This is a genomic window from Butyrivibrio sp. TB, assembly GCF_900110805.1.
Taxonomy (GTDB): domain Bacteria; phylum Bacillota; class Clostridia; order Lachnospirales; family Lachnospiraceae; genus Butyrivibrio; species Butyrivibrio fibrisolvens_C.
In genome coordinates this window covers 1-57,671 of sequence record NZ_FOER01000011.1, presented here as the reverse complement: position 1 = coordinate 57,671, position 57,671 = coordinate 1, and the positions used below count along the sequence as shown (strand labels likewise).

Annotated in this window: 54 protein-coding genes (1 of these 54 running past the window's edge); 45 read left to right on the top strand and 9 right to left on the bottom strand. The window is 39.1% G+C overall.

Features of this window, described 5'->3' with window-relative positions:
• On the bottom strand, nucleotides 1-2,330 hold the 5' portion of the coding sequence (locus BMX21_RS08970; protein ID WP_177173982.1) for a pectinesterase family protein. 2,326 nt of this gene lie to the left of the window's left edge; the window shows 2,330 of its 4,656 coding nt (coding positions 1-2,330); the start codon lies at nucleotides 2,328-2,330; its stop codon lies off the left edge, out of view.
• Nucleotides 2,331-2,647: 317 nt separating this feature from the next.
• On the opposite strand from BMX21_RS08970, the gene yfcE reads away from it, so the two are divergent.
• Nucleotides 2,648-3,211, top strand: coding sequence for a phosphodiesterase (gene yfcE / locus BMX21_RS08965; protein ID WP_092043547.1), 564 nt, complete (start codon nucleotides 2,648-2,650; stop codon nucleotides 3,209-3,211).
• 120 nt (nucleotides 3,212-3,331) lie between these two features.
• Here yfcE and BMX21_RS08960 read toward each other — a convergent pair whose 3' ends face one another.
• Nucleotides 3,332-4,462 carry an alpha/beta hydrolase gene (locus BMX21_RS08960; RefSeq protein WP_177173981.1) on the bottom strand — a complete coding sequence of 377 codons (1,131 nt, stop codon included), beginning with the start codon at nucleotides 4,460-4,462 and terminating at the stop codon, nucleotides 3,332-3,334.
• Nucleotides 4,463-4,818: 356 nt separating this feature from the next.
• Here BMX21_RS08960 and BMX21_RS08955 point away from each other — a divergent pair, with 356 nt between their 5' ends.
• From BMX21_RS08955 to BMX21_RS08915, 9 genes are all read left to right on the top strand, one after another.
• On the top strand, nucleotides 4,819-6,021 hold the full coding sequence (locus BMX21_RS08955) for a hypothetical protein (RefSeq protein ID WP_092043541.1): 1,203 nt from the start codon (nucleotides 4,819-4,821) through the stop codon (nucleotides 6,019-6,021).
• Between the two features lie 387 nt (nucleotides 6,022-6,408).
• Nucleotides 6,409-7,893 (top strand): family 43 glycosylhydrolase, encoded by a 1,485-nt coding sequence (locus BMX21_RS08950; RefSeq protein ID WP_092043539.1) that lies wholly within the window; start codon nucleotides 6,409-6,411, stop codon nucleotides 7,891-7,893.
• Between the two features lie 370 nt (nucleotides 7,894-8,263).
• Nucleotides 8,264-9,289 (top strand): hypothetical protein, encoded by a 1,026-nt coding sequence (locus BMX21_RS08945; protein ID WP_092043537.1) that lies wholly within the window; start codon nucleotides 8,264-8,266, stop codon nucleotides 9,287-9,289.
• A 37-nt stretch (nucleotides 9,290-9,326) separates the two neighbouring features.
• On the top strand, nucleotides 9,327-9,848 hold the full coding sequence (locus tag BMX21_RS08940; protein WP_092043534.1) for a DUF3592 domain-containing protein: 522 nt from the start codon (nucleotides 9,327-9,329) through the stop codon (nucleotides 9,846-9,848).
• Between the two features lie 18 nt (nucleotides 9,849-9,866).
• Nucleotides 9,867-10,334, top strand: a complete 468-nt coding sequence (locus tag BMX21_RS08935; protein ID WP_092043531.1) for a hypothetical protein — start codon at nucleotides 9,867-9,869, stop codon at nucleotides 10,332-10,334.
• A gap of 118 nt (nucleotides 10,335-10,452) precedes the next feature.
• Nucleotides 10,453-11,127 carry a hypothetical protein gene (locus BMX21_RS08930; protein ID WP_092043528.1) on the top strand — a complete coding sequence of 225 codons (675 nt, stop codon included), beginning with the start codon at nucleotides 10,453-10,455 and terminating at the stop codon, nucleotides 11,125-11,127.
• A gap of 21 nt (nucleotides 11,128-11,148) precedes the next feature.
• Entirely contained in the window at nucleotides 11,149-11,433 is a 285-nt protein-coding gene (locus BMX21_RS08925; RefSeq protein ID WP_092043525.1) for a hypothetical protein, read from the top strand.
• Between the two features lie 22 nt (nucleotides 11,434-11,455).
• Complete coding sequence (locus BMX21_RS08920; protein WP_092043522.1) at nucleotides 11,456-11,857, top strand: hypothetical protein; 402 nt, start codon at nucleotides 11,456-11,458, stop codon at nucleotides 11,855-11,857.
• 279 nt (nucleotides 11,858-12,136) lie between these two features.
• Entirely contained in the window at nucleotides 12,137-13,390 is a 1,254-nt protein-coding gene (locus BMX21_RS08915; RefSeq protein WP_092043519.1) for a DUF6688 domain-containing protein, read from the top strand.
• Nucleotides 13,391-13,546: 156 nt separating this feature from the next.
• Here BMX21_RS08915 and BMX21_RS08910 read toward each other — a convergent pair whose 3' ends face one another.
• Nucleotides 13,547-15,085 carry a GH39 family glycosyl hydrolase gene (locus BMX21_RS08910; RefSeq protein ID WP_092043516.1) on the bottom strand — a complete coding sequence of 513 codons (1,539 nt, stop codon included), beginning with the start codon at nucleotides 15,083-15,085 and terminating at the stop codon, nucleotides 13,547-13,549.
• A gap of 318 nt (nucleotides 15,086-15,403) precedes the next feature.
• On the opposite strand from BMX21_RS08910, the gene BMX21_RS08905 reads away from it, so the two are divergent.
• From BMX21_RS08905 to BMX21_RS20045, 15 genes are all read left to right on the top strand, one after another.
• A complete protein-coding gene (locus tag BMX21_RS08905) occupies nucleotides 15,404-16,264 on the top strand; it encodes a patatin-like phospholipase family protein (protein WP_330390183.1) in 861 nt (286 codons plus the stop codon).
• 227 nt (nucleotides 16,265-16,491) lie between these two features.
• On the top strand, nucleotides 16,492-16,944 hold the full coding sequence (locus BMX21_RS08900; RefSeq protein ID WP_177173980.1) for a hypothetical protein: 453 nt from the start codon (nucleotides 16,492-16,494) through the stop codon (nucleotides 16,942-16,944).
• Nucleotides 16,945-17,326: 382 nt separating this feature from the next.
• On the top strand, nucleotides 17,327-18,502 hold the full coding sequence (locus BMX21_RS08895; protein ID WP_092043511.1) for an AAA family ATPase: 1,176 nt from the start codon (nucleotides 17,327-17,329) through the stop codon (nucleotides 18,500-18,502).
• Nucleotides 18,495-19,145 (top strand): RloB domain-containing protein, encoded by a 651-nt coding sequence (locus BMX21_RS08890; RefSeq protein ID WP_092043508.1) that lies wholly within the window; start codon nucleotides 18,495-18,497, stop codon nucleotides 19,143-19,145. Before BMX21_RS08895 ends, BMX21_RS08890 begins: the two co-directional genes overlap by 8 nt.
• A gap of 132 nt (nucleotides 19,146-19,277) precedes the next feature.
• Entirely contained in the window at nucleotides 19,278-19,676 is a 399-nt protein-coding gene (locus tag BMX21_RS08885; RefSeq protein ID WP_092043506.1) for a hypothetical protein, read from the top strand.
• A 104-nt stretch (nucleotides 19,677-19,780) separates the two neighbouring features.
• Nucleotides 19,781-20,785, top strand: coding sequence for a helix-turn-helix transcriptional regulator (locus BMX21_RS08880; protein WP_092043503.1), 1,005 nt, complete (start codon nucleotides 19,781-19,783; stop codon nucleotides 20,783-20,785).
• 4 nt (nucleotides 20,786-20,789) lie between these two features.
• Nucleotides 20,790-21,983, top strand: coding sequence for an MBL fold metallo-hydrolase (locus tag BMX21_RS08875; RefSeq protein ID WP_092043501.1), 1,194 nt, complete (start codon nucleotides 20,790-20,792; stop codon nucleotides 21,981-21,983).
• Nucleotides 21,984-22,006: 23 nt separating this feature from the next.
• Nucleotides 22,007-22,834, top strand: a complete 828-nt coding sequence (locus tag BMX21_RS08870; protein ID WP_092043499.1) for a hypothetical protein — start codon at nucleotides 22,007-22,009, stop codon at nucleotides 22,832-22,834.
• A gap of 83 nt (nucleotides 22,835-22,917) precedes the next feature.
• Nucleotides 22,918-23,283, top strand: coding sequence for a hypothetical protein (locus tag BMX21_RS08865; protein WP_092043496.1), 366 nt, complete (start codon nucleotides 22,918-22,920; stop codon nucleotides 23,281-23,283).
• 59 nt (nucleotides 23,284-23,342) lie between these two features.
• Nucleotides 23,343-24,269, top strand: coding sequence for a hypothetical protein (locus BMX21_RS08860; RefSeq protein WP_092043493.1), 927 nt, complete (start codon nucleotides 23,343-23,345; stop codon nucleotides 24,267-24,269).
• A 101-nt stretch (nucleotides 24,270-24,370) separates the two neighbouring features.
• Nucleotides 24,371-24,592 carry a hypothetical protein gene (locus tag BMX21_RS08855; RefSeq protein WP_092043490.1) on the top strand — a complete coding sequence of 74 codons (222 nt, stop codon included), beginning with the start codon at nucleotides 24,371-24,373 and terminating at the stop codon, nucleotides 24,590-24,592.
• 119 nt (nucleotides 24,593-24,711) lie between these two features.
• Entirely contained in the window at nucleotides 24,712-25,974 is a 1,263-nt protein-coding gene (locus tag BMX21_RS08850; RefSeq protein WP_092043487.1) for an AAA family ATPase, read from the top strand.
• Nucleotides 25,975-26,015: 41 nt separating this feature from the next.
• Nucleotides 26,016-26,906, top strand: a complete 891-nt coding sequence (locus tag BMX21_RS08845; protein ID WP_092043485.1) for a DnaB-like helicase C-terminal domain-containing protein — start codon at nucleotides 26,016-26,018, stop codon at nucleotides 26,904-26,906.
• Nucleotides 26,907-26,911: 5 nt separating this feature from the next.
• On the top strand, nucleotides 26,912-27,223 hold the full coding sequence (locus BMX21_RS08840; protein WP_092043482.1) for a hypothetical protein: 312 nt from the start codon (nucleotides 26,912-26,914) through the stop codon (nucleotides 27,221-27,223).
• Between the two features lie 36 nt (nucleotides 27,224-27,259).
• A complete protein-coding gene (locus BMX21_RS20045) occupies nucleotides 27,260-27,445 on the top strand; it encodes a YccF domain-containing protein (RefSeq protein WP_092043479.1) in 186 nt (61 codons plus the stop codon).
• A gap of 87 nt (nucleotides 27,446-27,532) precedes the next feature.
• Here BMX21_RS20045 and BMX21_RS08830 read toward each other — a convergent pair whose 3' ends face one another.
• Together BMX21_RS08830 and coaBC are read right to left on the bottom strand one after the other, a co-directional pair.
• On the bottom strand, nucleotides 27,533-27,826 hold the full coding sequence (locus BMX21_RS08830) for a DUF3552 domain-containing protein (RefSeq protein WP_143057230.1): 294 nt from the start codon (nucleotides 27,824-27,826) through the stop codon (nucleotides 27,533-27,535).
• Nucleotides 27,827-28,211: 385 nt separating this feature from the next.
• The gene (coaBC, locus tag BMX21_RS08825) at nucleotides 28,212-29,462 is read right to left on the bottom strand and encodes a bifunctional phosphopantothenoylcysteine decarboxylase/phosphopantothenate--cysteine ligase CoaBC (RefSeq protein WP_092043474.1); all 1,251 of its coding nucleotides are present in this window, start codon (nucleotides 29,460-29,462) and stop codon (nucleotides 28,212-28,214) included.
• A 196-nt stretch (nucleotides 29,463-29,658) separates the two neighbouring features.
• Between coaBC and BMX21_RS08820 the strand changes: the two genes are divergently transcribed.
• Nucleotides 29,659-30,426 (top strand): type III pantothenate kinase, encoded by a 768-nt coding sequence (locus tag BMX21_RS08820; protein WP_092043471.1) that lies wholly within the window; start codon nucleotides 29,659-29,661, stop codon nucleotides 30,424-30,426.
• A gap of 60 nt (nucleotides 30,427-30,486) precedes the next feature.
• Here BMX21_RS08820 and BMX21_RS08815 read toward each other — a convergent pair whose 3' ends face one another.
• The gene (locus BMX21_RS08815; protein WP_092043468.1) at nucleotides 30,487-30,930 is read right to left on the bottom strand and encodes a hypothetical protein; all 444 of its coding nucleotides are present in this window, start codon (nucleotides 30,928-30,930) and stop codon (nucleotides 30,487-30,489) included.
• 158 nt (nucleotides 30,931-31,088) lie between these two features.
• Between BMX21_RS08815 and BMX21_RS08810 the strand changes: the two genes are divergently transcribed.
• Both BMX21_RS08810 and rsmH read left to right on the top strand, forming a co-directional pair.
• On the top strand, nucleotides 31,089-31,709 hold the full coding sequence (locus BMX21_RS08810) for a YunG family protein (RefSeq protein ID WP_242952902.1): 621 nt from the start codon (nucleotides 31,089-31,091) through the stop codon (nucleotides 31,707-31,709).
• A gap of 136 nt (nucleotides 31,710-31,845) precedes the next feature.
• Nucleotides 31,846-32,892: a 16S rRNA (cytosine(1402)-N(4))-methyltransferase RsmH gene (rsmH, locus tag BMX21_RS08805; RefSeq protein WP_092043465.1), complete on the top strand. Its 1,047-nt coding sequence runs from the start codon at nucleotides 31,846-31,848 to the stop codon at nucleotides 32,890-32,892.
• 95 nt (nucleotides 32,893-32,987) lie between these two features.
• On the opposite strand, the gene BMX21_RS08800 is transcribed toward rsmH, so the two are convergent.
• A complete protein-coding gene (locus BMX21_RS08800; protein WP_177173979.1) occupies nucleotides 32,988-34,019 on the bottom strand; it encodes a LacI family DNA-binding transcriptional regulator in 1,032 nt (343 codons plus the stop codon).
• Between the two features lie 389 nt (nucleotides 34,020-34,408).
• On the opposite strand from BMX21_RS08800, the gene BMX21_RS08795 reads away from it, so the two are divergent.
• From BMX21_RS08795 to BMX21_RS08730, 14 genes are all read left to right on the top strand, one after another.
• Nucleotides 34,409-35,335 (top strand): ABC transporter permease, encoded by a 927-nt coding sequence (locus BMX21_RS08795; protein ID WP_092043456.1) that lies wholly within the window; start codon nucleotides 34,409-34,411, stop codon nucleotides 35,333-35,335.
• Between the two features lie 170 nt (nucleotides 35,336-35,505).
• Nucleotides 35,506-36,450 (top strand): carbohydrate ABC transporter permease, encoded by a 945-nt coding sequence (locus tag BMX21_RS08790; protein ID WP_022753367.1) that lies wholly within the window; start codon nucleotides 35,506-35,508, stop codon nucleotides 36,448-36,450.
• An 86-nt stretch (nucleotides 36,451-36,536) separates the two neighbouring features.
• Nucleotides 36,537-38,228, top strand: a complete 1,692-nt coding sequence (locus BMX21_RS08785) for an extracellular solute-binding protein (protein WP_092043453.1) — start codon at nucleotides 36,537-36,539, stop codon at nucleotides 38,226-38,228.
• Nucleotides 38,229-38,347: 119 nt separating this feature from the next.
• Complete coding sequence (locus BMX21_RS08780; protein WP_092043450.1) at nucleotides 38,348-40,183, top strand: immunoglobulin-like domain-containing protein; 1,836 nt, start codon at nucleotides 38,348-38,350, stop codon at nucleotides 40,181-40,183.
• A 257-nt stretch (nucleotides 40,184-40,440) separates the two neighbouring features.
• Entirely contained in the window at nucleotides 40,441-41,991 is a 1,551-nt protein-coding gene (locus tag BMX21_RS08775) for a glycoside hydrolase family protein (protein ID WP_022753370.1), read from the top strand.
• Between the two features lie 553 nt (nucleotides 41,992-42,544).
• Nucleotides 42,545-43,471, top strand: a complete 927-nt coding sequence (locus tag BMX21_RS08770; RefSeq protein ID WP_092043447.1) for a DUF3737 family protein — start codon at nucleotides 42,545-42,547, stop codon at nucleotides 43,469-43,471.
• A gap of 18 nt (nucleotides 43,472-43,489) precedes the next feature.
• Nucleotides 43,490-44,674: a MalY/PatB family protein gene (locus BMX21_RS08765; RefSeq protein WP_092043445.1), complete on the top strand. Its 1,185-nt coding sequence runs from the start codon at nucleotides 43,490-43,492 to the stop codon at nucleotides 44,672-44,674.
• Between the two features lie 469 nt (nucleotides 44,675-45,143).
• Nucleotides 45,144-46,592: an NAD(P)/FAD-dependent oxidoreductase gene (locus BMX21_RS08760; RefSeq protein WP_092043442.1), complete on the top strand. Its 1,449-nt coding sequence runs from the start codon at nucleotides 45,144-45,146 to the stop codon at nucleotides 46,590-46,592.
• 131 nt (nucleotides 46,593-46,723) lie between these two features.
• Nucleotides 46,724-48,001, top strand: a complete 1,278-nt coding sequence (locus tag BMX21_RS08755) for an NAD(P)/FAD-dependent oxidoreductase (protein WP_092043439.1) — start codon at nucleotides 46,724-46,726, stop codon at nucleotides 47,999-48,001.
• A gap of 66 nt (nucleotides 48,002-48,067) precedes the next feature.
• Entirely contained in the window at nucleotides 48,068-48,442 is a 375-nt protein-coding gene (locus BMX21_RS08750) for a DUF1667 domain-containing protein (RefSeq protein ID WP_022753375.1), read from the top strand.
• Between the two features lie 126 nt (nucleotides 48,443-48,568).
• Complete coding sequence (locus BMX21_RS08745; RefSeq protein ID WP_022753376.1) at nucleotides 48,569-49,363, top strand: HAD-IIA family hydrolase; 795 nt, start codon at nucleotides 48,569-48,571, stop codon at nucleotides 49,361-49,363.
• Between the two features lie 22 nt (nucleotides 49,364-49,385).
• On the top strand, nucleotides 49,386-49,952 hold the full coding sequence (locus tag BMX21_RS08740; protein ID WP_022753377.1) for a glycerol-3-phosphate responsive antiterminator: 567 nt from the start codon (nucleotides 49,386-49,388) through the stop codon (nucleotides 49,950-49,952).
• Between the two features lie 127 nt (nucleotides 49,953-50,079).
• Nucleotides 50,080-52,503, top strand: a complete 2,424-nt coding sequence (locus BMX21_RS08735; protein WP_092043436.1) for an OCRE domain-containing protein — start codon at nucleotides 50,080-50,082, stop codon at nucleotides 52,501-52,503.
• A 25-nt stretch (nucleotides 52,504-52,528) separates the two neighbouring features.
• Entirely contained in the window at nucleotides 52,529-53,206 is a 678-nt protein-coding gene (locus tag BMX21_RS08730; RefSeq protein WP_051199475.1) for a thiamine diphosphokinase, read from the top strand.
• A 180-nt stretch (nucleotides 53,207-53,386) separates the two neighbouring features.
• Here the strand turns inward: BMX21_RS08730 and BMX21_RS08725 are convergent, their stop codons facing one another.
• Both BMX21_RS08725 and BMX21_RS08720 read right to left on the bottom strand, forming a co-directional pair.
• Nucleotides 53,387-53,614 carry a hypothetical protein gene (locus BMX21_RS08725; protein WP_027204388.1) on the bottom strand — a complete coding sequence of 76 codons (228 nt, stop codon included), beginning with the start codon at nucleotides 53,612-53,614 and terminating at the stop codon, nucleotides 53,387-53,389.
• 376 nt (nucleotides 53,615-53,990) lie between these two features.
• The gene (locus BMX21_RS08720; protein ID WP_022753381.1) at nucleotides 53,991-54,911 is read right to left on the bottom strand and encodes a pentapeptide repeat-containing protein; all 921 of its coding nucleotides are present in this window, start codon (nucleotides 54,909-54,911) and stop codon (nucleotides 53,991-53,993) included.
• A gap of 240 nt (nucleotides 54,912-55,151) precedes the next feature.
• On the opposite strand from BMX21_RS08720, the gene BMX21_RS08715 reads away from it, so the two are divergent.
• From BMX21_RS08715 to BMX21_RS20180, 3 genes are all read left to right on the top strand, one after another.
• Nucleotides 55,152-56,654 carry a flotillin family protein gene (locus BMX21_RS08715; protein WP_022753382.1) on the top strand — a complete coding sequence of 501 codons (1,503 nt, stop codon included), beginning with the start codon at nucleotides 55,152-55,154 and terminating at the stop codon, nucleotides 56,652-56,654.
• A gap of 269 nt (nucleotides 56,655-56,923) precedes the next feature.
• Nucleotides 56,924-57,472: an NUDIX hydrolase gene (locus tag BMX21_RS08710; RefSeq protein ID WP_027204390.1), complete on the top strand. Its 549-nt coding sequence runs from the start codon at nucleotides 56,924-56,926 to the stop codon at nucleotides 57,470-57,472.
• A 30-nt stretch (nucleotides 57,473-57,502) separates the two neighbouring features.
• A complete protein-coding gene (locus tag BMX21_RS20180) occupies nucleotides 57,503-57,589 on the top strand; it encodes a zinc-ribbon domain-containing protein (protein ID WP_092043433.1) in 87 nt (28 codons plus the stop codon).
• Nucleotides 57,590-57,671: the final 82 nt, after the last annotated feature.

Below are 57,671 nucleotides of genomic sequence, written 5' to 3'. Positions count from 1 at the left end.
CCTTCATATGATCCGTCTTTTGCAAGAGTTACTGAAACTTTATTATCTTTAGAATCAGTAAATGTGATCTGTGACTTGTTTTTCTCAATATATTCTTCGTCAATTCCTGTTACAGTGCCGCTTATAGCTACTGTAGATGCCTTGATTATAGTGATGTCATGAGTTGATGTACCAGAAGCAACTGTATTAGTGCTGTCACTTACATCATATCCTACAGGTCCTACGATGCTGATGCTGTAGCTATGACCTGCTTTGAGGTATACTGCGTATCTGTCATTATTGTAGTCGATATCAGCGTATACGTTTCCTACACTTTCATCATCTGTACATGTAAAAAGAAGTTTATAATCATCAGAAAGTGACTGTCCATCTTCGAAACTGATGTTTCCTGAAAGGACGCTCTGGCTCTTATTTCCTTTTACAATTCTGTAAAAATCAGGCTTGCCGCCATTGGTATTCTCTGTATAGATTGTGTATGTACCGCTTGTAGTAGCAGTGAATGTATAGGATGCAGGACTTCCCGCATTTAATGTAAATGTCTCATCCTGAGAGCCGTCAGCTGACTTGAAGTGAGCTGTCTCTGTTGTGGCTGTGGCAGAAGAGCTGAACTTAACTCCCATATAAAGAGTAAAAGTATCGCCCTGCTCAACGTTTGCTATTGTGATGTATCTGCTAGTAGGAGCTCCCTTCTTGATAGAAGTCTTACCATTACCGTAGTAATAACCTGATGATGTGTAGTCATCAAATGAGTAGATACCTTTTTTATTAGTTGCCTGATAGGTCTTACCTTCAATGCTTGTTGCTGTATAGAATCTGTCGCCTTTGCCCATATAAAGAGTAAGGTCGCCAAAAGATACAGAAGTATTTGAAGTTACGCTGGATGTCTTAGTATTGCCCTTGCTGTCAGTGTATGAACCGATTGAACTGATGTTTTCGATGTCTTTGGTAGAGATCATGTCTGTGGCACCTTCGATGCCTGATACCTGACCACCAAAATCCCATACGGATATATCGCCGTTTCCTTTATCATCAAGTGCTGACTTGGGATATTCGATCTCGATGCTGTAGAGATAGATCTGGCCTGTTGCAAGAAGAGTTACATAGCCGTAGCCCTTACCTGTGTATTCGTATGTATCTCCTGAGAGGAGCTTGGTCTCTCCATCTGCAAGGAAAGATGAACCGTTATCATAATAAGTTACCTTAAGAGTTCCTGCTCTGTTAAAAGGAACTACTATAAGAGTTGTGTCATTGACAAGTGCATCATCCTTGTCACCATTTTCTCTAGGATCGAACTTACCTGTAGATGCATCAATATAAAGTTCCTTATAGCTTCCTGTTTTACCTTCGTATTTGACATATGATTCTGCGTCATATTCTGTGAAGTTCCAGGTATAATTCTTAACAGGATATGAGAAGAACTTAGTATAGTCTGTTTCTTCCGGCTCTGTGACCTCGGGTTCTTCAGCTTCCTTCTTTGATATTGTAAGGCTCTGAAGATATGTGTCTTTTGCATTTATTGTAAGCTTTACAAGAGCACTTGAACTGCAGCTGCAGTCATAGGTGTATGTATAAGGATTGGAAGATCCTGTTACAGTCTTATCTGAGATAGATGATTCTGATCCGCCATCTACAATTACAGGAGTAAGATCATAATTGTCTTTATATGCAAGAATAGTGATAACAGAATCTGCAGGTATGGCAAAATACAGAACTGTTCCTTCGTTGAACTGTCCCCAGGATGAACCATTGGGTGCATATTTACCTGCTGATGTTGTATCTATGTATAAATTGTTATACTCAAGTGTTTCAACATTTGAACCATGCTCTACTTTAGTATTGATTCCGTTTTCAGTAAAATCCCATGAAGTATATTCAGCTTTTGAAAGATCTACAGGGATATTGTCTGAAGATTCAGAAGCTGCACTGTTTTCATTGGAATCTGCACTTATTTTGTTTTCAGTAAGTTCTTTATCTGATTCAGTTTTTTCTTTATCTGTTTCAGAATCTGAAGTTGTATCTGTATCATCGCCAGTAGAAGTGGTATCAACAGTAGTCTTGTCAGTTGTAGTATCTCCATCTTCGCCTTCAGTAGGTGAAACGGTTGTTACTACTTTAGTACCTTCTGTAGTACCAGATTCCTGTGACTTAGGATCTTCTGAAGAATTGCCTTCTCCAGTAACTTCTGAAGGATTGCTGCCTTCAGTGTTTGAAGTTGTCTGAACATCCTCCTGAGCCATGCTGGTTACAACATTGCCGCTAAGAAGAGTCATGGATAGTAGCGCTGCGAGTATAAAGCTTTGAACGCGCTTACTGCTAGAATTCTTTTTCATAAACAACCTGCTTTTCCGGATGTAAATCCTTTTATTTGTGGAAGCCCTTACATTGGGGGGACAAGCCACGATGGCCATAATATCAAAAAGGGTATCATCATTATTATCATATTTTTAACTATTTTTGTAAGAGCTTTCATTTGTGCGGCGAAACTCGCGCCAATACTAGAGTTTCCAAACAAAAAAATTTTTGATCCCTTTGAAATATAGTATTATGTAAGTGCAAAACAAAAGCTGACATCTCATTTATATAAATTGCCAACTATAGAAAGGCTGCTATATTACTGATGTTATAAGGCAGGAAGAAGGAGGAAACTATGAGATATTTTATTGCCAGTGATATTCACGGTTCATATTATTGGGCTGATAAGATGATGGATAGATTTGCAGGTTCAGGTGCAGAGCGCATGATATGCCTTGGAGATATACTCTACCATGGTCCTAGGAATGATCTTCCAAGAAACTATGAACCTAAGAAAGTTATAGAACTTATGAATTCTATCAAAGACCGTATATGGGCTGTTCGTGGCAACTGCGAAGCAGAAGTTGATCAGATGGTACTGGAATTCCCTGTCCTTGCTGATTATGCGATACTGGCTCTTGGCGGTCATACTTTTTTTGCAACACATGGACATCTGTATGATGAAAATAAAAAGCCTCCGCTATCAGCAGGTGATGTCCTGCTACATGGACATACACACCTGCCGGTATGCGAGAAGCTCGTACTAAATGATAAGGGTGAATACTTCTATCACCTAAATCCCGGCTCTGTCTCAATCCCTAAAGGAGGCAATCCCAACAGCTATGCGGTCTTAGATGACGATGTATTTACTATATACGACTTTGAAGGTAGTACAGTAAAAGATATTAGGCTCCACTGATCGATTGAATTATAGATATATTAACGTGGACTACTTGCTCGGACGAACCTGCAACACCCCTGTAAAGGCTTTGGTGATGCAGGTTCATCCAATTTGCAGCTTGAATACTATATTGGAACTTTATTGGAACGCCAGCTGAGCGAAGTTATAGAAGCCCAGATACCATACGCCGAAGGTGTGGCTGCCTGTTACTTCCTGCCACATATAGTTCTCGCCGTCTACAAACTGATCACACAGAGCAGGAAGTGACTTAACTGCCGCTGAGTGAGATGAATATGCTATATTGTCCTGCAGACCGCAGATATTGTAGAAATAGTATATAGGATAGGTGTTGTCTTTAAGAAGGCTTGCTGTAACGCCTGCAGTATTGCTGGTAGGCGCAGCAGAGAAGGCACCGAAATAGCCAAAGAGATCTATACATTCGCCGATACCGATATTGATAGTCTGCATGCCGCCCATAGACAGACCTGCCATAGCGCGGTGAGCCCTTGATGCAGACATGTCATAACCATTCTCGTCATAATCTGCATAAGTGCTGTAATGAGACTCAATATAAGGAATGAGATCATTTCTAAGCTCTGATCCAAAGCTATAGAAAGATTTGAAGTCAGATCCGTCACTTGAATGGTTGGCAGCAGATCTTCCGTTAGGAGTTACGACTATAAAGGGCTCAATATCTCCAAAGTAGGCAAGATTATCCATGATGATCTTGACGCGTGATGTTGAACCTGTCATGCCCCATTCATCCTCATCGCCGCCTATTCCGTGCATGAGATATAGGACGTTGTACTGTTTGGACTCATCGTAGCCATATGGAAGATATACGTTAGCTTCTTTTTCTACAGGAGCTCCGTCTCCATAATAGTCATGAGCTGTATAGGTGATGCGTTCGATCGTGCCTGCTTCCTTGGTATTAAGATTTGTATACTTGGGAAGGACTACGTCTGAAATCTCCGCAGTAGGAGTGCGATCTTCGTAGTCTTCTTCTGAAGCTTCGCCTGCAGAAGTATCTACGGCTGATGTCTCTAAGGCGATAGCTTCAGAGATGCCATCAGAGCTTTTGGCCACAGCTTCATCGGTTACTGTAGATGAAGAGTCATTAGTTGATGTAATACTTTCGTTTGCTGAATTGTTCATTTGCATACCCTCACTGTTTTTTGCTTTTGCCGCACATCCTGACAGACTCCCTGATATGAGCGTAAGTCCCAGAAGTATAGCGGGCATTTTCTTAGTAACTGTAGCTTTCTTCATAACATGATCCCCCCGATAAGTTATGTACTTAATTAGCCGCGTTTTTGCACCTATACTTACTAATGTAAGAGCAAAATGGCTTAAAAACAATTGATATGCAGCAAGATGGCAACACTTAGGTATAAGTTCGCATGAGGTGACAATTTTGGGTATAAACAGATACAATGCAGACTCTGAGTAATGCTTTACATGATGCATTTTGCAAAAGAAAATGGAATCTCATGCGGGAATATGTCCAAAAAAAGTTAAAAGTTTTTGGTAAATTCAGTAATTATATCGAGTTATTATTTTCCTTCTTCGTGTTAAAATAATGCATTGTTGCATGATTGGAAGTAAAAGGAGTATATGAAAAAAGTATGATAAAGAATAAATTCTTAGCTGTATGTGTACTTGCTACAGCTATGTTACTTAGTGGATGTACATCGACTGTTGATGCATCAGAAAGCGGACTTGATACATCTGTTCAGGCTGCACAGAGCGCATCTGAGGGAACTCTTGAAGAAACTGAACCCGGCGAGTCAGCAACTGACCTTCGTGGCCTCAAAGAGACAGGCCATCAGGCAGTATCAGTTCTTGATGACAGCATAGAAGCTTCAACCTCAGCACCTACAATAGAAGCTACAACATTTGATCCTAAGCAGTATTCACTTCCTGCTTATGAGAACTCTGATCCGGAATATGGTACAAGGACTCTCATGTCAGAAGAGGGATTCAAGCATGCAGTATCAACTTACTGTCATGTGTTTGTTACAGATTATGCTTCACAGGTTACTATAGAGAATTATAATGCTCCTGTGGGAGATATGATCAAGATCCATGCAGTTGTAACAGATACCACTGTTTTGGGAAGCTCAAGCAATCCTGTCAATGTCAATGTCGACTTTGAAGTATCTATAAAGACCGGCATGGGCAAAGTTACTAAGCCTGACGGAACCTATGATGTTGATCTTAAGACTTTCTCATCATATGCAGATCTTGGAGTTGCAGCACAGACTCAGAATACACTTAACAAGAATGTAGTTACCAGATATGGCGATCTTTATAACATATTCAAGAAAAAGGTCAGCCAGAAATCATCAGATTATCTGTATGGAATATACATAGTCGACTTCGACAATGATGGTGATAAGGAAGGCCTTGCCCTTACAGTATCTATACCTCAGGGCAATGATCCTACAGAATATCTTGCTACTTGTGAAAGCTTCACCAATGCTCATCTTTGGTTTGTAACAGAAGATGGAGGAGCAACTTATGTAGAGCCGCCGGCTGATTATGATATGAGTATTGTATACGGAATGTCCAGCAGCATGTACGGAGATGGAACCAGCGTAGTGATGCTCTCAGCTATAGAGTCAGACTACAATAGATACAGTTATGTTATTGACTTCCATAGCGGCAAACCCAAATTCATTGGCAAGCTCTTAAATGCCTATGTTGACTCTAATGGATTTATAAGTACCTGCGGTGCCCTCAGTATAGGCGGAACTAACTTCAGCTTCCCTGAGACATATGCTATCAATGGTGGCAAGCTTGAGCTTATAAAGTCATATCCTTATTAAATAATAAAAGTAAGATCAGAAGATGCTTTGACTTAGTATGATAATTTTGACCCTTACGTCATATAATGATTTTTAGTAAAAAGTGGTGATCCAATCCAGTGATCATCACTTTTTTCTTTTCATTATAATGAGTTTGTGATTTTATAATCCTTGAACGTAATTTTGTCCGGGGGAGTTTGAGTTAAGTAACAATTCTTGCATTAAAGCGCTAGTAGTGTACAGATAATATATGACTAAGAGCAAATAATGATATACTTTGCGCATAAAACAATAAGAAATCGTGTAAGATTATTTTTATTATATATGTAGTTGTATTTTAGCGGTATTGTCAGTTCTATATGAAAGAAGTTTAGGTCGCTATATATCTATATGATTGCGGAGGGTTGTATGAAAAATCTTGAACAGAAATTAAATCCATATATGCCGTCATGGGAGTATGTTCCGGACGGAGAACCTTATGTATTCGGAGACAGGGTATATGTATACGGATCTCATGATAAGTTTAATGGAGATGTATATTGTATGCTTGATTATGTGTGCTATTCTGCGCCTGTAGATGATCTTGGCGCATGGCGCTATGAAGGTGTTATCTACCGCAAGGATCAGGACCCTGCCAATGAAGATCTTCAGGGCAATCTGTATGCACCTGCTGTAACTGTTGGCCCTGATGGAAGATATTATCTTTATTATGTACTTAGCTCCTGGGGAGTAGTATCAGTTGCTGTATGCGATGAGCCTGCAGGCAAGTATGAATTCTATGGTTATGTACATCATACAGATGGAACCTACCTTGGTCAGAAAGATGGAGACGAACCTCAGTTCGATCCGGCAGTCCTTACAGAAGGAGACAGAACCTATCTGTACACAGGATTCTGCGGAGTAGGAGATAAGTCAAGACATGGAGCTATGGGTACGGTTTTAGGACCTGATATGCTGACTATAGTAGAAGGTCCTGTATTTGTAGCACCGGGTGAACCATATAGCCACGATACATCTTTTGACGGACATGCATTCTTTGAAGGACCTTCTATCCGCAAGAAGGATGGCAAGTACTATTTTATCTTCTCAACACAGCTCTTCCATGAGCTTGGATATGCAGTAAGCGATGATCCGCTTAAGGGATTTGAATATAAGGGCGTGCTTGTTAGTAACGGTGATCTTAATATAGATACTTATAAGCCAGCAGATAAGCCCATGTTCTACTGTGCCAACAACCACGGAAGCATGGTTCAGATTGGTGATGACTATTATATCTTCTATCACCGCCATACCAATGGAACCAACTACTCAAGGCAGGGCTGCTTTGAAAAGCTCAAAGAAAAGGCTGATGGAACCTTTGAGCAGGCACCTATGACATCATGCTGTGGTATGGAGCCATTAAGAAGTGAGGGTACATATCCTACATATATCGCATGTAATCTTTTTACAGATACAGATGTAACCTACATCCCATGGTCAGGCTGGATGGATGACCGATTCCCTAAGATCACTCAGGAAGGCGGCGATATCATACCCAAGGACCGTATGGAAGCTCCAATATGCTCTGAGCATATAGTAGAGAATCACGGTTCATGGCGCAGCACTAATTATGCATATATAGCCAATATGAGAGATAGCGCTACTGCCGGATTTAAGTATTTTGACTGTAGGAATGTCAAAGAGATGTCTGTATGCACCAAGGGTTATGCAACAGGCAAACTTGAAGTTCGTACTAAGTGGGACGGAGAAGTCATTGGATCCTTCGAGATAGGCTATGCCAATGAATGGCATGAAACAAAGGCTGATATCGAGATTCCTGACGGAGTGCATGATCTGTTCTTTACATTTAAGGGAACAGGACATCTGCAGTTCGCGGCATTTTCTTTCTGCTGATACAAAATGCCCTGGGGACGGGGTAAGGAACCATTTCTGTGATATCTATTCTGCGCTTGAGGAATTGCCTGAGTGCTTCAATAAAGCTAAAGAAGAAGGAGTTGTGATCATCCTTCTTCTTTTTTTACGATAAAAATGCATTTCATCAAGTAAAAATGGCGTTTCATCGGATGTTTTAGATATGAGCCGACATATCATGTATAATAACGGCGATATTAGTAATTGATTTAATCATAAATACGCTAAGCAGTATATTCGGAGAGGATATATCGTAGTGTTATGAGAGTCGTTTATGGTTTTAGTCGTAAACTGAAGTGGTGTTAGAAGAATATTGTTTTTTTAACTAAAAAAACAGTAAAGAGGTTTTTATATGTCAAATAATAAAATGCAAATGAAAAAAGAAGATGAACAGGCTGGAAGGCTTGACTATGTTTATAAAACAAACTTAACCATAGACGAGTGCATAAACAGAATTGGAAGCGCTGTACCTGTAAAACTTTCTGAATATAAAACAGAAATTGATAATGGAATCTTATATATATCTTTTATGGATGCTTATGATAATGCGGGCGGACTCTTTGCCACATCTCCGCAAAAATATGCTGTAAGATTCGAGAGCATGGCAGATAAAACAATAATAAGAGTCAGGTATGTATGGGCTGATATAAGCACGAATATTCAATATCTCCTGAGGTCAGACATTGATGAGTTCTTTGTATCTTTGTTTGATGCGTCTATTTTGGAATTTGATAATAAAATATGGACTGATACAGATGAGGAACTGCTCGAACATAAAGATCCACTATTAAAAGGTTTTAAATACCTTTTATATGAAAAGAGACTTATGGCTGTTTTTATATTTATTCTGTGGGGAATTATGATCTTTAATATTTATTCTGATTCAAAAGATACAAAGGAGAACTATAAATGGGTTCATGTTAATGAAGGTAAAGCCCTAGTCAAGGCAGAATACTATGATTCAGCGACTAAACAGAAATGTGATGATGAAAATTGTTATCTGGAATCAGACGAATGTAAGATGCTTGTTATTGATTTGCCGTCAGATGGAATAGATGCTGAATTCGAAGAAAAAATAGGTTTTTCTTTCGAAGATATTTTACTGCTAAATACTATCAAATCTGAATCTGATCTTCAGGCACTATTCGAAGTAGAAGATGAAAATGTAATAGATACTTTTAAGACAGATAGGATAAGTTTCAAAAAGTATGGAATAGTTTTTAAATCGAACGATAAGGTTGTTTCTGTAAATGTATACCAACAGGATCATAGAAGCATTGCTCAGATAATAGTTTCTGATGAAGGTTTTTTTACAGATGAAGAGTTTGGGAAAATGTTTAGCAATTTATATTACCCACAGTGGCCTAAGAAAAAATGAAAGCAGGGTAATGATGTGTGTTAGAGGAAAGTATTAAATGGAAATGCAAATATGTGAAAAAGGTATAATTATTGTTTTGCTTTTTGCAATTGTGTCACTTGTGGTATTGGTGATAATTTTGCAAGTATCAATATCATTGTCATGCAAGGAAAAAATTGAAGCGACTCTTATAGATTTGGAGGCAATCAAAGGGAAAAAAGTTACTACGCATGTTGCTGTTCCGCATGAAGCGAGGTATTCAAAGTACAGTTACACATACAAACCAAAGAAAGAATTTAAGTATAAGGAAGTATATACATATACATACCACCCAGTTTATCAGTATAACTACAATAATCAGTGTTTTACCAGAAAGCCATTGAATTTTTTGGATTATTATGAAAATAAAGCTTTTGAAAATAAGAAGTATAAAATCGGCCAAAAGTGCTACTTATATATAGATCCGAAGCGCCCGGCTCTTTGTGTTACAAAAAGATTTTCTTTAGCTAATACTTTGTTATTTACCTTTTGTTTGATCGGAGTGATCTTGTTTATATTTATGATTTTGAGGACATTATAAATGAAGCGGAGGATTTACATGAATTCAAAAAAGAAGGCAGGCTTTATTTCTACTATCTTGGCAATGATTCTTATGACCTGCATTGTTGCAGGTTGCAGTAGCCCCAAAGTAGCCAGTGAAGATGATCCATCAGATCCTGGAGTTAGCATTTCTGAAAATACTGTAATAACAGTAACTCATCATGAATGGTGTGCGATGGAAGGTTATGAACCAAAAGAGATCACTGAAGTATTCGAAAGCGCCGGCATTGAAGATATCATATACACTGATGGCAATTATGAGCTGAAGATCAAGAAGATAAGCTCAGATAAAGTTGTTATTAGCTCTTTAGGCGGTCTGATAGAGGAAAATGAAAATGGGACTATCAACCTAAATGTAGACGCACCATATACATTTACAATTCACAATGGAGAGGAATTAAAGCTTGCAAGCCAAACTATGGATGCAGGCGTTATCATAACGATTAAATTCGGGATAGCTGAGTAGTAAAGGAAGATATAAGTATTTACTATGAATGAATGATGGTGAGATTGTTGAAGTAAGAGAATGATGTAATGATCAATTACGATAAATAACAATTAGTTTCGGCAAGGAACGGTATAGCATGGATTATAGAGTTATAGTTACCAAAAGAAGTATATACAACATACTACCTTGGGCAATAATTTATTTCTTGCTACCGGTATGTGTATTCTTCGATTTCAAATATGACCTGAATATTTTAAAATGGGTACTCCTGGCTTTTGCCATATATACCATTCCTAGTATTTATTTTGCATTAGTATTTGTAAATGAAAAGATAATTGTGTCTTCTGAGGGAATCATACATATTCTTCCAACCAAGAAAGAACTGGTATATCGTTGGGGTGATGTAAAAAAGGTATATCTGGGTAGTTGTGGTCAGTATGCCAATTCCATGCTGATAATTCTTTTATCTGATCGTAAAAAGCTAAAGATTCCATTTTATTTAAAAGGATACGATTTACTAAAAGAATACATGGTTGATCACGGAATACTTGGTATGTATTCGGATAGTCCCTTATATTACTACACCAATATGGAAAAGTATTCGAAATATATCTACGATAAATCTTCAAAAATACAGAGTTTTGGAGATAGTAAGGTAGACATCTCAGATGTGATGGATACGGTTGCATCTGGTGAGTATCTACTCGCGTCGGATATCCTGAACCAAAAGACAAATATAGGTATGGACGAAGCGTTTCTATATGTCAGACAGATAAAGTATAAGAATGAGAGAAAAAATAAGAATCAATAATAGCCAATAGGATTAAGAGATATGTCTAAACAATATTATATTGCAAGAATAACGTGGATTTCAGAAGACGGAAGAAAGAATATTCCGCCAGAAGCGACACGCTATTGCCCGATCATAGATCTGCCAACTGAATCAGAGACTTGGAGCATAGATTTTGTGTGCCCGGATTTTGAGAAGACAGATGTGATAGAGTTTTCTTTCCTTGCTTCAAATGCACCAGATCATATGATTCATAAAAATGAAAAGTATGATCTATACGAAGGAAGTAAAAAAGTTGCTCAGATAACAATATTTGATATTCAGTAATTTTAGATAAGGAAGAAGTGCAATGGAAAAGTCAATTTGTAAGATTTTAGTACGAATAGGAATTACGATAGTGTCAATTCCGATCATTCTTATAGTTCTTTTTATAGTGATAGAGATAGTCGGATGTATTGCTAATCATGCAGCAACAGACAAACAGACAAAAGAGTTAACTGCATATATAGAGAAATCTATAGAAGATGCAAGTATAATAGATACATACTCTTTTACCGGAAATACTACCGGAACAGGTAACCATGTAGAGTGCGAATCTAAGATCACATTTAACTCAGATATGTCTGAGGATGATATGGATCGTATATTTGCGGCACAGTATAAGTATCGTGAGCTGGAAAAGAAAGACGGAAGCTATATTATAACTGTATATGGTGACGCTCCTTTTCCAGACAACATTGAAGGACATTAGATGAACTAATATATCCGAAGATAAAGTAAGAAAAACCACTATCCAGATGTGGTATCTGTAAGGATAGTGGTTTTATTTTGCCTTGTGGTTATAGTTCTCTCGTAGCTATAGCCTCTGTCGGATTTAATCTATGATAAATTCATGCATTTTATCGCATATAATTATTGTTTCGTCATAAAAAAGAAGTTAAGAGGATAAAAACAAGTATAGTAATCATGGCGTTTAGCGATAGCCAGAAGGCGGAAGAAGAAAATTAAAATGTGAAAGGGAAAAACAAAAATGAGTTTTATAAAAAAGCATCCGATGTGGTCTTTGGTTGTTGCATCTTTATTTTTTAGTGTTGCACTTTCTTTTATTTATCTACTAATATCGGGCCGGGATAATCCAATAGTTGCATTTGGGAAAAGTATAGTATTATCACCATTTGCGGGAGCACTTTTTATTCTTCCATTATCACTTATGATTATGGAAATCTTGGGTCTTGCATATGAAAGCAATGGCAGTGAAATAAAAGGTATGTATATAGTTGATCTCATAGTTTTATTTCTTGGGATTATCTATGAAAGGGCTTATCTTGAATTTGTAAAAAATGTTACGAACTCGGATTGGCAAGAGCAATTACACAATAGCGAAAGGCACACTCCTATATATAGCAAGGCCGGCTTAACAGTTTTTATGGTGTTCTTAATTGCAATTATTGGATATTTTGTACTTCAATATATTCATATTGAGAAGCTGCCACCGCTGGTAGTAGTGTTTTCAATATCTGCAATGTATCTTGGAATTATCCAGCTTATTGTTTTTACAATTCAGGTTTTCAATTTAAATGTTGATCCGTCAGATTGTTTGATCTTATATCTCTTAATACTTCCAATATGCTGTATTCTAATTGCTGCAAGAACTATCCAGAGAAAAATACATGAATGGAATACAATGAAGATGGAGATGAGTAAGATAAATAAAAAACCGATCTTGACCATTTCACAGAAAATTATTGAAAACGCAAGGCTTTGGCCTGCATTTGCAATTGCTTTTATGTTCCCTCTTTTGGGAATAATTATTATGGTGCTGGTGGTATTCGGTCAGGCTCCGGATTCAGTAATAAAAGCCTGGACAGAAACAAGTGACTGGGTACTGTCTCAGAGGCAGGCTCCCCCGAATGTATATTATGACGAGCATTATCTTTGCACTGTTGCAGCAGGCGGTCATAGGAGAGTAGTGAAACCTATTCGTAAAGGCGTGAGACATGGCCATGAAGTGATCGTAAACAGACAGCTTTGTATAGCAAATGCTTTTGAAGAAGTCATTCAGGAAAAGACTCCGAGATTTCACAAAGCATTGAGGAATTTTTATGATAAATATGGATTCCTCATTGCTAAATTGATCAGAAAAAAGTGGCAGGCTGATATAGTATATATTATTATGAAACCTCTGGAATGGATTTTTCTTCTTGTTCTGTATTCAACAGATGTACATCCTGAGAACAGAATAGTAGTACAATACATGGGAAAGACAAAATCAAGTAAGTTATGATTATTCATTAGTTGTCTGAGATAAAGTTCTACTCACCAGATGATTTGGTTACATATGATTTTGACGAAAAAGCCACTATCCAGGTTTGATATGTACCTTTTTTACCGGACATCCTGTAAGAGGGGGGACATATCTGTATGGGTAGTGGCTTTCTTTTTATCTTGTAGTTATTGTTCTTTCGTAGCTATAACCTCTGTCGGACTTAATTTTAGACTTAGAAAGCTCGAAATAAACAACTGTTTCCGGATCTAAAGTCTGGTCAAAAGAGATACTGCCTTCGCTTGCTGTGAGTCTGTCTGATGTTACCTGCGGGAATGCAGCAGATTTTATCAGCTTGGTCTGCTCGCTATTCGGTGTTGCAGGCTCGCCTAGATCATGCCAGAGCTTAAGCGGGTTAGTAGTCTTAGGACTTACTGTCTTCAGAATCAGAGTGTATTCATTATCAGCATCCTCGCCCTTAGCAATATCTTCAAGGCTAAGCTTTATATCAAGACTATCATCGGAACTTTCGTTAAATAAGACTCCGGCATATCCCTTGGCAGTCTTTTCTATAACAGCATTATCATTCTTAAATACGCAGCCCTTTCCTAACTTCTTAAGATCTGTATAGAACTTGAATGTCCAGAATGTAGGCTTTGGAATGCTTCCTGCTGCGACAAGTCCAAATCCTCCATGGAAAAGAGAAAATGGAACGCCGGTCTCTTCGAATACGTCACCAAAAGTCCAGTAAGAATAAGACTCGTTCATATCTCCAAGACGTGAAAGCTGACGCGCCATAAGCGCTGCGTTTAAGTTAGTGTCATGGATTACACCCTTTGGAGTATAAGAGGAACTGAATTCTGTGATGTGAATAGGAAGTCCCTTATATTCGTCATAAGAGTCTATGATATCTCTTGTGGACTGAAGATTGGCAAAGCCTTCTTCTTCATCCATCAAAGTCGAATAGTCGTAGTGACCGTCGGCTTCAGGGAACTCTATTGTGTAGTGGTGCCTTGTGATAAAGTCAGGCTTTAAGCCGCTTTCTTTGCAAAAATCAAGGAAGCCCTTGATCCACTCGGCATCCTTGACGCCGCAGATTGCAGGACCGCCAACCTTGAATGATGGATTGAAATTTTTGATCGCTGTGAAAGTCTCTTTGAAGAGCTTACAATATTCCTTCATATCGGCATGCTCCCAGAATCCCGGAAGATTGGGTTCGTTCCAGACTTCAATAGGCCATGTAGTCACATCACTTTCACCGTATCTGTCTATGAGATGTGACAGAAGAGCTACTACAAGGTCGCACCATCTTTCGTAAGATTTGGGCGGAGTAGTATTTCCTTTCCAGTAAAAGATAGTCTGAGTACCGCTTGCAAGATCCTTGGGCATAAATCCAAGCTCTATAAAAGGACGGATTCCAAGTTTTAAATACTCATCCATAATGCGGTCAATATAGGTATAGTTGTACTCAACTTTATTAATTCCATCTTCTTCATACTCATGGTATATAGCTGTATCATCTGTGAATATGCCGTGGCCACGGATGTGCTTGAATCCAATCTCTTCCTGTACGAAAGCAAGCTCATCCAGATATTCTTTGGTAAGAGCAAGTCCGAAACGACCTGTTCCAACACAGAAGTCTACATTGTTGTAAAAAGGTGCTGAGTCTGCAGCCTTTACAGATATAGACTTATTTATAGTTTTCTGATTCTCCATATAATCCCCCTTAGATTTAATATAATCTTGAAAATCTGCACCAAATGCAGAACTGATCATCATATAAAGATAATCTAACCAAGTTTTGAACTTATATTCTATCGAATTATTGCTATTATTTTCTCATTTACTTTTGGTCTGTATATATTTAAAATTATTTAAAAATACATTTTGGTTGCAGAGGCGAAATAGAGATCATAAGCGGTTCCTATCGGGACTCTTCCGTTAGGAATAGAGTATGAAATAAATCTTGACCAAAAAACAATCAGATTACTGGAGTCTGCGACAGAATAGATTACAAAACAACGGAGGATTATCATGCAGCAAAAGATAAAGACAGGCCTTGTTCTTGAAGGCGGCGCTATGCGAGGTATGTTCACGGCAGGCGTTTTAGATGTGATGATGAAAAATGGCATAGACTTTGACGGAGCTATCGGAGTATCCGCAGGAGCGGCTTTTGGATGCAATATAAAATCAAGACAGCCCGGAAGAGTCATAAGATATTCAACCAAATACTGCACAGACTGGAGATTCTCAAGCTGGAAATCTTTTTTCAAAACAGGAGATCTCTACGGCTCAGAGTTTTGCTATAAGACAATACCTTACGAACTTGACCCGATGGATTTTGAAACTTTTGACAAAAATCCCATGGAATTCTACGGAGTATGTACCAATGTAGAGACGGGCAAACCCTACTATCACAGATTCTCAAACGGCATGGGCAAAGATATGTACTATTTTACAGCATCAGCATCAATGCCTGTGGTATCCAAGATAGTAGAAGTGGACGGTCATAAACTCTTAGATGGAGGAGTAGCAGATTCTATCCCGATAAAGTTCTGGGAGCACAAAGGCTATAACAAAAACGTAGTAGTACTGACTCAGCCCTTAGAATATGAGAAAAAGCCTAACAAAATGCTCCCTCTTATAAAGCTTATGTACAAAGACTACCCCGATTTCATAGAATCTGTGAGAGTCAGACACATTCGCTACAACAAAACTCTTGAATATATCAGAAAAAAAGAGCTTGCCGGTGAGCTCTTTGTAATACGTCCGCCCAAAGCTCTCGAGATAGGAAGCATGGAGCATAACCCTGATGAACTTCGCCGAGTCTACGACATAGGCATTGGCACCATGGAGTCCAAAATCGAGACTTTAAAAGAATATCTAAAGGCATAAACTATAGACGATTTAAACTTCCCACTTGGCCAATACAACACTCCAAAGGATTTACAGGGACTGGCTGTATCGTCCAAGTGGGAAGTTTGTAAATAAGCATATGTCGTGTGTATTTTTACTTAAGACATATGCTTCTAATAAGGAAAGTAAATAATCAGTATAAACAGGAAAGGATTAACGCGCTAATATGCGTGGTTTGGTTCATTATGAAAAAACAACATAAAGTAATGAAAATATTACTTGCTACGATTGTTATTATTGTGCTGGTAATCGTACTGACCAGCAATGTCGGATATTACCTTATGTGTAAAATGGCGATATCAAAGATTGAAAGCCTGAACATGCCGGATGGCATCACGGTTTACGGCCAGACCAAGGCTGAAGCGTCAGACATTTACTGGGTTCACATGAGTGCAGAAAAGGTCATAATCTGTGACGGCGGCCCGGAATATGTGCAGAAATATTTAGAGGAAAACAATTCGGACCTGGCTCTTATGAATATTGATGTTGAATACTTCACAGGCATGACTGATATGTGTATGTATGATTTTGATGCGCTCTCTGATGAAGAACGCGACAGAATATTGGACGATGATAGCGATAGATATGTTCGAATCGTATATGAACATAAGTATTTTTGGTTGCCAGTTAGCTGGTATTATATGAATCCGATTAGCTAACGAGGTTAGTGATAAATAGGAAAAATTTGAAATGTGCTCTATGTAATCTTCGCTTTATTCAGAATCCTCTTGGTCTACGAAAGTGGTAGATCAAGAGGTTTTTTTGCTTGAATGAACAATTCAAGGAGTTTAGTTACATTACATTTACACAATAATTACATGTAAATAAATGATTACAGTATGGATGTAATTATTTATTTAGGTGTAATTGAAATGTGAAGCATTGAAATGCGAAAAACTTTAGATAAGTAGCAAAAATGATTTGCAATACATAAAAATGGGTGTAAAAAGCGCATTAAATCCTTGCCTAAAACGAAATATTGGTTTAGATGAGAGAACTGTGCTATAATAGAATCAGAAATGATAATAAGGAGGTTGCCAGATGCTGATAAGCTTTAAGTTCAATAATTTCTGTTCTTTTAACCTTGAAAGCGAATTTAGTATGGAAGCGCCTAACAGTAAGGTCAAGACCAGATATCCGGACAATTATACTTCCACAGAAGTAGATTATGATCTTCTGAAAACAGCAGTCATTGTCGGCGAAAATGCAGGCGGTAAATCTAACTTTATTGGAAGTATCAAGTTTTTAAAATCTCTCATGGATTCAAATTCGCAGGTACAGTCTGTGGGAGCATATGTTAATACGTTTAGTTTTTTGACAGATAAGGATCCTGAACAGAGATTTGAAATATGCTTCATATCAGAAAAGAAGCATGTTTATAAATATTGCCTTTCCATTGATTCAAAGGGGATAACGGGTGAGGGCCTTTATAAGCAGGCTAAGAAAAAAGGTGCGTTCGCATGTCTTTTTTCTGTAGTTAGAGATAAATCTGGGGTTTATGAAAAGAAGGATGGAAAAGTTTCTGAGCTTGATACAGTATTAAAGAACAGCAATAACAGCTATGGCCTTTTTATAAGCAAACTTGCACTTCTTGGTAACGAAGATTCTATCGAAACTATAAGCTGGTTCAAGAATATATTATTGCCGGGTACTGTTCCAGCTGATAAGGAGAACAATCCTGTAAGAAAAGATGAGGATATCAAGGTTATGAGAGATCCTCGTTTTGTAGATATATTCCGTATGGTTGATTACAGTATCTGCAGCATAGAAGTTGATAATGATAAGCCATATAGCAAATCAATGATCATAAGAAAAGATGCTGCCGGAAATGAAATCCGCAGAGAATTACAGCAGGATTCAACCGGAGTAAGAGAGTTCTTTGCATGGGCAGTTCAGATATTCAGAGTGGTTTATGAGAATAGGGTTGTATTTGCAGATGAGATGGATAGAGTTCTTAATCCTATTCTTTCAGATAGAGTCATTGCTTTTGTAAATGGCGAAGAGCATAAGGGACAGTTCATATTCTCTACGCACAATGTACTTCATCTGAATCTTAAGACATATATGAAAGAACAGATCTATTTTGTTACCAAGAGTAAGGATAGCCTTACATCTGAGCTGTACTCGCTTGCAGACTTCCCGGAAGTCAGGTATGAGACTACCAGAGTCTATGAGTTTTATATGAAAGGTATTTTGGGAGGTACAGCATTTGAGTAGAAAAGAGAGGGTACTTAAGAAAAGGTACGCCATTTTCTGCGAAGGTGATACCGAGTACAATTACATTGACAAAATGCGTAAAAATCAGGGCGTTGAGCTTGTCTTAAAGCCAATCAATATGCATGGGGGTGGCTATACTAATTTTCTGAAGCAGATAAAGAAAGAAGCTCAGACCAACTATCTTGCTAAGTTTATCATTGTTGATGCTGATAGAATAAAGACAGTACCAGGAGAGCAGGAGAACTTTTTAAAACTATTGGAATACTGTAAGCTTCAAAATGATAAAGGGAATACACCTCATTTCCTTATAGCTGATAATCCGGATTTTGAGTATGTTGCTTGCCTTCATGATGCAGATTACAAAGGACAGGAAAGCAAAAACTTCATCGTTAATGCTTGGAAATTTAAGGAACTTGCAGCGTTTAAGAGTGTTGAAGAGGTTTATGAGTTTCTGAATACAGGGAATAAGTCATACAAGCTAATGTTAGAGGTAATTAGAAAGCAGGATAAGCTGGTCTCAAATAAGTATGAGATCAAGAAAAAGACGTTTGATATAAAAATAAAACATACAGATTATAATAAGGATTCGCTGAATAAGAGGAATAGCAATATTGAAGAATTCTTTGATGTGATCGATTGGTAAATATAATGGAAATGTTGGGCAGTACATGATTTTGAAAATTGTGTACTGTCTTTTTTGTGTGCTAAAAAAAGCACATATCATTTGCTACGCTTCTATAAAAGCAAGATTTTATAGGAAAGTGATAATAGATAAATGAGCAAGGATGTTGTTTATATACTTACTGTTAGATGCAATGACAGTAAGTGTGAAGAAGATCTCGAATCTCACATGATTATAAATGTAGATGAGAATGCTATCTATATTCAGGATAAAAAAATCTTAAGGAAAAATCTGATGGAAGTAGAGATCATAAAGGATGAGAAGGATGAAATGATATTAAGAGTTCCTTTTCTTATCAAAGAAGATGCAATTGTATGGGTAAGAGAGGTTTTTATAGAAATTCAAAAAAGGGGTACTGTTGATATGTATAATGCGGTTAAAGCAGAGTGGTTAAAGATAATGCATCCTAAGCATGATGTGAAGTGGTTTACCGGAGGAAGAAAAGTTGAAGAATGGCGCGAAGAAATGAAGAGTATAGTCGAAAAATTGTAATGTGCTAAAAAACGCACATGATAAAAGCGGTGTGATAATATAAAAGTATATCATAAACCGCGAATTAAGTTACGAAATAGAATGTAATGGTGGAGGACTGATTGATGTACGGAACAGGTACAAAGAAAATGCTAAACATGCTCATCTTGAACATTCTTAAGGATTATTCAGACGATGAACATAGATTACAGCAGCAGGATATCATAGAACTTTTGGATACCAATTATGGTATAAGCTGCGAGAGACGTGCAATAAAAAATAATATAGTGTCTCTCCAGGAAATGGGGTACGACATTGATTATAACAAAGGCTATTATCTCAAGAATAGAGATTTTACAGATGCTGAATTGCGTCTTTTGATAGACAGCATCTTTTCATCGAATGCAATCACAGATAAAGAAGCTCATCAACTGGTAAAAAAACTTGAGAAATACTCAAATAAGTATTTTAAAGCCCATGTTTCTCATATTCACAGTGCTTCTAGTGGTAAAAATGCAGAAAACCAAAAGGTCATGGAATCAATTGCCGCTATAGATACTGCTATATCAAAAGGAAAAAAGATTAGCTTTTCATATCTACAGTATGGCGTAGATTTTAAGCTCCATCCAAAGAGAGACATCAGATATGTGGTTAGCCCATATCAGATGATAAACAACAAAGGAAAATATTTCCTTATTGGCAATTATGACGCCTACGATGACATTTCGCACTACAGGCTGGATAGAATAACAGATGTTGAAGTCCTTACAAATCCACGTAAGCCTATGAAGTCGATTAAGGGACTTGAGAATGGATTGAATATAGCCGAATACATTTCCGAGCATGTTTATATGTTCTCAGGTGAAAGCGAACATATAAAACTACGTGTCCATGAGAAATTGATGGATACACTTATCGATAACTTCGGAAAAGACTTTCGAGTAAAGCTTGGAGAAGGTAACGACATAATTGTTGATCTTAAGTGTAATCCCGATGCTTTCTTCTATTGGGTAATGCAGTATGGACAGCATGCAGAGGTATTAGAGCCGGAAAGCATGAGAACGCGGATAAGGGAAGTATCATTAGAAATATATAGGAAGTATAAAGAATCTGATTCATCTAAAGGGTAATAATATGAGCGATGAAAATAAGATTAGAGTTATACCACGCAGAGGCGCTATGCAAATTGGCGGAGTCTGTACAGAAATAGCCACAGATAATACGAGAATATTGTTCGACTTTGGTTCACCACTGGAAGGCGAAGGTAGGCAAGATGTTTTGGACATAGAAGGTGTCACTACAGGCAAAGCTAACTGTGATGCTGTTTTTATAACTCATTATCATGGAGATCATGTTGGCGAAGTGCCTAACATTATGAAAGATATACCGGTTTATATGCATAAAACTGCCCGCGAAATCCTTCAGGCCCAGCAGGAACATAAAGTTAGTGTGGGTCAGATAGTATGGGCGAAAGAAATAAAGGAACTTACGGAAGGAGTTCCAATAGTTATAAAAGATCTGAAGATAACGCCTCTGGCTTCTGATCATTCTGCAAGTGATTCACTTATGTACTTAGTGGAAGGTTGCGGAAAAAGAATTCTTATTACCGGAGATTACAGATTGCATGGCTTTTATGCAGAAAAACTTAAGAATACATTTGAGAACATAGGACATATCGATTTGCTGATTACTGAGGGGACAAATCTTTCAAGGTTATCATCTGACTATAAAGATGAGCAGTGGTGCGAGGAAGAGTTTTGGAGAATACTTCGAGAAAAGAAGTATGTATTCCTTTTAGCTTCATCATCAAACATTGATAGAATTGCAGCTTTTTCAAGAGGTGTTCCTACAGGAAAGTATGCTTTGGCCGATGGTTATCAAACACATGTGATGCATATTGCTGATAAGAATAGAGAAAAAGAATACAAATCATATAAAATTCACACATATAAAGAAGAAAAACGAAAGCTTTACGAGAGAGGCGGTTTCGGAATGGTAATTCGAGCAGGCAAACGGCACACTCCTCTTGTTAAAGAGTTCCTTGAAAAATATCCGGATAAAACATGCTTAGTTTATTCAATGTGGAAGGGATATGAGACGATTCCAGATGTCGCTGAGTTGCTTGAGTATAGTAAGGGACATATAGAGCGAGTTCATGTTTCTGGGCATATTACAAAAGAGGATCTTGAGCAGGTGATAAAAATAGTTAATCCAGATAAGTTGATGATTCACCACACTGATACAAGTTATGAAGACGCAAAGAATATCGTGATTTCACCCCATGTTGAGTTGCTCAATACAAAAGATGAAAAAATAATTGAAGTTTAGGTTCTTAGAAGGAAGGGCATGAGATGAGAAGTATTAATGACAGATTTATCAGAGATCTTCTAGAGGGGGATTTATCATTTTTTCTTCAACAGGTTAAGAATAGGAAAAATGAACTAACCCTCGAGATTAGAAAAAATTATATAAACATTTATTTCAGAGGTGGAAACCTTCTTAGAATTATCCAAAACAAGGCGAGTTATACATTTGAGTTTAACGCTCGATATTGCTTGAACAAAGGTGATGATCATAATTATGAGCAGATATCTAAACTGAATCCGAAATCTGTTGATGATTACATCAAGACCTTTGATTTGCGTATAAGAGAGATGGAGAAATGGCTAGATGTTAATCATAAGGCAGAAAGGGAATATCAACATCAATTATTGATTCATAATCCTTCTATAATTGACATTGAGTATCAAATAAAGCGGGTGATGCGTCTTGATATGTTAATGATAAGAGACAGAAGGCTTGTTCTAGTTGAAAACAAATATGGAACAGGCGCAATCAGTGGTAAAGCAAGTCTTGCGAAACACTATAATGATATTTGTAGCGTGCTACAAACAGAGGAACTAAGAACGGAGGTATATGATTCTGTTGATGCAATTATTGGCTGTAAAAAAAGGTTGGGGTTGATGAGTGAGGCAGTACATATCCCTGATAGAAATAGTTTTGAGATTTTATTTCTTTTTGCTGATTTTAATTCGAAGAGTTTGAAATTGAAAAATGAGATAGAGCAGATTAAGAATCGGCCCATACCAGCCAATATAATTATTAATTCAGCAGACGACTATATACTTAATTTTGATAGAGCTAAAAATTTTTTTAAAACTGAACAGAAAATAATGTGAGTGAAGAGCAATGTGCATAAAACAGCGCATTGCTTTTTTTATTATAGATACAATACAAAGGAGCTTGCAGGAGAGTTTTTATTATGAATGAGTTAGAGAAGACAAAGCTTATTATAAAGAGTAAGTATTATTTCGATATATTCAATGCTATAACAAACTACCTTCGGGATAATCCTGACTTGTTCTGGTATGATGGGGAGTATTGCTATCTGCAGTGGTATGAACTGGGATTATGTGATTATAAGATTGTTGAGTTGTATTCTGTGATGGACCAGGGAACAAAAATAATGGAAATATTAGTAGAAGCCAGCATCGAAGCTTTTGATATGGAAGGAATTGACTTAATGAACCGCAGTATGACTGAGAAATTGCGCATTGGAGCGAACATTGATTCCGAATATGAGAATTTTGAAGTTGTATATATAGGACAACATATGAGTAGCTTCTGATGAAGAAAAAACGAGTTATTGTAATGTGCTCCAAATCGTACACGGAAGGAGAAGAAACAATGAATGATAATCGAGCTGTAAGCAAAAACTTCTTGGAAGCATTTTGGGAAAAGGGAGCTTTAAGTCCTTTTCTAGCCAAAATAAAAGAAGACAATAGTGGGCTCCAACTACGTTTTAGAGGAAATAATACTCCAGAAACTATTACGATTTATTATAACAATCATATAGTATGGAAAATCTCTAAACATACGCGTGGATATAAAGTTGAAGTCAGCGCCAATCATGCTAAGGGTTCACGTAAGGAAAAGCTTTTAGAACATTTGCGGCGAGAACCGCTGGGCTTTATTACTAATAGTAAGCATGCACAGTCATACCCATATGTGATAAAAGAGTCTTTCGATAAATGTTTTGTTGATTTGACCTACAACATGATGGTGGATGTAATAAAAGAGTTTTTCGGTGTGGCCAAATACCAAGAAAAGAGAATTCAACAAGAATTATTTGAAACACTCACAGATTCTCAAGATGGCTTATATGTTTATGATCTGGAATTCAAACAGAGAAAATGCAAGTTTGAAAATGAACCAGATATGCTTGCAGTCAGATATTCAGGAGGCATTCCCCAAGCTATTGTATTTATCGAAGTTAAATCCACTTGGAAAGCATGTGAAGATGGAACAAGCGGCTTAACAAAGCATCTGGATGGCATGGATCATTATATAAAAGAAAGTCCATTTTTAGACAATAGGAAACAGGAAGCACATGACATTATTTCAGCATATAAAGACTTGAAACTACACAATCCTCCTAAGATTGTTCCAAATTCGGATAGTATTAAAAGATTTGAGATGATGATTATACTCACCAACACAGCTATAGATTATTATCATGAGCATGAGGAATTTATTCAGCAATATATACGTGAGAAAAAGTATAACTGCAAAATAACGGAATGGACTGATGCCAAGAAGGGTATATATCAATAGGAGAGTTTTATGTTATATGGATTGATATGCGAGGATTGCGAACGCTATTATTCTTTTTATGAAGCATTTACATTACTAGGAATACAGGAATATAAAACAAAGTGGATTTAGCCTTTCTTTTTGCTAACAGAGATCCTGACAGTACAATAGTCAAAGCTGAACTTAGTTCAGCAGTAGAAAAGTACGGAAAGGAAAGAACTCAGGATATCTATGTAGCAAACGCTTCAGATGTAGGGTATGTATTATTCCGATACAAGGATAATGGCAAAGGACAAGGCAAGGCTGATCGCTACATAAGAATTGCGGATTATGTTAATCTCTGATAAAAAGCAATGTGCTAAAAAAGGCACATTGCTTTTTTTATTATGTGATTGTAAAGGTACATTAGTGAACACGGATTTGTTTCACCGCTGGTTAAGAAATGAAAGGATAATGCAGGGAAATGAAGGATTTTTTTGAAGAAATAGTTGGATATGAAGATATCAAAAAGGAATTACGAATTATTAGCGATATGCTGAATAACGCAGAAATGTATAAAAAACTTGGAGCAAGTATCAATGAGGGGGTAATTCTAAATGGTAGACCAGGCACTGGTAAGACTACCATGGCTAACTGCCTTATAAAATCCACTAACAGATCAGTTTACTTATGTAGAAAGAAGGCTACAGACGGTGAGTTTGTAAAGACAATAAATGATGTGTTCAAGAATGCTAAAGAAAACATGCCATCAATTGTGCTTTTAGATGATCTCGATAAGTTTTCTGATAAGGATGAGAATTGTGATGCAGAGGAATTCGCTGCTGTTCAATCCTGCATGGACGAAATAAAAGGGATGGATATTTTTGTTATCGCAACTGTTAACAACATACGAAAGATTCCTGATTCTTTGAAAAGAGCAGGGAGGTTGGGTAAAAGAATCTATGTGCGCTTGCCTAAAGCCAATGAGGCAGCAAGGATTGTAAAACATTATCTTGATAGGATTGAAAATTGCGATGATTTAGATGAAATGTCAATTGCAAGAATGTTGAATGGTGAATCGTGCGCAGCATTGGAGAATGTAATAAACAGCGCTGCTATGAAGGCTGCTTTCAATCGTCAGGATAAAGTGAATATGCAAAACATAATAGATGCATGTTTGGATGTGATATTTGACGCTCCCGAAAGTGAGGAGGATCTTTCAGAAGAGTTCAAACGTAGAGTCGCCTATCACGAAGCTGGTCACGCAGTTGCCGCTGAAGTATTGGACCCAGGGAGTGTAAGTATAATCTCTATAAGAAAAACAGATGGTGGTAAATATGGATTTGTCAGGTATTTAAGAAGTGAAGAAAAAGAGGACTTTTGCAGTGATTATAACGAAAACATTATTATGACATCATTAGCAGGGAAAGCGGCTACAGAACTTGTTTTTGGAGAGTCCGATATGGGGGTGAACGGTGACCTACATCATGCATTTGATAAAGCTAAATTATTGGTTGACAACAGATGCATGTATGGATTTAATAACTGGATTGAAGATAATGACTCAAGTTTTGTGGCTGAAAACAGAAACCGTGCTATGGCTATGGTATTGGAGAAAAACTATCTGGAAGTCAAAAAGCTGTTGGCAGTAAATCGAGATTTATTGGATAAAATAGCGGATGAGCTGATAAAAAAAACGACTCTTACATATTCGGATGTCCAAGAAATATGCAACACGAATAGGTAGGTGCTGTTGGTGATTGATGATAAGGAAAAAGGAGTACCACCATGGATAAAAATCTTTATTCATTTGCAGGAGACGTCGCAGCTCAATTAGTGATGAAAGCTACGACAGCAAGAAAAGATGGTTCTTATATAAATGATGACGGAATTGGATTTAAAGACCTTGATTATATGATTGCAGGACTTCAAAGAGGCAATCTGATAATTGTTGGAGGAAGACCAGCAATGGGAAAGACTGCATTTGCGTTGTCTATTGCGAGTAATCTGGCTATCCACAAGAAAAGGAATGTGGTGTTTTTTTCTGTGGAGTTATCCAAAGAGGCAGTAGTTAGTAGGATTATTGCTACAAAATCGCAGATAGATTTTACACACTTTCGGACAGGACAATTGAGTGATGAGGAATGGAATCGCTTGTGCAAATGCGCAGAAGAGCTAGGAAAATCTAGGCTCATTGTTGATGATACACCTAAAATTACTATTGACGAAATTTGTGATAGATGCCTCCAACTAAAGGAACTGAAAAGCGTTGATATAGTCTTGGTGGATTATCTTCAGATTGTATCGGCGGGACAAAAAGCTGAAAGTAGGCAACTAGAAGTGGAATACATAGTAAGAAAGCTGAAAAAGTTAGCAAAAGAAATAAATGTTCCGATACTTGTAATGTCTCAGCTTTCAAGAGCTATTGAGCAAAGGAGTGACAAACACCCTATGCTTTCTGACTTTAGAGAGACTAGTGCAATAGAACAGGAGGCAGATACTGTAATGTTCATTTATAGAGACGATTATTATTGTAAGGATTCAAAATATCGAGGGCTGGCAGAAATCATGGTTGAAAAGAATCGAACTGGTAATTTGGGATCGGTTTATTTGGAATGGGATTCTAAAAAATATGAGTTTAGAGATTTGGATGGCATGTTGCCATCTGAAACAGGTTAAAAGATATGAAAAAAGGTGTTTTTTGGCTAATTGACGAAGTGCTATTGGCTGTTCCATATGAGGATGATTCAACCACAGGTATTGCTAGGTCAGGTGATAACTATAATCATCGGATACTATGGAATTATGTGAAACCTAGAAAGTGTAATAAGCCCTTTAATTACTATCCTAGAGGAAGGGTAGAAATAAGCAACAAAGGAAAGCCTATTGTTTATATGAACCTGAGTATTGGAGAAGAGTTTATTCCTGAGATTATGAAATGTTTTGACCTAGAGGAAGAACCAAGGATTCATTATGATGGGAGTAGTATAAGATAATAATATGGTTGATATGATTGAAAGGATTATTTGAATATGAATTTCATCGGAAACTTAATTTGGATAATATGCGGTGGCTTATTTAGCGCTATAGGATGGTGGCTGGCAGGTATTCTTTGGTGTATCACAATAATTGGAATTCCTTTCGGCATGCAGTTTTTCAAGATCGCCAGATTATCTCTTTTTCCATTTGGGGCTAGAATAGTGAAGATCACATGTTAAAAGGTGACGGGAATCGAACCCGTCACCATAAAAATCGAATCTATTTGATTCCCTGAAAATATATTTCATCAAGGCAATTTTAAGCAGTTAGTGACTGATTTGTGCTTCCAACTCTTTAATCTTGGCTTGAAGATCTGCGATAGTTGAGTCTTTCTGAGAAATAGTGGCATCCTTCTGTGATAACTGAGCATCTTTCTGAGAAATAGTGGCATCCTTCTGTGATAACTGAGCATCTTTCTGAGAAATAGTGGCATCCTTCTGTGATAACTGAGCATCTTTCTCAGATATAGTAGCATTAGCATTATCAAGTTGATCCTGCAACTCGTCAATCATATAAATAACAGTGTTCTGATCAAGTTCTTGAAGTTCTTTCGAAAACATTTTCATTACCTCTTCAACATTGAGACACATATCATAAAGATCTTGATACATGGGCGTGAAAGAAGGATATTTCTCAATAAGCTTTCCAATGTAATTAATATCATCACATCCCAGAAATGTAAGCCATGCATCAAATTCATGTCTCATCAACATTTTAGAAAATTATAGCATTAATAATTCTCCCTCTGTTCAAACGCTATAAGATCATTGGATTTTAGCCATTGCTGCAGATAATTAGAGATCTTAAAACTGGTGACATAACCTATTTCACTGCCATCAGCATATGAAAAATTTTCAAGCTGAAAGCCACTCTTTACCATGACAAATTTGCCTTCATTAGTTTTACTGTTTCCAAGGATAAAAAACTGATATTGACTGTTCTTGATTATTTTTTACACCTATCTAATATCGCATTTGCTGCATCAAATTTACTCATAAGAGGAAGATGATCAATACCATCTTTAGTTATAACAGTGATGACATTTGTATCTACACCAAAGCCTGCGCCTTCGACTTTGACATTGTTTGCACAGATAAGGTCGAGATTCTTTCTATCTAGCTTATCCTTGGCATGAGCTTCAAGATCTTCTGTTTCCATTGCAAATCCACAGAGAATCTGGTCGCTCTTTTTATGCTGACCTATCCATGAAAGAGTATCTTCGGTTCTTTCGAGGGTTAAGGTTATAGTATTATCTTTAGTTGATATACTATTAGTATTATTGCTGGGATTTTTACTATCAGTATTATCTTTGAATATATCTTCCTTACGAATCTTATTGTCAGCGATTGTCTGAGGTCTATAGTCTGCTACAGCAGCAGTGGCTATTACTATATCTGCATCAGATGCTCTTTTGGTAGTCTGTTCGAAGAGTTCTTTAGCGCTTGAGATACGGATAAGATTTATATGTGAAGGAGCCTGTATATTAACGGGGCCTGATACAAGTGAGACATTTGCGCCTCTAAGCATGGCAGCCTTAGCTAAGGCGTATCCCATTTTTCCGGTTGAATAGTTAGTTATGAAGCGGACAGGGTCAAGGGCTTCTCTTGTAGGACCTGCTGTTATCAGGACTTTTTTGCCGGACAGGTCTTTTTCAAAAGCACAGTAATACAGGATCTCTTCAAGTATCAGCTCTTCCTTTGGGAAGCGGCCTTTGCCACTGTCTCCGCAGGCAAGGTAGCCTGATTCTGGTGTCATGATGGCAAAACCGTGCTTCTTAAGATGTTCAAGATTCTCCTGAGTTATACTATTTTCATACATTCGGGTATTCATGGCAGGGACTATGAGTTTTGGACATGTTGATGCAAGAACGGTTGTAGTTAGCATGTCGTCAGCTATGCCATGTGAGCACTTGGCGATAATATCTGCACTTGCAGGAGCTATGGCTATGATATCTGCTCTTTTTGCAAGTGATACGTGTTCTACTGAGAATTCAAAATTTCGGTCAAATGTGTCTGTGAGGCACCTATTGCCGGTTAAGGTTTCGAAGGTGATGGGATTTATAAAGTTGATAGCGTTCTTTGTCATTATGACATGAACATCTGCACCTTCTTTTTTGAGCATACTTGCAAGATTTGCAGCTTTGTAAGCGGCGATACTGCCTGTAACGCCCAGTACAACTGTTTTGTTTTCTAACATAGATTCTCCTATCGGTATTGTCCATATATATTTTTCCAAAAACTGAATTTTAGAGCGCCAGGGATGACATTGCTTTTGGAAATATGGTACAATCCATTATTGTTATATAGTTACTATGAGTTGGACTATTAAATGAGTAGCTATAAATACGTAAGTATTCTAAACTATTTTTTTACTCAATGGAAGTAAGATAGGTATGATTTTAGTTTTTGATATAGGTAATTCAAATATTACGATAGGCGCTTATGACAAAGATGAGCTTGCCTTCACAGCAAGACTCATTACAGATAGTGAACTGGATGCTGAGTCCTATGCAGATAAGATACAGGGGATTCTTTTTGCAAGACAAAAGACAGCTGAGGACATTGTTGGAGCTGCTGTATGCAGCGTTGTTCCTGCTGTGACAAGGACTATATCCATGGCAGTTGAGAAGTTGTCAGGAAGCAAGCCGCTTATAGTAGATTCAAGTACGGATTATGGTCTTAAGATCTGCATGGACAATCCAAGGAAAGTCGGAACTGACCTTCTGGTGGGAGCTTCCTGCGCTGCCTTCAAGTACGAGGCACCTCTTTGCGTTATAGATCTTGGGACTTTCACTACTTTGTGCTATGTAAGCAGGAACCTTGAGTATCAGGGGACTATCATAATCCCCGGAATAAGGACTACAGGAGATTCATATTCAAGAGGTGCCCAGCTCTTCAAGTTCGAGATCAAAAGTCCGGGGCAGCTCCTTGGAACTAATACAGAAGGCAGTATGTTATCAGGACTTATGCATGGGACTGCCGCTATGCTGGACGGACTTCTGGACAGAATAGAACAGGAGAAGGGAGAACTTAAGAGCATAGTAATAACGGGTGGATTTTCTGAGATGATAGAGCCTTTGTTACAGCATAAGGTTATCATCGATGAAGAGTTGTTATTAAGCGGTCTTCTAAGGCTTTATTATAGCAATATCTTTGGATGAGCGACTGCTTAAGGCTATGCTTTGGTTATAATGGCAATCAGACATGTGAGCTTGGCTGTATTATAGATTGTCACCTTGCCCGGATGGCTGATCGGTTTTTGGGCCCCAGGGCTTCTGGAGATCTTCGACTACAATATTCTCATCAACCTTGACGACAACCTGATACTCATCTTCGTAGACTATCTCTCCCGGATAATTGGTATATACAACGTAGTAGGGATGGTTATATCTTTCAAGAAGCCATAGCATGGGATTGATCATCTTCATCATAAGCTCTGCATTCTCAACCTTGAAGTAGCAGATGACTTTCTCCTGGCGCTGGCACTGGGGAGGCCATGGAAGGACTTCTGCAAACCAGGAATCGATTTCCAGAAAGAGATCGATATCTTCCTGCTCCATGGTTTTGTCCTGAACCATCTGGTTGAGCATGCTGAAGATCCCTTTGCCGGTTTTAGTATTGGCGGCAAGTTCTTTGCCTTGAATCCTTACATACTTAAATTTCATAGTTGACCTCATGTCACGAGCGATCGATAAAACAATCATATATATTTATAATAGCGTATCGCGTGAAGGAAATGAATAATCATGTTTAAGTTTTTTAATGGTACGATCCGTGATATTATAAGCTATGGTTTGATGATTTATAAAGGAGTTTTTAGATAATGAAAAGAGAGTTTAAGTTCTATGGATGGGACAGCTGCGATGTCTCACCTGTTAATGAAGATTATGATGTTATAGCAGATCCTAAGGAGATGTATGTGAGCCTGACTGAGATCTGGAGCAAGGATACCTGTGCACCAAGGCTTCGAGATGGATGGTCCAAGGAGAATATGACACTGGGGCAGTGCTCTATAACAGCATTCCTGGTACAGGATGTGTTCGGAGGAGAAGTATACGGCATACCCAGAGATGGCGGCAATTTCCACTGTTATAACGTTGTAGACGGTCATGTTTTTGATCTTACAAGTGAACAGTTTGGAGATGAAGTCCTTTCATATGAGGGCAATCCTGAGCAGCTTCGAGAGGATCATTTTGCAAGTACTGAGAAGTATGAGCGTTATAAGCTTCTTAAGAGCGGATTTGATAAGCTTGTTCAAAAGCACAGACAGCTTAAACTTATCGACGGTGCTGCAAGAGGCGATATAAATGCAGCTGCAGGACTGGCAAGGGGATACTTCGATGGAAGCTTTGGTGAAGTTAATAAGGCTAAAGCCAAGAAGTGGGCTTCATATGCAGCTAAGCATGGCAGTGTAGAGGCACAGGAGCTTCTGAGTAAGCTTTGATAGACTGACTTAAACGTTGCGCTTCGAAAAACACCAATATAGGTTTTGACAGTGTTTGGATACTAGATACAATTATCGAATCTTGAATGTGTTATAAATTCAGGCACTTTACATAGAACAGGAAAATACAAACATTATGGAAGAAAAACAGCACAAAAGAAGAGTCCACTATTCAGGCAAGTACCCCAAAAAGTTTGAAGAAAAGTACAAGGAGCACAATCCTGAAAAATACAAGGACACAGTTGAACACGTTATAAGCAAGGGCTCAACTCCTGCAGGAATGCATATCTCTATAATGGTTAAAGAGATACTGGACTTTTTGCAGATACAGCCTGGGCAGCAGGGGCTTGACTGCACATTGGGCTATGGCGGTCATACCCGCAAGATGTTAGAGCAGCTTCAGGGAAGTGGATGCATATACGGCCTTGACGTAGATCCTATTGAGTCCAAGAAGACTACGCAGAGGTTAAAAGATGCAGGATTTGGCGAGGATATTTTTAAGTTTAGACTCATTAATTTTGCCAATATAGATAAAGTCTGTGAAGAAGCAGGCAAGTTTGATTTTGTTCTTGCTGACCTAGGTGTATCCTCTATGCAGATAGACAATCCCGAAAGGGGCTTTTCTTACAAGATCGACGGTCCTCTTGACCTTCGACTCGATCCTGAACACGGCCAGTCAGCTGCAGAAAGGCTCCATAGCATCACTCAGGAAGAGTTTGAAGGTATGATGATAGAGAACTCAGATGAGCCGTATGCCAAGGAGATCGCAAGCAAGGTCTTTTCACTTATGAAAAAGGGTAATCCTATGGATACCACGACGGCTTTAAAGAATGCTATCGCTGATGCCCTTTGGAAAGTTGATAAGTCTGAGAAAGAGCAGGCTATCAAGAAGAGCTGCGCAAGAGTTTTTCAGGCACTTAGAATCGATGTTAACAGCGAATTCGAAGTTCTGTATGCGTTCCTTGAAAAGCTCCCCAGCATACTAAAGCCAGGCGGCAGAGTAGCGATACTTACTTTCCACTCAGGAGAGGACAGACTTGTAAAGAAGTCCTTCAAAGCTTTGAAAAAAGAAGGAATCTATTCTGATATTTCGGATGAAGTAATAAGACCATCTGCAGAAGAATGCAGAGTTAATCCAAGAAGTAAGTCCACAAAAATGAGATGGGCGATAAGAAGTGTATGAACCCATAGGAACGGAAAATGACCTCTGTGGTACGAAGCCAAGGAAACAGTTTAAGTTAAAAACTAAAACTGATCCCTGGTAGTGTATGCCGGGGGTCATTTTCTGGTGCTGTTTCTGAACATGGGTGTGCATTCTACATGGGTCCAGCTGTAGGGGATGCCGGGATTGCCGATCCTTCTAAGGAGAACTTCTGCTGAGATGCGGCCTATTTCTACACTGGGAATCTGGACGGTTGTTAGTGTAGGCTCTACGATAGAAGCCTGAGGTGTTCCGTCGAATCCTGTTACCATTATGTCGCCCGGAATAGATAATCCCATCTTTTTAAGAGCATTCATTAGATGGGCTGCAAGAAAGTCATTTGCGCATACAAAGGCATCCGGCAGCTCTTTCATCTTATTAAGTCTTGATACGATCCAGTCTGTGTCTGCGTATGGAGATGCATCCGGATCTAAGATGCAGTAATCTTCGTTATAATCTATGCCGGCATCTATAAGGGCTGTCCGGTATCCTATCCATCTGTCATAGAAACTTCCGCAGTGTTCACTGTCACCGTAGAATCCAATCTTTTCGGCACCTTTACTTATAATATAGTTTACTATTTCTATGATCCCTGCGCGGCTTTCCATAGCTACGAAGTCGCATCCCATGAGCTTTTTGAAAGCGTGTGTGGGACTGTCGAGCATTATCGTAGGGATTCCGAGCTTACATATATAATCAAGATAGTCTTGATCAAACATCTCTATTCCCACTATTCCAGCGGTCTGATCCGGGATGAAGTGGGGCGGGAGTTCTTTACGTTTAAGCTCGTCTGAAGATATCTCGAACATCTTAAGGTTATAACCTGCTCTGCATATCCTGTCTGTAAAAGTAGTAACAAAATATGTACCAAAATGGTATTCGGCAGGGAGCTTATTGGAAAGAAGTGCTATAACCTTTCCATGAGAAGACTGCTGGAAGACTTTTTCGCTGGGGATGGCTTTGTAGCCGAGCTCCTCAGCTTTTTTTAATATATGATTACGTGTATTTGAAGGGACATTGCCTCGTCCGTTGAAAACTTTAGATACTGTATTTCTGGATAATCCGCAGGCGTCTGCGATATCCTGCATAGTCACTTTATTGTTGGCCATGTTCATTACCTCATATTGATCTGATATTTACATATGATAATAGCGCATCAAGGCTTGTCTTAATGCATTCATCAGATATCTTTAAAATCTTAGCATATCAAAAAAATCAAAACAAGTTTACAAATGTAAACAATTTACACGCTGACGATTTACATCTACATACATCCTGTATTTTGACGTTTTGAGCAGAATATTATTAATATTGTACAAAAAATGGATGCTTAAAACAGTTACTATTGAATATTGACGATAAAAAAACGTGGATGTAAAATCATAATCATCAAATGTAAACAATGTAAAAAATGTAAACATTGTAAACTTAAATGTGTGGCGGTTATCTTTACATATCTATGTTGTTGAACTGCCAACATGTACCGGGGAGGATATATATGAATAAAAAGCCTAGAAAGACGTTGGTGCGTGGGTTTAAGGATAATCTTCCTTATCTTCTTATGCTACTACCTGCCATTGTAACTGTTTTTCTTTTTAACTATCTGCCGATATATGGAGTTCTTATCGCTTTTCAGGATTTTATGCCAGGTGACAAGATTTTTTCAGACACAACCATATGGGTAGGATTTAGTAACTTTACAAGATTCTTTAGTGATGTTCAGTTCCTGCCGCTTATGAAGAACACTTTTTTATTGTGTATCTATGGTTTTATCATTGGTTTTCCACTTCCAATAATTGTTTCGCTTTCACTTAATGCACTTAGAAAAAAGAAAGCAGGCAAGATATTCCAGACCATTTTTACAGCGCCGCATTTTATATCTCTTGTAGTACTTGTTGGTATGCTGCAGCTATTCTTCGGAAGATATGGACTTGTCAACAATATAGCGGCCGGTATGGGACTTGAGAGGTTCTCTTATTTCCTTGAAAACTCAGCTTTCAGACCTTTGTATATCTTGTCCAGTAACTGGCAGGATTTTGGATGGAGCGCAGTGATCTATATTGCAGCTTTGTCTAACGTGGATCCGGGTCAGCACGAAGCCGCTATGATCGACGGTGCCAGCAGATTCCAGAGGATACTTCATGTTGATATTCCTGCGATCATGCCTATGATAAGCGTGATGCTGATCATGTCCATCGGCGGTCTTATGGGAGTTGGATATGAGAAAGCTCTTCTAATGCAGACAGACGGTAACCTTGCTGTGAGCGAACTTATAGCAACTTATGTATATAAGAAGGGTCTTACAGGAGTTCCTGATCAGGCATATGCTACAGCGATCGGACTTTTTAACTCGGTTATCAATGTGGCGCTTCTGATCATTGCCAATACGCTTTCGAAGCGCTTTTCTGAGAACTCTCTTTGGTGAAAATATATGTTTTCGCAACTTTGAATCAGAAATCCGCATTTACTGCGGATTTCGTAAGAAAGTGAATCGGTAGGTAAATAGGCTAGGCACCGAAGGTGTTCTCAATTGGCCTATTTACATGACTTTTGGAACGAAGTGACAAAAAGTCATATTTTATAAATGAGGTTAATATGGATAATTCTATCAGCAATACTTCTGCTTTAAATAAAGAGAAAGCTCTAAAAATAAGAAAAACATTCAAGAAGATATCGTTTGGAGATAGAGTATTCTATTTTTTCAATACTTTGTTTCTGACACTGCTTGCACTGATAATCTTGTATCCTGTTTATTTTATCATCATCGCATCTATATCAGATCCTGATGCAGTTTTGGGTGGTCAGGTTTATCTATATCCTGTCAAGATCACACTTGATGGATTTGAGAAGATACTTCACAGAAACGATATCTGGACAGGTTATCTGAATACTATCTGGTACACAGTGATCACTGTGGTGTTGTCACTTGCTGTAACGATTCCGGCAGGATGGGCTCTTAGCAGGAAGAAACTTCCGGGCAGGAAATTCTGGATGGTCTTTTTTATAATTCCCATGTTCTTCGGAGGTGGTCTTATTCCTTTTTACAATGTTATGAGCAGTCTCCATCTTATCAATTCACAGTGGGCTATCATACTTCCGGCTATCCTGTCTGTATGGAATCTGTTCATGACCAAGACTTTCTTCGAGTCATCGATCCCTGAAGGATTATTGGAAGCGGCAAGAATTGATGGCGCGGGGAAGTTCAGGACTTTCTATTCTATAGTACTGCCACTTGCCAAACCTATCATTGCGGTTATGGCACTATACTACGCGGTAGGTCAGTGGAACAGCTACTTTAATGCGATGATCTTTTTGCAGGATGAGACCAAGTATCCGCTTCAGCTTGTACTTAAAGAGATACTGATCGCTTCAGAAAGCACGGTAGGCGGCAGCGGAGAGACAATACTGCAGCAGTACAGACTTGCTAACCAGCTCAAATACGTATCGGTTATTGTATCAAGTATTCCGGTTCTATGCTTATATCCTTTTGTTCAGAAGTATTTTGCACAGGGTGTAATGCTTGGATCTCTTAAAGACTGAGTATCTTCAAGTGCTTGTCATGGAGGAATAATAAGAACACTATATTAGATCATGTATCTGTATAAATACCATTTGGAGGAAAAAATATGAAAAGGTATAAAAAACTAAGCGCTCTGGTTCTTGCAGCGGTTATGACTTCGTCGCTTGCCGGTTGCGGATCAGGAGATAAGCAAAGTGCATCAGCATCTGACATAGATGCTCTTGTAAGTGAGTATGGATTTCAGTGGGAGGATCCTACAAAGCCTATAGTCAATGAAAAAGGTTCACAGGAGATAAGCTTCAATATCTATTCTTCCAAGAACGCTTCTGCACTTGATTATAACGACATGAAGATCATGCAGGATCTGTATGATCAGACCGGTGTCAAAGTAAACTGGGAGAATGTATCTGAATCTGTATATTCTCAGCAAAAGAGTCTTATCTTTGGCAACAGTGAGAATCGTCCTGATGCTATCTATCATGCAGGTATGGATTCAGGAGAGATAATCAAGTATGCAAAGCGTAAAGTTCTTTTGCCAATAAGTGATTATCTTGATTATATGCCCAATCTTAAAAAGCTTCTGGAAGAACGTCCTGATATCAAGAACCAGCTGCTAAATGTAGAGGATGGCAAGATCTATTCCCTTCCTCGTATTGAAGAGATGGGACTTTTAGAGTTTCCTAACCTTCTGTTTCTGAATGCGCAGTGGGCCAAAGATGCTATAAGTGCAGGCGCAGTTACAGGTTTATCTGAAAGTGATGTGAAGGACGGACTTACTCTTACAGCTGATCAGATGGAGCAGATCCTTGCATACTTCAGAGACAATGACATGAACGGCAATGGTAAGAGCGATGATGAAAGACCTCTTAGCTTCGTATATAACAACTGGCAGGGCAATCAGTGCGATCTGTATGGTATGTTCGGCCTTAATGATAACCTTGAGCACAGAGTTGTTGTAGATGGCAAGGTGACATATACAGTTACTGATGACAGATTCAAGGAAGCTACCAACTATATTGCAAACTGGGTAGACAATGGCCTTATCGACAAGGTTTCATTTGAGCAGAGCCAGGACAACTTCCTTGCAGGCGGCAAGGGCCTTGAAACATATGGCGCTTTCTACTGGTGGGAGAGTGAGACAGTAGTATCTAATCCTGAAGATTATATCGTATGCAGTCCTCTTATCGGACCAAACGGCGATCAGACAATCTGTGTATCTAATAACCCTGAGATCGGAACCGGTGAAGTTGTAGTATTTGCAGATTGTAAATATCCTGAGATCCTTCTTGCATATTTTGACCGCTATTATGATCCACTTATATCAGCGCAGATCAACTATGGTCCTATAGGTGTTGTATATGAAGAGGAACTTGATGATAGCGGAATGCTGGTTCAAAAGCCGCTTCCGGAGGGAGTTACAGCTGATGAACTTCGTCTTCAGAATGCGCCTCTTGGCATCATCAATCTTGGAGAGTATGCATGGAACAATGTTGTCAACATGGAGCCTAGAGCGAAGCTCCGCCTTGAGAGACTTGATCAGGTGGCAAGACCTTATGTAGATGCTAAGGTAACCCCATGCCCTAACCTTCAGTTCACTCTTGAAGAGCTCAATACTCTTGGCAATTACGAAAGCAACATGAATGACTATATAAGGACCAATCTCATCGCATGGCTTATGAAGGGCGGCGTGACAGACAGCGACTGGGAAGCTTTCCAGAATGACCTTAATGGCAAAGTTAAACTTCCTGAGATCCAGCAGGTATATCAGGATGCTTATGACAGATATATAAGTCAGTAAAACTGCAAGTATATCAAAACAAAATATAAAAGGTATTAGAGAATTTTTGTAGCAAAAATAAGTTCCTGTAAGTCTATATAGACAGCTAGGGACCAAATAATATAAAAGAGGGAATGAGAATGAGAAAAAAGTTTGTGGCAATGCTTATGACACTTACATGTACAGTATCAGTAGCTGCCTGTTCAAACGGCGCAGCATCAGGCGGTGATAATACTGCTCCTGTAATAGAGGGAGCTGCTGATGCTACAGTTATGGCCGGAACAGAGTTTGATGCACTTAGCGGCATAACAGCATCTGATGACCAGGATGGTGATCTTAGCAGTGTGATCAAGGTAGAGGCAACTCCTTCACTTGATTTTAAGAATGGTAAGGCAACACCTGAGAATGCAGGATCTTATGAACTTGTATATTCTGTAACAGATAAGGGAGGTCTAACTACTGAAAGCTATGCAACTCTTACTGTTACCAAGATGACTGGGGACGAGGAAGTTTATAAAGAGTTTGATTTTAGCAAGGCCGGAGAAGTAGATAATAAAGGCTGGGAAGTTAAGATCGGGGACAATGCTAAGGCAACAGGTCAGCTCAAGCAGGGCGCATATGTTTTTGATATAGAAAATCCCGGAGAGTCTGATGGAGAAGTTGCTCTTTCCAAATCAGGATTTGAAGTCAAAAAAGCTGACTATACTGTAAAAGTCTGGGCTAAGTCAACAAAGCCAACATATGCACATATCATTGCAAGAGATGAAAGCGCAGCAGACTGGGCTACTTTTGGCGGATCTTATAATGTTCAGATCACAGAAGAGGTAGCACCTTACGAACTTACTTTTTCTTCAGATAAGGAGGGTAAGTGCGAGCTCATGATCAATATGGGCAAGATCACACCTAACCCTGATAATGCAGAAGATACAACACCTGAAGACTTCACTGTGACTATCGATAAGATCGAGATCTACGAAAGCGTCGGTGAAGAGGAACTCGTAGCTTCATACACAGCAGATCCTTCTAAAGATAATCTTGCTGTAGAAGCAGGCGACGGCGCAGAAGCTGCAGTGACATTTGAAGATGGCAGCGCCAAGACTGATATCACAGCTTATCCATCTGCTGATGGCGGAGTATGGAGTATTAAGACAGATATCTCAATAGGCGATGTTAAGATTGAGAATGGAAAGAAGTACTATTACAGATTCAATGTTAATGCTACTAACGGACAGACTGGTGAAGTTCTGGTAGAGAGCAGGGAAAAAGGCTTTGAGTGCAGAGCAAACTTTAATTCGCTTAATGCTCCTGCCGGCGAGGAGATAACAGTCGAGGGCGTATTTACTGCAGAAGCTGACGTGGAGGATCCTGTTATCCGCCTTCAGATCGGTAACGCTCCTGAGGGAGTAACTGATAACGAGATCGTTATAAGCAGCATCGAATTTGGAACAGTAGAAGGCGATAAGGAAGTTACTAAGACAATCGATTCTTTCATGGCATTTGGAAGAAACAGTGCCAATGCAGATAATACAGATCTTCCATGGGAGACTTTCAATGGAACTGATGAAGACAATGACAAGGGAGTTGGCGTTATCTGGGCAGAAGACGGAAACTTCTTCTACCGCATTGATAATGGAGGCACAGTAGACTGGCACAACAAGCTTATCTGCGGTTATACAGGCAATCCTCTTACTCTTGAATCAGATGCTTACTATACGATCGAGATAACAGTTAAGGCACAAAAGCCTGTATCTTGCGGAGTATTCCTCAATCCTATGGGAGACTGGGATCCCAGGATCTCAGAAGGAATGGATATCACAACTGAGTATCAGACCTTCAGATTTACTACTACAGATACTTTAATCACAGATATGGATTTCGAGCTTCTGTTCCAGTTTGGTTCTGAGGACACAGCAGCTATGGGAGAAAATACTATAGAGTTTTCTGACATTACTATCTATAAGATGAGCGCTATGTAAGATAATGCAGATAATGGAAGATAGTAAAAGTTAGGGGGATTTATATAAAGTGAGCAGACAGGCCGGGCGGTACAAAATGCTTTGGCCTGTTTGACTTATATATGTAATGTGAATGATTGATGCCTTCGGGATCATTAAAGATTAAGACCAAAACACTTGCTATAAAATTAGTGTTTTGGCGTTGGTAAAAATATACGAATTAGATACAGATTATCAGACTTTCTAATGATATGTCTGTACATGAGGATTTTTATTTTATGAAAAATAAGTTATTAGGAATTGCCAGGATCATGAGCATTCTATGTGTCTTTACTGCGGGATGCAGTATTGGGCAGGAGCCTTTCCAAAAAAATTTAGAATATGATGATGAAGGGGAACCTTTTGTGGAAAATACAAATGATAAAGATTTCTCGGAGCTTACAACTCCCGGAAGTATGGAAAAAGCATATGAATACAAAAACTTTTTTCTCCCGGGATTATGTGGTACAAATCAGCCATATGTAGGTGACTGTATGGCATATTATGAAGACGGAACATATTATATCTATTATCTCAAGGATGGCGGAGATTCATATAATCACTCAGTATTCCTGACCAAGACAACAGACTTTGTAACTTATGAAGAAGTGGAAGGCCCTGTGCTTGAAGCTGACAAAGCAGGCGGTCAGGATGCATGGATAGGAACAGGATCTGTTGTGAAAATAGGTGATGAATATCTATTCTTCTACACGGGACACGGATCTCATCCTACCTGTGAATATGCAGAGACTATCAAGGTTGCAAGAGGAACTAGTCCTACAGAGTTTGAAAAGGACGAAACTTTCGAGATCATACCTCCTGATGAACTTGGACAAAAGAATGATTTTAGGGATCCGCAGGCATATTATGATGAAGAAACAGGTAATATAGTGCTTACAGTTACTGCATCTAAGGATAATGTTGCAAGGATCCTTAAGTATACGCTAAGCTCTGATCTTAAAGAAGTGACTTATGATGGAGTTATCTTCGATGATCCTACTAAAGAGTTCTGGAATCTTGAGTGTTCTGATACTTTTAAAATAGGAGACAAGTATTACATCACATATTCAGCACAGGATGATACTCTCTGGTATGCAGTATCAGATACGCCTTACGGCCCTTATGAGAATGCTGCAAGAATTGATGGCAAGCTCTTCTATGCAGCCAAGCACGTAGAGGGCCCTGATGGAATGTATATGGTAGCATGGGCCAGAAGAAGTGATTCACCTTCTGACATCATGGGTGTAACAGCCTGGGCAGGGAACCTTATAGTCATGAAGATCTGTCAAAATGAGGATGGAAGTCTGTATCTTGCACCTGTTGACAAGATCGTGGAGCAGTACAAGGATAGAAGAAAGCCTCTTATGGCACAGGATGATGTGAACATAACAGCGGGCTCCAGATATTACTACGAAGAGTATTTTAACTGCTATGAAAGCTTTATGCTGACCGGTAAGTTCACATATTCCGGTAATGGAAGCTTTGGACTTGCCTTTGATTATAATGGCAATAGTGATAATTACAAGATGATAAGCATAGATACAAGGACTCAGCTTCTTGATCTTAATTTTAATGAAGGTACGACAGATATCACTTCTACAAGCGTATCACTTAAAGAAGGCGAGACATACTCTTTTACCTATATTCAGGAAGGATCTGTGGGCGTCTTCTATATAGATGGTCAGGCATCACTTACAGTAAGGCTCTACGGAGTGTCCGGCAAGAGCATCAGACTCTTTGCAGAAGACTGCACTGTTGATTATACGGATCTTAGAGAGTATACGAGGTGATGATCGAAAATAGTAGGGCAACTGATATTGCCTAATGGCTAAGCTTCTCACATGAGAGTTAACTTCATGTGAGAAGCTTTTTTATTATGGTAAGATGTACTGCCAAAAAGAGTAAACGAAGAAAAGAAGCAGTAAGCCGGAGGTAAATAGAACTGCCAAAAATAAAGAAAACAGAACAGTTGGCAGTTATTCAAAAAGTAAAATAAAAAATCCCAAAAAGAATTTAGAAAAAAATAAGAAGTGTACGATATATTTATTGATATACTATAGATTAAAGTAAGTAGCTAATAACACTTTCAAGATACGAAAATGCATAATACACTGCCTAAAAGGGGCGTATAGGCAGTAATATGCAAATTTCAAAGCACAATAAATCGATCATTTATACACTGCTTTCATCGGCTAAAGGTGCAAAAGAGCAAAAAATAATTGAAATCAGGGCAAAAATGGTATAATATATAATTGTATACAATATAATATATATATTTTTTATGTATACATAAGAATTATTAGCGTGATATTAGTTTGATAGGTACATGTAGGAGGTTTAGTGGTGTCCGATTCTAAGAGATTTAATCCTGTAAATAGATCAGGTGAAGAGATACATGAAGAGCAGTTGTCAGGTGAGAGAGCACTCTATAGAGGGCGTGACCTTAAGATATATGATACAGTTTTTCATGATGGAGAGTCTCCGCTTAAGGAGAGCAAGAATATAGAGCTGTATGGCTGTGAGTTTCAGTGGAAATATCCTGTATGGTATGCGGACAATGTATATGTCAAGGACTGCGTATGGCAGGAAATGGGCAGATCAGGAGTCTGGTATACAAATAATATGACAATTGAAGATAGTCTTATTGGTGCTCCCAAGAATTTCAGACGATGTAAGAATTTAAAGATCAGAAATTCCTCTATCCCTAATGCACAGGAGACATTGTGGATGTGCGATGGAGTGGAGCTATCCAATGTTACAGCAAGAGGCGACTATTTTGGAATGAATTCTGATAACATCAAAGTAGATCACCTGGAGCTTTTTGGCAATTATGCTTTTGATGGTTCTAAGAATGTAGAAGTCAGAAATTCAAAGCTTGTAACCAAAGACTGCTTCTGGAACTGCGAGAATGTAACTGTATACGATTCGTATATATCAGGAGAGTATCTTGCCTGGAATACCAAGAATCTTACTTTTATAAACTGCACTATAGAATCTAATCAGGGATTATGCTATATAAGTAACCTTAAGATGATCAACTGCAAGCTTGTAAATACCAGACTTGCATTTGAATATGCATATGACGTTGATGCTGAGGTTATAAACAGAGTAGACGGGATCTTAAATCCCGGATCAGGCAGCATAAAGGCAAGAGAGATAGCAGAGCTCATAATTGAACCTGATAACTGCGATATCAGTAAGACAAGTGTTATGGTTAAAGACAGTCAGAGCGGAGAATTCAGAAGTCTGCAAATAGAAAATAAAGAATAACACAATTGGAGCATCAAAATGGGAAAATATAATTTTGACAAAGTAATTGACAGAAAATCATCCTGGGCGATCAAGTGGGATATCAAAGACGGCGAACTTCCCATGTGGGTTGCCGACATGGATTTTGAGACAGCACCTGAAGTCAAAGAAGCTTTGGTAGAAAGACTTGGAGTTGGTGCATATGGATATACCTATATTCCTGACGAGTGGTATGATGCTTATATTTCCTGGTGGAAAAGGCGTCATCATCTTAAGATCAACAAGGATGAACTTATATTCTCTACAGGTGTTATCCCGACTCTATCAAGCTCAGTCAGAAAACTTACAACTCCTAATGAGAATGTTGTGATCATGACTCCTGTTTATAATGTCTTCTATAACTGTATTGTTAATAACGGTGCCAGAGCCCTTGAATCAAGACTAGTTATGAAGGATGGAAGATGGGAGATCGATTTTGAAGATCTGGAGCAGAAGCTTTCGGATCCTCAGACCACGCTTCTTTTATTATGTAATCCTCACAATCCTGTGGGCCGCATCTGGTCAAAAGAAGAGCTTATCAAGATAGGAGAACTTTGTTATAAGCACCGCGTAACTGTTATATCTGATGAGATTCACTGCGACATCACAGATCCAGACAAGGAGTATGTACCTTTTGCAGCAGCATCTGATATCTGCAGGGATATAAGTATTACTGCTCTGGCGCCTTCCAAGTCTTTCAACATGGCAGGTATGGCTACGAGTGCAGCTTTTGTTCCTAATGAGTTTTTGAGACATAAGGTATGGAGACAGATCAATACAGATGAGTGCGGAGAACCGTCATTTCTTGCAGTGACTGCTGCGATAGCTGCTTTTACCAAAGGTGAAGAATGGCTCGATGAACTCAACGAGTATGTATATGGTAATAAATGCTATTGTGAGGAATTTATTACTAATAATATACCGGGAGTTAAGATCCTTCATTCAGAGGCAACTTATCTTATCTGGGTAGATTGCAGCGATATCACCAAAGGAAAAGATGATCTGGCCCGCTTTATCAGGGAAAAGACAGGACTGTTTATAACAAGAGGCGGTCAATATGGACCTGGCGGTGAGGGATTCCTTCGTATAAACCTTGCATGCCCCAGAAGCATTGTAGTTGATGGCATGGACAGGTTAAAAAAGGGAATTGAGCTGTACAAAGAAGCTCATGAAGACAAGGAATAGTTAACGAATAATACTATAGACGAGATATACTAAAGACAAGAGTTATTAAAGCGAAGAAAACTGGAACTAATATTAGTTTCTGGCTTGAGGTTCAACTGATCCAGCTGATCTTGTCTTAAGGAAACGCTTGCACTAAAAGCGGTTTCATGTTACTATTTATATAGTTAATTAAAGATTTGATCGGCAAACGAAGAGACGAGAGAAAAGGGTGTCGGTGCAGTTAGAGTTAAGGATAAAACTTAGCTTTAAGCTTATTGGATTTATTCCGATGGGGTTATTTGCACGCGCTTTTTTCTATCGTCTCTTTTTGCATCTATTCCTTCTTATGTGCATTTATTTTTTATGAGCATTTATTCTTTCTTGTGAGCATTTAATTTTTCTTATGCGCATAGTAAGGATAGAGATTGCAAAGGTTGTTTCGAAAGTTTACAAAGCCGGTAGTAGAGAGTCTTTTAAAGGAGAAAAATCTATGAACACAGATGTAGTAATCATTGGGGGCGGTGTTGTTGGATGCTCCATAGCAAGGCAGTTGTCAGCTTATGATCTAAAGACAGTGCTTTTGGAAAAAGAAGAAGATGTATGTTCCGGTACGTCCAAGGCTAATAGTGCCATAGTGCATGCAGGATTTGATGCAGAGCCGGGTTCTGTTAAGGCAAGGTTCAATGTCCTCGGCAGCAGGATGATGGAAGAGCTGTCAAGAGAGCTTGACTTTCCTTATAAGAAAAATGGGTCTATGGTTTTGTGCTTTGACAAAGACGATATGCCTAAACTTAATGAGTTGTATGACAGGGGTATCAAGAATGGAGTAGAGGGCCTTGAGATAATAACAGGCGATCAGGCAAGGGAGCTTGAACCCAATGTATCGGATGAAGTTGTTGCAGCTCTACTGGCAAGAACCGGTGCTATTGTGTGCCCTTTTAATCTTACTATAGCTCTTGCAGAGAATGCCTGTGATAACGGCGTGGAATTTCGATTTAACACAGAAGTTCAGAATATAAGAAAGATTGATGGCGGTTATAGTATAAGGACTGACAATGGAGAGATAACCACCAAATATGTGGTTAATGCTGCAGGAGTCTATGCAGATAAGATCCACAATATGGTCTCTGATAAGAAGATCCACATAACTCCTCGTAAGGGCGATTACAAGCTCATGGATAAGGAAGTAGGAACATATGTATCTCATACTATATTCCAGCTTCCGGGAAAATACGGTAAGGGAGTCCTTGTAACACCTACTGTTCATGGCAATCTTCTTGCAGGGCCTACTGCTGTAGATGTTGATAACAAAGAGCTTACCTCAACATCAGCTACAGAACTTGATGATCTGACAAGTAAAGCTATGATCAGTGTTAAGAATGTTCCATTTCGCCAGACGATAACATCTTTTTCCGGACTTCGTGCTCATGAAGACGGTGACGACTTCATAATCGGTGAATGCGAGGATGCAGAAGGCTTCTATGACGCAGCTGGAATCGAGTCTCCGGGACTTAGCAGCGCGCCGGCTATAGGCGTATATCTTGCAGATGAGATTGCCAAAAAGGCCGGAGCCTTAAAGAAAGATAACTTTATTGCAACAAGGAAAGGAATACCTCATGTAGCCGAGATGTCTTTTGACGAAAGGGCAGCTCTTATAAAGGAAGATCCTTCGTATGGAACTATCATCTGCCGCTGCGAGGGTATCTCTGAAGGCGAGATTAGAAACTCTATAAGGAGAACACTTGGAGCAAGGTCAATGGATGGTGTAAAGCGCCGCACAAGAGCCGGAATGGGCAGATGCCAGGCTGGTTTTTGCACGCCTCGTACCATGGAGATAATCGCAGAAGAACTCGGTATTCCGGTTACGCAGGTTTGTAAGAACAGAAGAGGTTCTGAGCTTATAGTGGGTGATCCAAGGGATGAAGTTGGAAGGAATTAGATTTTTTTAGATCTGATAATCTTTCTGGATTGCTGTTTGGCCTTAGAAAAAGAGAATTGTGTTGAATACAGGTAATTGATGTCAAAAGGGGCTTTTGATACCTGCCTCATTATATAGATGAAAGGACTATTATGAATAGTACTATTAAAAATACAACAGATCTTGTGATCATAGGAGGCGGCCCGGCAGGGCTTGCTGCAGCGCTTTCTGCCAGGAAAGAAGGCGTAGAAGATATACTGATACTTGAGCGTGACCATATTCTAGGAGGGATCCTGAATCAGTGCATTCACAATGGATTTGGTCTTCATACATTCAAGGAGGAGCTGACAGGCCCTGAATATGCAGGACGTTTTATAGAGCGTGTTGTTAATGAGAAGATCGCATATAAACTTAATACTATGGTCATAGATATCAGTAAAGATAAGGAAGTTACTTATATCAATAAAGAAGATGGTCTTACTACTATCAAGGCTAAGGCGATAGTGCTGGCTATGGGATGCAGGGAACGCCCGAGAGGAGCACTTAATATCCCGGGATTCAGACCGGCGGGTATCTATACTGCAGGAACTGCGCAGCGTCTTATGAATATTGAAGGCCATATGGTGGGGCGAAAGGTTGTGATCTTGGGTTCCGGTGATATAGGTCTTATCATGGCTCGCCGTATGACTTTGGAAGGAGCTAAGGTTGAGGTTGTGGCAGAACTTATGCCGTATTCGGGAGGCCTTAAGAGGAATATAGTGCAGTGCCTTGATGACTATGGTATTCCGCTTAAACTGAGCCATACTGTTGTTGATATTGAAGGAAAAGACCATGTGACAGGCATTACGATAGCTCAGGTTGATGATAACAAAAAACCTATCCCGGGAACAGAGCAGCATTATGAAGCAGATACACTTCTATTATCATGTGGACTTCTTCCTGAGAATGAACTTACGAGGGGCATTGGAGCTTCGATGTGTCCTGTGACTAGTGGGCCTAATGTAAGTGATAAGCTCGAGACAAGCATTGACGGGATCTTTGCATGTGGCAATGTCCTTCATGTGCATGATCTTGTGGATTATGTTTCGGAAGAGGCTTCACTTGCCGGCAAGAATGCAGCTTCTTACATAAATGGTGGTAAGAGTGAAGGAGGCAAGGTCATAACTCTGATCGCTGATGGCGGCGTCCGTTATACAGTTCCTCAAAGTCTTGATATTACTAACATGAATGACAAGGTGGTTGTGAGATTCAGAGTTGGGGATGTATACAAGAATCGCAGCGTCTGCGTATATTATGGCGATGAGAAGGTTCAGAATATCAAAAAGAGAGTCATGGCTCCCGGAGAGATGGAGCAGGTGATCCTTACCAAAAACTCTTTTGACAATTATAAAAATATTGAATCAATACGCATATGCACACAAGAGAACTGATATATAAAGGCGTGATGGCAATAAGCATAATTGAACTGTCTGATACGCATGGTTTTGGAGGCTTTTATGGAGACAAGAGAACTTATATGTATAGGCTGTCCTATGGGATGCCAGCTTACTGTGAATATGGAAGATGCAGATAATATCACTGTTACAGGCAATACCTGCCCAAGGGGCGAAGCTTATGGCAAAAAAGAAGTAACAAACCCTACCCGTATAGTTACAAGTAGTGTTAAAATAAACGATGGTACTATCGCGAGGGTTTCTGTTAAAACAGAAAATGATATTCCTAAGGGAAAGATTTTCGATATCATGAAAGAGATTCGCGAGGTTACTGTGACAGCGCCTATTCATATCGGAGATGTGATCATAAAAAATGTTGCAGATACGGGAGTTGATGTGATCGCAACCAAGGATGTTGGAAGGAGCGCTGCTATCTGATAATAACGGTTCGCTGATTTCATTGATCTCTTAGAGTGCTATATACATATGGCAAAAGATCTTTTTCGATAGACATATTCTATGGATCTTAAAGGCGGATTCGTTAAGGAAGGGCTTTTAACGACCATGGATAAAAAGAAGTTACTTGAAGATACAGATCTTTTCGTGCTTGATATGGATGGCACATTTTACCTTGGAGATAATATTCTCCCAGGGGCGCTTTCCTTTATTGAGGCTGCTACAAAGAAAGGGAAGGATTATCTTTTTTTTACAAATAATGCATCAACAAGGCCGGAGGCTTATATTGACAAGCTTGCTGGCATGGGATGCTTCATAACAAGGGACAAGATCATGACGTCTGGGGATGTTATGATCAGATTCCTTAAGAGCAAATATCCGGGACAGTCCGTATATCTGCTTGGTACAAAGCCTCTTATCGAGAGCTTCGAGGATGCGGGTATCAAGCTGGATGACGAGCACCCGGATATTGTTGTTGTAAGTTTTGATAAGACTCTTACTTATGAGAAGCTTGAAAGAGCCTGCACTTTCATAAGGCAGGGAGCTACTTTCCTTGCAACACATATGGATATCAATTGCCCTGTTGAGGGGGGATTTATTCCGGACTGCGGTGCGATATGCGCTGCGATCAGTCTGTCAACAGGAAGACAGCCCAGATATGTAGGCAAGCCCTTTAAAGAGACGGTTGATATGATTCTTGACAAGACCGGATATAAGAGAGAGAATATTACGTTTGTAGGTGACAGGCTTTATACTGATGTTGCAACCGGAGTCAATAACGGCGCTCGCGGTGTTTTGGTACTGACTGGAGAGACTCATCTTGAGGATGTTGACAGTAGTGATACCAAGCCTGATGCTATCTATGACTCGATTGCGCAGATGGGACAGCTGATGTTATCCTAAAGTAGAAGGGCAGGGACTTCTTATGAATACAAATCTTTCTGACATACTTGCGGATTCACCTGTTATAGCAGCGGTTAAAGATGAGAAGGGGCTTACTAAGGCGCTTTCTTGTGATTGCGGGATTATCTTTATTTTGTATGGTAATATTTGTAATATAGGTGATATTGTTGAGAAGGTAGACAGAGCTTCAAAGATTGCTATAGTTCATGCAGATCTTGTAAACGGCCTTTCAATGAAGGAAGTTGCTGTTGATTATATCAGGAACAGTACTAAGGCTAAGGGGATCATTTCGACGAAGCCTTTGCTTGTAAAGAGGGCTAAGGAGCTGGATCTGATCGCTATTCAGAGGACCTTTGTGATCGATTCCATAGCTTATAATAATATGATGAAACAGATAAGGGAATATGAGCCTGATGCCATAGAGATACTTCCCGGCGTCATGCCATCGGTTACGGCTGATGTGAGAAAGGCGGTAGGTATTCCTATTATTGCCAGTGGACTTCTTAGGACCAAGAAGGATGTAGTTGCAGCTCTTGATGCAGGGGCAGATGCTGTATCTACAACGGCTGATGACTTGTGGTCTGTTTAAGCTTTTTTCAAGGATATATAGGTACAATTTCTTATGGTTTTCAGGCGGATCAGTAATTGTGAACATCCGTCTAAAAAGGGGATAGCTAATACCAGGGGATGTCTTGAATAATTGGAGTTTAATCGGGATGGCTAATGATAAAAACAATAAAAGAGTAAACGAAAACAAAAACGAAAACATCAATAAAGATACTAAAAGCATGACTAAAGATACTAAAAGTATAGGAAAGAATGCTGACAATTCTTTAGAGAATGCCAAGAAGCCGGAAGAATCAGGTACTTCTGAGAAAGAAGAGTATGTCACAACAGTGGATCCGGAAGAAGAGTTATTTAAAAATGAAGATAAGAAGGATCCTAAAATAACAGGGGATGATAAGGTTAAGGCTGATGATACCAAGACCAAAGAGGATGCAAAGGTTAAGGCTGATGATCCCAAGACCAAAGAGGATGCCAAGGCCAAGGCTGATGATCCCAAGACCAAAGAGGATGCCAAGGTCAAGGTTGATGATCCCAAGACCAAAGAGGATGCCAAGGCCAAGGCTGATACTTCCAAAGAAAAAAATGATGACAAGACGGATTCGGATTCTTTCAAAGAAGCTCAAGATACAAACGATAGTGCTGATGAAGATGACAACGATGAAGATATAGCGAGAGCTCAAAAGAAGGCAAGATTCTGGAAGGCTTTTGATATAGGACAGATCGTTTTGATATTCGTGCTGTTATTTGTATGTCTTTTTGGTACTTATAAGCTGTATCAGAATATGACAGCTGTTCGATTTACAAGAGCACTTGCACTGGCACAGTCTGCGCAGAATAATGGTGATTATGCAGATGCCATCAAATACTACGAGCAGGCTATAGGTGTTGACAGTAAATCTTTGATCGCTTATGAAGAGCTTGCTAACTGCTATGCTACTCTTAACGATACTGAGAATGTAATGAATGTTCTGTACAATGGCTGGCTGAACACCAGTGATCAGTCTATGCTTGATAATTACATCTCATTAAAGCTTAACAGTGTTATTGCCGCTATCCAGACATCCGGAGGTAGTTTTGAAGCTGTAGAGGATGTTCTTGATGTTCTTAAGATCGATGGAAGTAATGAAGATGCTCTTCAGCTTCTGAGTACTCTTTACAGCTATTGTATGATCGATAAGAACTCGTCAGGAGATAGTGTACTGTTCTGGTCTATGGATGAAGACGAGGCTACTTTTGACCAATATATTGACGCAGTATCTTCTATGCTTGATATATATGAGATGTATCCAAGTGATGAGCTTGAGATGCTTATAGCAAGATATATCATTCCGGAAGGCAATGTAGTATGGATCAATACCAAGAATTGTAGTGATTATGCACTTCTTGTCAAAGATGCCAGAACTCTTCTTGGAGAGAGTAGTTCACTTAACTCTTTTATAGCCTGCCTTGAAGACGCGGATAAAGTGTCCGGTGTTTTTGATAGCATCTGGCCGCTTATAGAATCCGGAGATGTTGAACCTTTCAGGGACTTCATGATAAGCGATGATGTTATTTCATTAAAAGAGTATTTGATAAGCGGAGAAGATCAGTATCTTGAACTTGAGATGGAGAATGCTTTCTGTCAGGAAGGCATAGTTATGACACTTGAAGATAACTTATGGACTTATCATTTCCCGGATTTTAGTGAGAATCCGGCTACCAAGGGTGTGATAACACTTCAGCTTACATATGATGAGGTGCAGACTGCGGAAGAGGCAAAAGCTGAAATAGCAGAGCTTGAATCAGAAGAAAGTGCTATTGAAGACGCCTCAGAAGCTGTTTCTGAAGACGCCTCAGAAGATGTTTTTGAAGATGCCGTAGAAGATGATTCTGATGATGATTTTGAGAATGCTTCCAAAGATGCTTCTGAAAATGCTTCTAATGGTGCTTCAGAAGATGCTTCTAAAGATGCCTCAGAAGATACTTATATAGATAACTCAGAAGATGAAACTGATCTAGAAGAAAATGCGGAAGATGAAGAAGTTATAAGATCCGGCAAGATCAGCATGAATTACGAGCCTTCTGTATCAGGCGGAACTTATTTTCCTCATGTGACATATTATCTGACTTGTGAATACGAAGGAGATATTGTTAATTACACATATCAGGAAGTTATAACAAGTGAAGATGGTACTAAGACAAGGACGACTATCAATAACTGGGGCGATGAAGATCTTGAGACAGTAATTGATGAGGAGTTGGAAGAGGAAGAAGAAGAAGACACATCCTCCGATAATGTTAATACTCAGCCTGCTAATACCAATGAGGAGCCTGCAGATACAGGTGCTACTCCCAATGTTATCGTAGATCCTGAAACCGGAGCTATGTATGATCCTAACACAGGACTTCAGATCGACCCGGGCACTGGATTCTATATTGATCCTGCTACAGGCCTTTATATAGATCCTAATACATGGACATATATAGATCCTGCTACAGGTGCAGTTGTAGATCCCAATGCAGCAGCGCAGACACCTGATGCAGCGACGCCCGAGGCTACGCCAGATGCTGCAGCTCAAGGTGCAGGAGCTTAAGCGATTAGATCGAGGCTATTAAGATATGGACTATAGAGATGGAAAATGCATAATAGTATCTGCCGGGGATTTCGAACCGGTTGATCTGAATATTCAGGATGAAGATTATCTGATCGCTTGTGATGCGGGCTTTCGCTATCTGGATCGTATGGGAATACTGCCTGATCTTATCGTTGGAGATTTTGATTCAATGTCTTCTTATCCGGAAGCTATGAATTCTCTAAGAGAGATTGTTTTAGAAGATCCTAACAGGATACTGGGCCTTGATGTTCACAAGGATGATACAGATACCATGAAGGCTATAAAGATTGGATTTGAGAGAGGCTACAAGAAGTTTTACTTGTACGGAGCACTTGGCGGAAGCAGATTTGATCATTCCATATCCAATATCCAGGCGCTTGTGTATATCAAAAGGCATGGCGGTAAGGGTTATATCATGGAGCCTTCACAGATAGTTCTTATTGCAGAGAATGAAACTATCAGTTTTAACAGGGGTATGACCGGTATTCTTTCTGTTTTTTCAATTGGCGGAAAGGCAGAAGGAGTGACACTAAAAGGCCTTGAATATGAGATGGAAGATGGAATCATCGGTGATGATTTTCCGATAGGAACAAGTAATGAATTCATTATAGATGAAGTTGCTCAGATATCAGTAAGAAAGGGGACCCTTCTTATTATTGCGAACTGGAGCGGAGCTCATTAACTCAAACTTCCCACTTGGGGATGCCGGTCCGTCCAAGTGGGAAGTTTAAGTCATTAATAATAAAAATCCCGAAGTGTTGCAGAAAACGCTTCGGGATTATTTTAAATAGTAAAAGTATATCTGATAAATACAAGTTTTATAAATGAAATTAAGTATATTAAAAGTATGCAATACTTATATTTAATATATACTTATTAAGTTGCTCTGAGGAGCTCTGTGGTAATGCCATACATGACCACTTTCATATTGGATGCACAGAACAGTCATGCCATTCTTATCGGTTTCCATCCAATATTTGCTGATACGCCCATCTTTCCAACTTTTACATCTTTCTTTGTGCTGCTGCATAGCTTCTACTATCATATGCTGAGCAAAAGAATCAATCATCCGCCACATACACATATTCATATCCGTCCTCTCTATAAAATACTAGTCATTGCAGCTACATAAACCACCCAATTTGCTGCTCTCAAAAGCCTACGGACAGTATTCTATCACAATTGTTAGCAAAAAAACGCTAAATTACGCGGCTTTTTAGAACCTGAAAAATCATTCGTCATTTTTAAATGTGGAAAAACGCGTGGTTATCACATTTTACAATGCGAACCTTAAAAGTTTGTGAAAAGTAAACAATTGCCTTAAACGTTTAAGTATGCTTCTGTGTAAACTCTTACAAAAATGATTGGCGTTTTTTGACAAAAATCCCCCTAAATAGATGCAGATAATATATATCGTCTATCTAAGGGGATTGGCATTTGATCTTTATTTACAGGTGTTGTTGATTTTAACTAACGTGTATACCGGTACATTCTTCAAAAATCTCTTTGTCGAAACCCGGAATAGCAAATACTATGTCTTTTTTGTCCTGAGGAAGTTTGTCCCACCAAATCTGTCTGTCAGATTTGTCATAATGGGGAACTGTAGGCCCATCCAGTTGTTCATCGCCGCCGTAGATTGGTTGAGCCTGAAATTCTTTTTCTGTAAGGCCCATGGAATTGTTCCATTTGGTTGATTTTTTGGGCATTAGAATCAGTATATCTCTTGCTTCGGAATTCATCCACTCATCGCGAGTGATGGGAGATGGCTGATTGAAGAGCATGAATGGAGTCTCGCCTGTGCAGAATGCTCCGGAATTATAATTACCACAATTGAAGTCTCCGGCATTATAATCACCGTTATTGCAGCATCCGGCGTTGTGATTGCCATTATTTCTTTCGCCTGAGTTATAATATCCGACATTGCCTTCGCCGACGTTGCAGTCGCCGGCGTTAAAGGAGCCTGAATTGACATCACCTATATTGAAGGATCCGGAATTCTTGCTTCCCATATTACCATAGCCGGAGTTGTTGTCTCCTATATTGTCATCGCCGGAATTGCAGTATCCTGTACAGTTATGGCCTATATTCATCTCTTCCATGAGCTTTTCTACAGGAACCATTCTCATGATGCGGACTTTATTGGTATAGTACCTGTCTTTGCGGCTGTCAGGATCTTTTTCTATTTCATCTATTACATCTACTTCGAACACTCTGCATGGAGATCCGTTATATTCATAAAGGAAGCACTCACGCAGTCTTGGGTACAAAAACATATCCTCCTGCTCATATTCGGACAGGTCGGCATAAGACTCGCCTTCTCTTTGGAAATCATCTCTTATCAGTATGAAACCACGTTTGATGCCGGGAGTAAGGGCTTCTTCGCTCATATGATCCTCCTAATAGGTGTGGATGAATTATTTATTAATATAATAACATTATTCCGTGAATATATGTACATCTAATTAGATATCAGACATTATTCTTTTTAATTCTGACGAAATGACAAATTAAGGCGATGAATTGACAGTTTTGAAGGTTGATTTGCGTATAGCGGCTAGACTATAATTGTCAATGTACCGGGGAAAACCGGAGGAGTTTTATATTCATAATTTGGAAAGGGGTTCAATATGTTACCAACACCTATTATTGTCGCAATTGTAATTTTCTTAATTATCTGTATCCTTAGTGCTATGGGATATGTCAAGGCACCGACTGATGAAGTTGTTATCATCTCAGGTCTTCGCAAGGAGCCTAAGATCATAACAGGTAGATCATCTGTAAAGTGGCCTTTCCTTCAGAGAATCGATCGTCTGTCACTCAAAATGTTATCTGTTGATGTTAAGACATCAAAGACAATTCCTACTCTAGACTATATCAATATCATGGTTGATTCCGTTGCAACTGTTAAGATCAGCCTTAAGGATGAGATGATCCGTCACGCTGCTGAGAACTTCCTTAACAAGGATTCCAAGTACATCAATGATATGGTTGTGAATGTCCTTGAAGGTAATCTTCGTGAGATCATCGGTTCCATGAAACTTGTTGATATCATGAATGATCGTAAGACATTCGCTACCAAGGTTCAGGAGAATGCAGCCGTAGATATGGCTAAGATGGGTCTTGAGATCGTATCTTTCAATATTCAGAACATTGATGATGCAGGTCTTGGAGTTATCGAGAACCTTGGTATCGCCAATACAGTTGCTATCCGTCAGAACGCTGAGATCTCTCGTGCCAATGCAGAGAAGGAGATCGCAGTAGCTCAGGCTCTTGCTAAGCAGGAAGCTAACGATGCTCGTGTTACTTCAGAGACTGTTATCGCTACCAAGAACAACGAACTTCAGATCAAGCAGGCTGACCTTAAGGTTCAGGCTGATACCAAGAAGGCTGAAGCTGATGCTGCTTATGAGATCCAGAAGCAGGAACAGATGAAGACTATCGAGATCAAGACAGCTGATGCACTTATTGCTAAGCAGGAAAAAGAAGTACAGATCAAGGAACAGGAAGCAGCTGTTCAGGAACAGCAGCTCAATGCTTCTATTCGTAAACAGGCTGATGCTGAAAGATATCGTCTCCAGCAGCTCGCTGAAGCACAGAGATTCCAGACACAGCAGGCAGCTGATGCTGATAAGTATAAGAGAATCGCAGAAGCAGAAGCAAGACTTGCTGAGAAGCAGAAGGAAGCTGAAGCAGTACGCGTAGCCGGTGAAGCAGAAGCTGCTGCAACTAAGGCTAAGGGTCTTGCAGAAGCTGAAGCAATCAAGGCAAAGGGTGAAGCAGAAGCTGCTGCTATGGATAAGAAGGCTGAAGCTCTTAAGAAGTACGGTCAGGCAGCTATGACTCAGATGGTAGTAGAGAAGCTTCCTGAGATGGCTAAGGCTATTGCAGAGCCTCTTGCAGCTATTGATAAGGTTACTATTATCGATTCCGGTAACGGTGAGTCAGGAGTAGGCAGCATTGGCGGATATGTTCCGGGAGTTCTTGCCAAGACTATCGAATCAGTAAGAGAGACTACAGGATTTGATCTCACAGATGTTATGAAAGCTAATACATACGAGGCTAAGACAGATCGCAATGTTAAGCTTGATGCTGACAAGGCAGTTATCAATGTTGAGAACAAGAACGTTTAATAAGTTAAGATCTAATGTATAAACGTTGCGAGCCTTCGGTAATATCACCGAAGGCTCGTGTTATGTTGGATATTCTGTTATGCCAGATATTCTGTTATGCCAGATATTCTGTTATGCCGGATATTCTGTTATGTTGGATGTCCTATTATGCCGGACATAGGATCTGTCCAAGACAGATATAGAAGTGCAGTGATGTACTTCTATGTCCAATTCCGGATTATATGTTATTATTAAGAATATGATTTTCGTTAGATGGAGACATTTTTATTATGGACAAAAAATTAAAGCGCCTTGATAGAACTATCGCATTTGAGGGCGAGGTTGTCGATCTTTATAAAGACAAGATGCAATATCCTGACGGAAGCATTCATAACTGGGATTTTGTATGTCACAAAAAAGGGTATGGAGCTTGTATACTTCCTGTTCTTCCGGATGGAAGGATACTTCTTATAAGACAGTATAGACCTGCTGTTGATGATACTATACTTGAGATTCCGGCAGGAGGAATAGAGCCGGATGATGAGAGTACTCTTGTCTGTGCCAAAAGAGAACTCGTAGAAGAGACCGGATATACGTCAGATGAGTTTAGTCATCTTTTAAGAATCCAGGTAGCTGTTGCATACTGTAACGAGTGGCTTGATATCTATCTTGCAAGAGATTGCACTAAGGCAGCTACAGGCAAGCATCTTGATGAAGGCGAAGATATCAGTAACGAAATATATGAAGTCAGTGAACTTCTTAAGATGATATCAGATGGTCAGATACAAGACGCCAAGACTGTAGCAGCGATCACAGCTTATGCTGCAGGTTTGAAATAAAATTATTTATATTTTTACAGGAGATATAATATGATCTGCAAAGAATGCGGAGAAGAGATTAAAATTGAAGCCAGATTTTGCCCTTTTTGCGGTACTGTTCAGAGCCAATGTCAGTAAGTTAAGAAGGATAGATGTTATTACTAGAACTGATAATTAGCATTATTATGGTCGGAATCGATAGTTAAAAATTATTTCCAAG

Coding starts and splice junctions, on each gene's coding strand:
- BMX21_RS20180 (WP_092043433.1), top strand. CDS start 57,503: ATGATCTGCAAAGAATGCGGAGAAGAGATTAAAATTGAAGCCAGATTT.
- BMX21_RS08750 (WP_022753375.1), top strand. CDS start 48,068: ATGGAGACAAGAGAACTTATATGTATAGGCTGTCCTATGGGATGCCAG.
- BMX21_RS08875 (WP_092043501.1), top strand. CDS start 20,790: ATGAGCGATGAAAATAAGATTAGAGTTATACCACGCAGAGGCGCTATG.
- BMX21_RS08745 (WP_022753376.1), top strand. CDS start 48,569: ATGGATAAAAAGAAGTTACTTGAAGATACAGATCTTTTCGTGCTTGAT.
- BMX21_RS08910 (WP_092043516.1), bottom strand. CDS start 15,085: ATGGAGAATCAGAAAACTATAAATAAGTCTATATCTGTAAAGGCTGCA.
- BMX21_RS08815 (WP_092043468.1), bottom strand. CDS start 30,930: ATGAAATTTAAGTATGTAAGGATTCAAGGCAAAGAACTTGCCGCCAAT.
- BMX21_RS08865 (WP_092043496.1), top strand. CDS start 22,918: ATGAATGAGTTAGAGAAGACAAAGCTTATTATAAAGAGTAAGTATTAT.
- BMX21_RS08885 (WP_092043506.1), top strand. CDS start 19,278: ATGAGCAAGGATGTTGTTTATATACTTACTGTTAGATGCAATGACAGT.
- BMX21_RS08715 (WP_022753382.1), top strand. CDS start 55,152: ATGTTACCAACACCTATTATTGTCGCAATTGTAATTTTCTTAATTATC.
- BMX21_RS08860 (WP_092043493.1), top strand. CDS start 23,343: ATGAATGATAATCGAGCTGTAAGCAAAAACTTCTTGGAAGCATTTTGG.
- BMX21_RS08710 (WP_027204390.1), top strand. CDS start 56,924: ATGGACAAAAAATTAAAGCGCCTTGATAGAACTATCGCATTTGAGGGC.
- BMX21_RS08925 (WP_092043525.1), top strand. CDS start 11,149: ATGTCTAAACAATATTATATTGCAAGAATAACGTGGATTTCAGAAGAC.
- BMX21_RS08900 (WP_177173980.1), top strand. CDS start 16,492: ATGAAAATATTACTTGCTACGATTGTTATTATTGTGCTGGTAATCGTA.
- BMX21_RS20045 (WP_092043479.1), top strand. CDS start 27,260: ATGAATTTCATCGGAAACTTAATTTGGATAATATGCGGTGGCTTATTT.
- yfcE (WP_092043547.1), top strand. CDS start 2,648: ATGAGATATTTTATTGCCAGTGATATTCACGGTTCATATTATTGGGCT.
- BMX21_RS08880 (WP_092043503.1), top strand. CDS start 19,781: ATGTACGGAACAGGTACAAAGAAAATGCTAAACATGCTCATCTTGAAC.
- BMX21_RS08935 (WP_092043531.1), top strand. CDS start 9,867: ATGAATTCAAAAAAGAAGGCAGGCTTTATTTCTACTATCTTGGCAATG.
- BMX21_RS08765 (WP_092043445.1), top strand. CDS start 43,490: ATGGGAAAATATAATTTTGACAAAGTAATTGACAGAAAATCATCCTGG.
- BMX21_RS08850 (WP_092043487.1), top strand. CDS start 24,712: ATGAAGGATTTTTTTGAAGAAATAGTTGGATATGAAGATATCAAAAAG.
- BMX21_RS08940 (WP_092043534.1), top strand. CDS start 9,327: ATGGAAATGCAAATATGTGAAAAAGGTATAATTATTGTTTTGCTTTTT.
- BMX21_RS08840 (WP_092043482.1), top strand. CDS start 26,912: ATGAAAAAAGGTGTTTTTTGGCTAATTGACGAAGTGCTATTGGCTGTT.
- BMX21_RS08905 (WP_330390183.1), top strand. CDS start 15,404: ATGCAGCAAAAGATAAAGACAGGCCTTGTTCTTGAAGGCGGCGCTATG.
- BMX21_RS08780 (WP_092043450.1), top strand. CDS start 38,348: ATGAGAAAAAAGTTTGTGGCAATGCTTATGACACTTACATGTACAGTA.
- BMX21_RS08955 (WP_092043541.1), top strand. CDS start 4,819: ATGATAAAGAATAAATTCTTAGCTGTATGTGTACTTGCTACAGCTATG.
- BMX21_RS08895 (WP_092043511.1), top strand. CDS start 17,327: ATGCTGATAAGCTTTAAGTTCAATAATTTCTGTTCTTTTAACCTTGAA.
- BMX21_RS08845 (WP_092043485.1), top strand. CDS start 26,016: ATGGATAAAAATCTTTATTCATTTGCAGGAGACGTCGCAGCTCAATTA.
- BMX21_RS08720 (WP_022753381.1), bottom strand. CDS start 54,911: ATGAGCGAAGAAGCCCTTACTCCCGGCATCAAACGTGGTTTCATACTG.
- BMX21_RS08730 (WP_051199475.1), top strand. CDS start 52,529: ATGGACTATAGAGATGGAAAATGCATAATAGTATCTGCCGGGGATTTC.
- BMX21_RS08755 (WP_092043439.1), top strand. CDS start 46,724: ATGAATAGTACTATTAAAAATACAACAGATCTTGTGATCATAGGAGGC.
- BMX21_RS08760 (WP_092043442.1), top strand. CDS start 45,144: ATGAACACAGATGTAGTAATCATTGGGGGCGGTGTTGTTGGATGCTCC.
- BMX21_RS08945 (WP_092043537.1), top strand. CDS start 8,264: ATGTCAAATAATAAAATGCAAATGAAAAAAGAAGATGAACAGGCTGGA.
- BMX21_RS08930 (WP_092043528.1), top strand. CDS start 10,453: ATGGATTATAGAGTTATAGTTACCAAAAGAAGTATATACAACATACTA.
- BMX21_RS08920 (WP_092043522.1), top strand. CDS start 11,456: ATGGAAAAGTCAATTTGTAAGATTTTAGTACGAATAGGAATTACGATA.
- BMX21_RS08950 (WP_092043539.1), top strand. CDS start 6,409: ATGAAAAATCTTGAACAGAAATTAAATCCATATATGCCGTCATGGGAG.
- BMX21_RS08785 (WP_092043453.1), top strand. CDS start 36,537: ATGAAAAGGTATAAAAAACTAAGCGCTCTGGTTCTTGCAGCGGTTATG.
- BMX21_RS08790 (WP_022753367.1), top strand. CDS start 35,506: ATGGATAATTCTATCAGCAATACTTCTGCTTTAAATAAAGAGAAAGCT.
- BMX21_RS08960 (WP_177173981.1), bottom strand. CDS start 4,462: ATGAAGAAAGCTACAGTTACTAAGAAAATGCCCGCTATACTTCTGGGA.
- BMX21_RS08810 (WP_242952902.1), top strand. CDS start 31,089: ATGAAAAGAGAGTTTAAGTTCTATGGATGGGACAGCTGCGATGTCTCA.
- BMX21_RS08775 (WP_022753370.1), top strand. CDS start 40,441: ATGAAAAATAAGTTATTAGGAATTGCCAGGATCATGAGCATTCTATGT.
- rsmH (WP_092043465.1), top strand. CDS start 31,846: ATGGAAGAAAAACAGCACAAAAGAAGAGTCCACTATTCAGGCAAGTAC.
- BMX21_RS08915 (WP_092043519.1), top strand. CDS start 12,137: ATGAGTTTTATAAAAAAGCATCCGATGTGGTCTTTGGTTGTTGCATCT.
- coaBC (WP_092043474.1), bottom strand. CDS start 29,462: ATGTTAGAAAACAAAACAGTTGTACTGGGCGTTACAGGCAGTATCGCC.
- BMX21_RS08830 (WP_143057230.1), bottom strand. CDS start 27,826: ATGTTTTCGAAAGAACTTCAAGAACTTGATCAGAACACTGTTATTTAT.
- BMX21_RS08820 (WP_092043471.1), top strand. CDS start 29,659: ATGATTTTAGTTTTTGATATAGGTAATTCAAATATTACGATAGGCGCT.
- BMX21_RS08870 (WP_092043499.1), top strand. CDS start 22,007: ATGAGAAGTATTAATGACAGATTTATCAGAGATCTTCTAGAGGGGGAT.
- BMX21_RS08735 (WP_092043436.1), top strand. CDS start 50,080: ATGGCTAATGATAAAAACAATAAAAGAGTAAACGAAAACAAAAACGAA.
- BMX21_RS08725 (WP_027204388.1), bottom strand. CDS start 53,614: ATGAATATGTGTATGTGGCGGATGATTGATTCTTTTGCTCAGCATATG.
- BMX21_RS08800 (WP_177173979.1), bottom strand. CDS start 34,019: ATGGCCAACAATAAAGTGACTATGCAGGATATCGCAGACGCCTGCGGA.
- BMX21_RS08740 (WP_022753377.1), top strand. CDS start 49,386: ATGAATACAAATCTTTCTGACATACTTGCGGATTCACCTGTTATAGCA.
- BMX21_RS08795 (WP_092043456.1), top strand. CDS start 34,409: ATGAATAAAAAGCCTAGAAAGACGTTGGTGCGTGGGTTTAAGGATAAT.